Source organism: Aeromicrobium sp. HA (assembly GCF_027171405.1).
Classification (GTDB): domain Bacteria; phylum Actinomycetota; class Actinomycetes; order Propionibacteriales; family Nocardioidaceae; genus Aeromicrobium; species Aeromicrobium tamlense.
Window position 1 is genome coordinate 2867793 of sequence record NZ_CP114372.1, and the last position, 53655, is coordinate 2921447.

Annotated in this window: 66 protein-coding genes (2 of these 66 running past the window's edge); 5 read left to right on the forward strand and 61 right to left on the reverse strand. The window is 69.4% G+C overall.

Annotated elements, in window-relative coordinates; all coding sequences use genetic code 11:
• Positions 1-835 carry the 5' portion of an acetyl-CoA C-acyltransferase gene (locus O3S82_RS14140; protein ID WP_179422828.1) on the reverse strand. It extends 365 nt beyond the left edge of the window, so the window shows 835 of its 1200 coding nt (coding positions 1-835); the start codon lies at positions 833-835; its stop codon lies off the left edge, out of view.
• A gap of 143 nt (positions 836-978) precedes the next feature.
• Between O3S82_RS14140 and O3S82_RS14145 the strand changes: the two genes are divergently transcribed.
• On the forward strand, positions 979-2433 hold the full coding sequence (locus tag O3S82_RS14145; protein ID WP_269303682.1) for an MFS transporter: 1455 nt from the start codon (positions 979-981) through the stop codon (positions 2431-2433).
• Positions 2434-2439: 6 nt separating this feature from the next.
• Here the strand turns inward: O3S82_RS14145 and O3S82_RS14150 are convergent, their stop codons facing one another.
• From O3S82_RS14150 to O3S82_RS14220, 15 genes are all read right to left on the reverse strand, one after another.
• On the reverse strand, positions 2440-3120 hold the full coding sequence (locus tag O3S82_RS14150; RefSeq protein ID WP_179422824.1) for a TetR/AcrR family transcriptional regulator: 681 nt from the start codon (positions 3118-3120) through the stop codon (positions 2440-2442).
• Positions 3121-3183: 63 nt separating this feature from the next.
• A complete protein-coding gene (locus tag O3S82_RS14155) occupies positions 3184-3663 on the reverse strand; it encodes a MaoC family dehydratase (RefSeq protein ID WP_179422822.1) in 480 nt (159 codons plus the stop codon).
• Positions 3664-3700: 37 nt separating this feature from the next.
• Entirely contained in the window at positions 3701-4468 is a 768-nt protein-coding gene (locus O3S82_RS14160; RefSeq protein WP_269303685.1) for a crotonase/enoyl-CoA hydratase family protein, read from the reverse strand.
• Positions 4469-4558: 90 nt separating this feature from the next.
• The gene (locus O3S82_RS14165; protein WP_179422818.1) at positions 4559-6136 is read right to left on the reverse strand and encodes an ABC transporter substrate-binding protein; all 1578 of its coding nucleotides are present in this window, start codon (positions 6134-6136) and stop codon (positions 4559-4561) included.
• A 188-nt stretch (positions 6137-6324) separates the two neighbouring features.
• Positions 6325-7920 (reverse strand): ABC transporter substrate-binding protein, encoded by a 1596-nt coding sequence (locus O3S82_RS14170; protein ID WP_179422816.1) that lies wholly within the window; start codon positions 7918-7920, stop codon positions 6325-6327.
• 102 nt (positions 7921-8022) lie between these two features.
• Complete coding sequence (locus O3S82_RS14175; protein ID WP_269303687.1) at positions 8023-9045, reverse strand: phosphotransferase family protein; 1023 nt, start codon at positions 9043-9045, stop codon at positions 8023-8025.
• The gene (locus O3S82_RS14180; protein ID WP_269303689.1) at positions 9042-10568 is read right to left on the reverse strand and encodes a class I adenylate-forming enzyme family protein; all 1527 of its coding nucleotides are present in this window, start codon (positions 10566-10568) and stop codon (positions 9042-9044) included. The genes O3S82_RS14175 and O3S82_RS14180 overlap by 4 nt, the downstream gene beginning before the upstream one ends.
• Before the next feature lie 49 nt (positions 10569-10617).
• Positions 10618-11421, reverse strand: coding sequence for an ABC transporter ATP-binding protein (locus O3S82_RS14185; protein WP_179422812.1), 804 nt, complete (start codon positions 11419-11421; stop codon positions 10618-10620).
• Entirely contained in the window at positions 11414-12280 is an 867-nt protein-coding gene (locus O3S82_RS14190) for an ABC transporter ATP-binding protein (protein WP_179422810.1), read from the reverse strand. Before O3S82_RS14190 ends, O3S82_RS14185 begins: the two co-directional genes overlap by 8 nt.
• On the reverse strand, positions 12277-13251 hold the full coding sequence (locus O3S82_RS14195; RefSeq protein ID WP_179422808.1) for an ABC transporter permease: 975 nt from the start codon (positions 13249-13251) through the stop codon (positions 12277-12279). The genes O3S82_RS14190 and O3S82_RS14195 overlap by 4 nt, the downstream gene beginning before the upstream one ends.
• The gene (locus O3S82_RS14200; protein ID WP_179422806.1) at positions 13248-14189 is read right to left on the reverse strand and encodes an ABC transporter permease; all 942 of its coding nucleotides are present in this window, start codon (positions 14187-14189) and stop codon (positions 13248-13250) included. The genes O3S82_RS14195 and O3S82_RS14200 overlap by 4 nt, the downstream gene beginning before the upstream one ends.
• A 200-nt stretch (positions 14190-14389) precedes the next feature.
• Complete coding sequence (locus tag O3S82_RS14205; RefSeq protein WP_179422804.1) at positions 14390-15622, reverse strand: acyl-CoA dehydrogenase family protein; 1233 nt, start codon at positions 15620-15622, stop codon at positions 14390-14392.
• 35 nt (positions 15623-15657) lie between these two features.
• Complete coding sequence (locus tag O3S82_RS14210; RefSeq protein ID WP_179422802.1) at positions 15658-16467, reverse strand: SDR family oxidoreductase; 810 nt, start codon at positions 16465-16467, stop codon at positions 15658-15660.
• 98 nt (positions 16468-16565) lie between these two features.
• A complete protein-coding gene (locus tag O3S82_RS14215; protein WP_269303692.1) occupies positions 16566-17255 on the reverse strand; it encodes an HAD-IA family hydrolase in 690 nt (229 codons plus the stop codon).
• Positions 17252-18763: a class I adenylate-forming enzyme family protein gene (locus O3S82_RS14220; protein ID WP_179422798.1), complete on the reverse strand. Its 1512-nt coding sequence runs from the start codon at positions 18761-18763 to the stop codon at positions 17252-17254. Before O3S82_RS14220 ends, O3S82_RS14215 begins: the two co-directional genes overlap by 4 nt.
• 167 nt (positions 18764-18930) lie before the next feature.
• On the opposite strand from O3S82_RS14220, the gene O3S82_RS14225 reads away from it, so the two are divergent.
• Together O3S82_RS14225 and O3S82_RS14230 are read left to right on the forward strand one after the other, a co-directional pair.
• A complete protein-coding gene (locus O3S82_RS14225) occupies positions 18931-19434 on the forward strand; it encodes a thioesterase family protein (protein ID WP_179422796.1) in 504 nt (167 codons plus the stop codon).
• Between the two features lie 87 nt (positions 19435-19521).
• Entirely contained in the window at positions 19522-20016 is a 495-nt protein-coding gene (locus O3S82_RS14230; RefSeq protein WP_179422794.1) for a DUF3253 domain-containing protein, read from the forward strand.
• Positions 20017-20019: 3 nt separating this feature from the next.
• Here the strand turns inward: O3S82_RS14230 and O3S82_RS14235 are convergent, their stop codons facing one another.
• From O3S82_RS14235 to O3S82_RS14295, 13 genes are all read right to left on the reverse strand, one after another.
• On the reverse strand, positions 20020-22179 hold the full coding sequence (locus tag O3S82_RS14235) for a S8 family serine peptidase (RefSeq protein WP_269303696.1): 2160 nt from the start codon (positions 22177-22179) through the stop codon (positions 20020-20022).
• Between the two features lie 99 nt (positions 22180-22278).
• A complete protein-coding gene (locus tag O3S82_RS14240) occupies positions 22279-24294 on the reverse strand; it encodes a S8 family serine peptidase (RefSeq protein ID WP_269303697.1) in 2016 nt (671 codons plus the stop codon).
• Positions 24295-24575: 281 nt separating this feature from the next.
• Entirely contained in the window at positions 24576-25118 is a 543-nt protein-coding gene (gene rplQ / locus O3S82_RS14245) for a 50S ribosomal protein L17 (RefSeq protein ID WP_269303699.1), read from the reverse strand.
• A gap of 34 nt (positions 25119-25152) precedes the next feature.
• Positions 25153-26163, reverse strand: a complete 1011-nt coding sequence (locus O3S82_RS14250) for a DNA-directed RNA polymerase subunit alpha (protein ID WP_179422786.1) — start codon at positions 26161-26163, stop codon at positions 25153-25155.
• 64 nt (positions 26164-26227) lie between these two features.
• A complete protein-coding gene (gene rpsD, locus O3S82_RS14255) occupies positions 26228-26836 on the reverse strand; it encodes a 30S ribosomal protein S4 (RefSeq protein WP_179422784.1) in 609 nt (202 codons plus the stop codon).
• A 35-nt stretch (positions 26837-26871) separates the two neighbouring features.
• The gene (rpsK, locus tag O3S82_RS14260) at positions 26872-27270 is read right to left on the reverse strand and encodes a 30S ribosomal protein S11 (protein ID WP_078699099.1); all 399 of its coding nucleotides are present in this window, start codon (positions 27268-27270) and stop codon (positions 26872-26874) included.
• An 8-nt stretch (positions 27271-27278) separates the two neighbouring features.
• The gene (gene rpsM, locus O3S82_RS14265; RefSeq protein ID WP_179422782.1) at positions 27279-27647 is read right to left on the reverse strand and encodes a 30S ribosomal protein S13; all 369 of its coding nucleotides are present in this window, start codon (positions 27645-27647) and stop codon (positions 27279-27281) included.
• Between the two features lie 171 nt (positions 27648-27818).
• Positions 27819-27932 (reverse strand): 50S ribosomal protein L36, encoded by a 114-nt coding sequence (gene rpmJ / locus O3S82_RS14270; RefSeq protein WP_008361054.1) that lies wholly within the window; start codon positions 27930-27932, stop codon positions 27819-27821.
• A 49-nt stretch (positions 27933-27981) separates the two neighbouring features.
• On the reverse strand, positions 27982-28203 hold the full coding sequence (infA, locus tag O3S82_RS14275; protein WP_007078610.1) for a translation initiation factor IF-1: 222 nt from the start codon (positions 28201-28203) through the stop codon (positions 27982-27984).
• 134 nt (positions 28204-28337) lie between these two features.
• Entirely contained in the window at positions 28338-28703 is a 366-nt protein-coding gene (locus O3S82_RS14280; RefSeq protein WP_269303714.1) for a DUF1330 domain-containing protein, read from the reverse strand.
• Between the two features lie 18 nt (positions 28704-28721).
• The gene (locus O3S82_RS14285; protein WP_269303716.1) at positions 28722-30029 is read right to left on the reverse strand and encodes a M20/M25/M40 family metallo-hydrolase; all 1308 of its coding nucleotides are present in this window, start codon (positions 30027-30029) and stop codon (positions 28722-28724) included.
• A complete protein-coding gene (locus O3S82_RS14290; protein WP_179422776.1) occupies positions 30026-31465 on the reverse strand; it encodes an MFS transporter in 1440 nt (479 codons plus the stop codon). Before O3S82_RS14290 ends, O3S82_RS14285 begins: the two co-directional genes overlap by 4 nt.
• Before the next feature lie 53 nt (positions 31466-31518).
• Positions 31519-31974 carry an Lrp/AsnC family transcriptional regulator gene (locus tag O3S82_RS14295; RefSeq protein ID WP_179422774.1) on the reverse strand — a complete coding sequence of 152 codons (456 nt, stop codon included), beginning with the start codon at positions 31972-31974 and terminating at the stop codon, positions 31519-31521.
• A 125-nt stretch (positions 31975-32099) separates the two neighbouring features.
• On the opposite strand from O3S82_RS14295, the gene ddaH reads away from it, so the two are divergent.
• Positions 32100-32957 (forward strand): dimethylargininase, encoded by an 858-nt coding sequence (ddaH, locus tag O3S82_RS14300; RefSeq protein ID WP_179422773.1) that lies wholly within the window; start codon positions 32100-32102, stop codon positions 32955-32957.
• A gap of 3 nt (positions 32958-32960) precedes the next feature.
• Here ddaH and O3S82_RS14305 read toward each other — a convergent pair whose 3' ends face one another.
• On the reverse strand, positions 32961-33497 hold the full coding sequence (locus O3S82_RS14305) for a maleylpyruvate isomerase family mycothiol-dependent enzyme (protein ID WP_179422771.1): 537 nt from the start codon (positions 33495-33497) through the stop codon (positions 32961-32963).
• A gap of 50 nt (positions 33498-33547) precedes the next feature.
• Here O3S82_RS14305 and O3S82_RS14310 point away from each other — a divergent pair, with 50 nt between their 5' ends.
• On the forward strand, positions 33548-34369 hold the full coding sequence (locus O3S82_RS14310; RefSeq protein WP_269303722.1) for an AraC family transcriptional regulator: 822 nt from the start codon (positions 33548-33550) through the stop codon (positions 34367-34369).
• A 116-nt stretch (positions 34370-34485) separates the two neighbouring features.
• On the opposite strand, the gene O3S82_RS14315 is transcribed toward O3S82_RS14310, so the two are convergent.
• The 31 genes from O3S82_RS14315 to O3S82_RS14465 all read right to left on the reverse strand — a co-directional run.
• Positions 34486-34902 (reverse strand): hypothetical protein, encoded by a 417-nt coding sequence (locus O3S82_RS14315; protein ID WP_269303723.1) that lies wholly within the window; start codon positions 34900-34902, stop codon positions 34486-34488.
• 137 nt (positions 34903-35039) lie between these two features.
• Positions 35040-35858 carry a type I methionyl aminopeptidase gene (gene map / locus O3S82_RS14320; protein WP_179422765.1) on the reverse strand — a complete coding sequence of 273 codons (819 nt, stop codon included), beginning with the start codon at positions 35856-35858 and terminating at the stop codon, positions 35040-35042.
• Between the two features lie 14 nt (positions 35859-35872).
• A complete protein-coding gene (locus O3S82_RS14325) occupies positions 35873-36445 on the reverse strand; it encodes an adenylate kinase (RefSeq protein ID WP_269303726.1) in 573 nt (190 codons plus the stop codon).
• Entirely contained in the window at positions 36442-37746 is a 1305-nt protein-coding gene (gene secY / locus O3S82_RS14330; protein WP_179422763.1) for a preprotein translocase subunit SecY, read from the reverse strand. Before secY ends, O3S82_RS14325 begins: the two co-directional genes overlap by 4 nt.
• Positions 37747-37864: 118 nt before the next feature.
• Positions 37865-38305, reverse strand: a complete 441-nt coding sequence (rplO, locus tag O3S82_RS14335; protein WP_179422761.1) for a 50S ribosomal protein L15 — start codon at positions 38303-38305, stop codon at positions 37865-37867.
• A 2-nt stretch (positions 38306-38307) separates the two neighbouring features.
• Complete coding sequence (gene rpmD, locus O3S82_RS14340) at positions 38308-38490, reverse strand: 50S ribosomal protein L30 (RefSeq protein ID WP_179422759.1); 183 nt, start codon at positions 38488-38490, stop codon at positions 38308-38310.
• Positions 38490-39086 carry a 30S ribosomal protein S5 gene (gene rpsE, locus O3S82_RS14345; RefSeq protein WP_179422757.1) on the reverse strand — a complete coding sequence of 199 codons (597 nt, stop codon included), beginning with the start codon at positions 39084-39086 and terminating at the stop codon, positions 38490-38492. Before rpsE ends, rpmD begins: the two co-directional genes overlap by 1 nt.
• Positions 39087-39117: 31 nt before the next feature.
• The gene (gene rplR, locus O3S82_RS14350) at positions 39118-39501 is read right to left on the reverse strand and encodes a 50S ribosomal protein L18 (RefSeq protein ID WP_179422755.1); all 384 of its coding nucleotides are present in this window, start codon (positions 39499-39501) and stop codon (positions 39118-39120) included.
• A 3-nt stretch (positions 39502-39504) separates the two neighbouring features.
• Positions 39505-40047: a 50S ribosomal protein L6 gene (rplF, locus tag O3S82_RS14355; RefSeq protein WP_179422753.1), complete on the reverse strand. Its 543-nt coding sequence runs from the start codon at positions 40045-40047 to the stop codon at positions 39505-39507.
• Between the two features lie 16 nt (positions 40048-40063).
• Positions 40064-40471 (reverse strand): 30S ribosomal protein S8, encoded by a 408-nt coding sequence (rpsH, locus tag O3S82_RS14360; RefSeq protein WP_179422751.1) that lies wholly within the window; start codon positions 40469-40471, stop codon positions 40064-40066.
• An 87-nt stretch (positions 40472-40558) separates the two neighbouring features.
• Positions 40559-40744: a type Z 30S ribosomal protein S14 gene (locus tag O3S82_RS14365; RefSeq protein ID WP_078699117.1), complete on the reverse strand. Its 186-nt coding sequence runs from the start codon at positions 40742-40744 to the stop codon at positions 40559-40561.
• A gap of 1 nt (position 40745) precedes the next feature.
• The gene (rplE, locus tag O3S82_RS14370; protein WP_179422749.1) at positions 40746-41303 is read right to left on the reverse strand and encodes a 50S ribosomal protein L5; all 558 of its coding nucleotides are present in this window, start codon (positions 41301-41303) and stop codon (positions 40746-40748) included.
• A 1-nt stretch (position 41304) separates the two neighbouring features.
• Complete coding sequence (rplX, locus tag O3S82_RS14375; protein WP_179422747.1) at positions 41305-41616, reverse strand: 50S ribosomal protein L24; 312 nt, start codon at positions 41614-41616, stop codon at positions 41305-41307.
• Between the two features lies 1 nt (position 41617).
• Entirely contained in the window at positions 41618-41986 is a 369-nt protein-coding gene (gene rplN / locus O3S82_RS14380) for a 50S ribosomal protein L14 (protein WP_179422745.1), read from the reverse strand.
• A gap of 7 nt (positions 41987-41993) precedes the next feature.
• A complete protein-coding gene (rpsQ, locus tag O3S82_RS14385) occupies positions 41994-42278 on the reverse strand; it encodes a 30S ribosomal protein S17 (protein WP_179422743.1) in 285 nt (94 codons plus the stop codon).
• Positions 42275-42493 carry a 50S ribosomal protein L29 gene (rpmC, locus tag O3S82_RS14390; RefSeq protein WP_179422741.1) on the reverse strand — a complete coding sequence of 73 codons (219 nt, stop codon included), beginning with the start codon at positions 42491-42493 and terminating at the stop codon, positions 42275-42277. The genes rpsQ and rpmC overlap by 4 nt, the downstream gene beginning before the upstream one ends.
• Positions 42493-42912 (reverse strand): 50S ribosomal protein L16, encoded by a 420-nt coding sequence (gene rplP, locus O3S82_RS14395; RefSeq protein ID WP_179422739.1) that lies wholly within the window; start codon positions 42910-42912, stop codon positions 42493-42495. Before rplP ends, rpmC begins: the two co-directional genes overlap by 1 nt.
• The gene (rpsC, locus tag O3S82_RS14400; RefSeq protein ID WP_179422737.1) at positions 42912-43718 is read right to left on the reverse strand and encodes a 30S ribosomal protein S3; all 807 of its coding nucleotides are present in this window, start codon (positions 43716-43718) and stop codon (positions 42912-42914) included. The genes rplP and rpsC overlap by 1 nt, the downstream gene beginning before the upstream one ends.
• A 1-nt stretch (position 43719) precedes the next feature.
• Positions 43720-44136 (reverse strand): 50S ribosomal protein L22, encoded by a 417-nt coding sequence (gene rplV, locus O3S82_RS14405; protein WP_179422735.1) that lies wholly within the window; start codon positions 44134-44136, stop codon positions 43720-43722.
• Positions 44133-44414 (reverse strand): 30S ribosomal protein S19, encoded by a 282-nt coding sequence (rpsS, locus tag O3S82_RS14410; protein ID WP_078699126.1) that lies wholly within the window; start codon positions 44412-44414, stop codon positions 44133-44135. Before rpsS ends, rplV begins: the two co-directional genes overlap by 4 nt.
• Before the next feature lie 20 nt (positions 44415-44434).
• Positions 44435-45262: a 50S ribosomal protein L2 gene (rplB, locus tag O3S82_RS14415; protein WP_179422733.1), complete on the reverse strand. Its 828-nt coding sequence runs from the start codon at positions 45260-45262 to the stop codon at positions 44435-44437.
• Between the two features lie 15 nt (positions 45263-45277).
• Positions 45278-45580, reverse strand: a complete 303-nt coding sequence (gene rplW, locus O3S82_RS14420; RefSeq protein WP_179422731.1) for a 50S ribosomal protein L23 — start codon at positions 45578-45580, stop codon at positions 45278-45280.
• On the reverse strand, positions 45580-46518 hold the full coding sequence (gene rplD / locus O3S82_RS14425; RefSeq protein WP_179422729.1) for a 50S ribosomal protein L4, sunset domain variant: 939 nt from the start codon (positions 46516-46518) through the stop codon (positions 45580-45582). Before rplD ends, rplW begins: the two co-directional genes overlap by 1 nt.
• A gap of 5 nt (positions 46519-46523) precedes the next feature.
• Positions 46524-47174, reverse strand: a complete 651-nt coding sequence (gene rplC / locus O3S82_RS14430; protein WP_179422727.1) for a 50S ribosomal protein L3 — start codon at positions 47172-47174, stop codon at positions 46524-46526.
• 16 nt (positions 47175-47190) lie between these two features.
• Complete coding sequence (rpsJ, locus tag O3S82_RS14435) at positions 47191-47499, reverse strand: 30S ribosomal protein S10 (protein WP_078699131.1); 309 nt, start codon at positions 47497-47499, stop codon at positions 47191-47193.
• 342 nt (positions 47500-47841) lie between these two features.
• Entirely contained in the window at positions 47842-48750 is a 909-nt protein-coding gene (locus O3S82_RS14440; protein ID WP_269303742.1) for a cation diffusion facilitator family transporter, read from the reverse strand.
• Positions 48751-48872: 122 nt separating this feature from the next.
• Entirely contained in the window at positions 48873-50066 is a 1194-nt protein-coding gene (gene tuf / locus O3S82_RS14445) for an elongation factor Tu (protein WP_179422723.1), read from the reverse strand.
• A 102-nt stretch (positions 50067-50168) separates the two neighbouring features.
• The gene (gene fusA / locus O3S82_RS14450; protein WP_179422721.1) at positions 50169-52280 is read right to left on the reverse strand and encodes an elongation factor G; all 2112 of its coding nucleotides are present in this window, start codon (positions 52278-52280) and stop codon (positions 50169-50171) included.
• 63 nt (positions 52281-52343) lie between these two features.
• Complete coding sequence (gene rpsG, locus O3S82_RS14455) at positions 52344-52814, reverse strand: 30S ribosomal protein S7 (protein WP_179422719.1); 471 nt, start codon at positions 52812-52814, stop codon at positions 52344-52346.
• Positions 52814-53188, reverse strand: a complete 375-nt coding sequence (rpsL, locus tag O3S82_RS14460; protein WP_019143662.1) for a 30S ribosomal protein S12 — start codon at positions 53186-53188, stop codon at positions 52814-52816. The genes rpsG and rpsL overlap by 1 nt, the downstream gene beginning before the upstream one ends.
• A gap of 232 nt (positions 53189-53420) precedes the next feature.
• Positions 53421-53655, reverse strand: the 3' end of a protein-coding gene (locus O3S82_RS14465) for a maleylpyruvate isomerase family mycothiol-dependent enzyme (protein ID WP_269303748.1). It continues 497 nt past the right edge of the window; only the last 235 of its 732 coding nucleotides appear in the window; its start codon lies off the right edge, out of view; the stop codon is at positions 53421-53423.

Sequence of the window (53655 nt, forward strand, 5' to 3'; positions counted from 1 at the left end):
GCACGTTCGCGCCGCGCTGCTCGGCGACCTTGCGCTCCATGAGGACCGACGCCGAGGCGCCGTCCGACAGCTGCGAGGCGTTGCCGGCGGTGACGCTCGAGGCCTTGACGACCTGACCGTCGGGCAGCACGGGCGACAGGCCCGAGAGCGACTCCAGCGTGGTCGACGGGCGGTTGCCCTCGTCCTTGCTGAGCGTCACGCGCTGCTCGCTGATCTGCTTGGTCTCGCGGTCCTGGACCAGCTGGACCGACTCGAAGGGGACGATCTCGTCGTCGAAGCGGCCGGCCTCCTGCGCGGCGGCGGTGCGCTGCTGCGAGAGCAGGGCGAACTCGTCCTGCGCGTCGCGGCTGACGTTGTAGCGCTCGGCGACGATCTCGGCCGTCTGGAGCATCGGCATGTAGAGGTCGGGGCGGTGCTCCTCGAGCCACGGGTCGTTGGCGCGGTGGCCGTTCATGTGCTCGTTCTGCACCAGCGAGATCGACTCGACGCCGCCGCCGATCGTGATGTCCATGCCGTCGGCGACGATCTGCTTGGCGGCCGTGGCGATGGCCATGAGGCCCGACGCGCACTGGCGGTCGACCGACATGCCGGCGACCGAGGTGGGCAGACCGGCGCGGAGCGCGGCCTGGCGGGCCACGTTGAAGCCCGTGCTGCCCTGCTGCATCGCGGCGCCGAAGACGACGTCGTCGACCTCCGCGCCCTCGATGCCGGCGCGCTTCACGGCCTCGGCGATGGCGTGGCCGGCGAGCTCCTGGGCCTGGGTGTTGTTGAACGCACCGCGGTAGGCCTTGCCGATCGGGGTGCGGGCGGTCGAGACGACAACGGCCTCTCTCATGGGCGTTCCTTCGAAAGTCGTGGGTTCCAAGTCCTTACGCCGACGGCGAAGAACGGCTAACATGAATCTTACTTCAGTTTCAACTCTGACCGCTCCGCCCCCTGATGTCAACAGGCGCCGGACGCAGGGAAGGATCCACACGCATGTCAGGGAGCACCGGGCGCCGCGCCCGACCGCGGCAGAGCTCCGGTGCCGCCCTCGTGATCGTCCTCTCGCTGCTGTCCACCGTCACGGCCCTGCTGCAGACCATGGCCGTGCCCGTGCTGGGCAAGATGAGCCGCGACCTCGACGTCTCCACCGCCGCGATCGGCTGGGTCGTCACGATCAACCTGCTGGCCGCGGCCGTCCTCACCCCGATCTTCAGCAAGTCCGGCGACCTGCACGGACGGCGCCGCGTGGTGCTGATCGTCATCGGCGCCGTGGCTGCCGGCTCGCTGCTCGCGGCCGCCACGTCCTCGTTCTGGATGCTGCTGTTCGCCCGCGCGATCCAGGGCGCCTCGTTCTGCCTCTTCCCCCTGTCGGTCGGGATCCTGCGCGACCACCTCGAGCTCAAGCGGCTGCCGCTCGGCCTGTCCTTCCTCACCGGCGCGATCAGCGTCGGCGCCGGTGCGGGCCTGGTCCTGACCGGCGTCCTGACGCACGGTGACCGCGACTACCGGAACATTTTCTGGTTCACCCTCTGCGTGGCCCTGGTCCTGCTCGTCCTGTCGGTGATCGTCATTCCGAAGGACCGCCCCCACAGCACCGGCCGCGTGGACTGGCTCGGCGGCTTCCTGCTCGGCCTGGCCCTCGTGCTGCTGCTGCTCGCGATGACGCAGGGCAACGCGTGGGGCTGGACGAGCGTCGCCACCACGGCCTCGTTCGCCGGGTCGATCGTCACGTTCGCGGCCTGGCTCGCGGTGGAGAAGCGGGTCACCGAGCCGCTCGTCCCGATCGCGATGCTGCGGGACCGCACGCTCGCGTCGGCCAACGCGCTCGGCTTCTTCATCGGCTTCGGGATGTTCCTGGTGTTCCTGGGCATCACCGCCCTCGTCCAGGTGCCCTCCAGCCACGGCCACGGCTTCTCGGCCAGCGTGCTGGAGACGAGCCTGGTCTACCTCCTGCCCGCCGCGAGCATCGGCATCGTCGCCTCTCCCCTGGGCGGCATGTGGGTGGGTCGCTTCGGCGGGCGGGCCACCCTGCTCGTCGCCTCGGCCATCGGCCTGCTCGGCTACCTGCAGCTGCTGGCGTTCCACCAGCACGCGTGGCTGGTCATTCTCGGCGGCGTCATCACGAACGGGGCCTTCAGCATGGGCTTCGCCGCCGTCCCCGCCGTGGTGACCTCAGTCGTGCGGCCGCAGGAGACCGCTCTCGCGAACGCGATGGCCTCGATCACCCGCTCGGCCGGCAGCGCGCTCGGCAGCGCCCTGATGGTCGCGCTCATCGCGAGCCACCTCATGGCCGACCAGCACCCGCGCGAGTCGGTGTTCACGATCGCCTTCGCGATCGGCGCCGCGAGCATGGCGCTCAGCATCGTCATCACGCTCGTCGGCATCCCGCGGCGCTCGGCGCATGCCGCGGAGGAGCCGGCCCCCAGCCGGGAGCCCTCGAACCGCTGAGCCGCCTCAGTCGGCCGACGGCGAGATCTGCAGCGCGTTGACCCACAGCTGGGTCAGGGAGTCGACCATCTGGTCGATCGTCCAGTCCTCGCCCAGCACGAAGCGCGAGTAGGCGGCGCGGGCGACCATGCCCGAGAGGAAGTAGGACGCCAGCTGCGGGTCGATGTCGGCCCCGGCGACGCCGCGGTCCTGGAGCTGCTTGATGCTGCGCGCGTTGCGCTGCACGAACGCCTCGCCGCGCTTGCGGCGCTGCTCGCGGAAGTCCTCGTCGATGCTGGCGACCTGCTCGAGCAGGCGCATGAACGGCGCGTAGCGCTCGTAGGACTCCAGGTAGGCCCGGTTGGCCGCGCGGACCTGCGCGATGGGGTCGTCACCGACGGCGTCGACGGCGCGGACGTCCGGGTGGAGCATCTCCTCCTCGACCTCGGCCTGCACGGCGGAGAAGATCTCCTCCTTGCTGTCGAAGTACGTGTAGAAGGAGCCGGCCGAGATGCCCGCCTCGGTGGTGATGTCCACGAGGCGGGCATCGAGGAAGCCGTCGCGCTCGAACACGACGCGCGCCGCGTCGATCAGGTTGGCGCGCGTGCGCAGCCCACGAGGCGTCGTGGGCAGCTCGCGCTCCGTCGCCGGGCCGGCGAACCCGGCCGAGCGACGGTGGCGCGTCGCGTTCTCTGGGGAGCTGCTCATGCCGTCATCCTAGAGGGAAGGTGACGTCAGGTTCGGCTCTGCGCGGCGTGGCAGCACGCGTTGTTACTCGGCTTCTACAAGCCGGCCGAGGGACTCGGCGACCGCCACGGGCTTCTCGGAGCCCTCGCGCTCGAAGACCTGGCGGGCGCGCAGCTGCACGCCACCGGGCACGTGATCGATCGAGATGACCTCGGTCGTCATGCGCACGCGCGAGCCGATCGGCAGCGGCGCGGGGAAGCGCACCTTCTCGTAGCCGTAGTTCAGGCTGTGCGCGAACGCCTCGAACGAGATGAGCGAGTACGAGAACGCCGGGCCCAGCGAGAGGCTGTACAGGCCGTGGGCGATCGTCGTGCCGAGCGGGCTCTCGGCGGCCCGCTCGGGGTCGACGTGGATCCACTGGTGGTCACCGGTCGCGTCGGCGAACGCGTTCACCTTCTCCTGGGTGACCTCGTGCCATTCGGTGGGGCCGATGACCTTCCCGACGAGGGCTTCGAGGTCGGCGACGTTCTGGGGACGGACGGGCAGCTGGGTGGTGTCGGTCAAGGTTCTGTCCTTCGTGGGTGGGTGGGAAATCTCGGGGTCAGCGTCCGCGCCACACGGGCGCGCGACGCTCGGCGAACGCGGTGGCGCCCTCGCGGGCGTCCTCGGACTGGTTGACGCGCAGCATGACCGGGTCCTGCTGCTTCCAGCCCTCCTGCATGCCCCAGTCGGCGGCATTCTCGAGGACGTACTTGGAGCCCTCGAGGGCCAGCGGGGCGTTGTCGACCAGCTGGCCGGCCAGCTCGAGGGCGACCTCGAGGGCGCGGCCCGGCTCGGCGACGCGGTTGACCAGGCCGACCTGGTACAGCCGCTCGACGGGGACGTGGTCGCCGGTCAGGGCGATCTCGGCGGCCACGTGGTACGGGATGCGCTGGGCGAGGCGGAGCAGTCCGCCGCCCGCGGCGATGAGCGAGCGCTTGACCTCGGGGAGGCCGAGCTTGGCGTCGGAGGCGGCGACGATGAGGTCGCAGGCCAGCGCCATCTCGAGGCCGCCGGCGACGGCGAAGCCCTCGATCGCGGCGATCAGCGGGGTCTTGGGGCCGCGCTGGGCGAAGCCGCCGAAGCCGCGGTCCTCGAACATCGGGACGTCGCCCTCGAGGAAGGCCTTGAGGTCCATGCCGGCACTGAAGCCGCGGCCCTCGCCGCGGATGATGCCGACGACCAGCGAGGGGTCGGCGTCGAGCTCGTCGAGGATCGCGGCCATCTCGCGCGCCACCTGGCCGTTGACGGCGTTGCGGGCGTCGGGACGGTTCAGGGTGATCAGCAGGGCCCGGTCGTCCAGGACCTTCTCCGTGAGTACGACTGACATGACTCTCCTTTGCTGGGCCCGCCGGTGGCGGGCTGGTTCGGGGGCGTGGGGCCGGTGGGCGCCCCGACCGTGCGGGGCGCCCACCGGGTCTCACTCGGTCCCGCGGATGGTCCGCAGGTCGACCGTGCGGTACGTCGCGTTGAACGTGAGTCCGTCCGCGTAGTAGTTGGCGATCGGCCACAGCAGCGGGACGAGGTTCGTCTGCTCGAGCAGCGCGGCCTCGGCCTTGCCCCAGTTCTCGCAGCGCTCCTCACCCAGCGAGCTGGTCGCGACGGCCGAGAACTTGTCGAAGTCGTCGTTGCGGGTGCGGCCGAAGTTGTACGAGCCGCCCTCGCCGAGGTTCGAGCTCATCTTCGTCACGAGCGGGTACGGGTGCGGCGCGGCGCTGAGGTACGGGAACACGATGACGTCCCAGTCGCCCTCGTCGCCGTACACGATCGCGCCGGCCTGGGCCTGCGTGCCGTTGGTGACCTTCACGTCGATGCCGATCTTGCGCAGCGCGTCGGCGACGTAGTCGGGGCCGGAGTTCTGCACGTCGTAGCCCAGCAGGCGCACGGTCAGCTTCTTGCCGCCGGGGCCGTAGCCCGCGGCCTCGAGGTCGGCCTTGGCCTGGTCGGGGTCGTACTTGAGGCCCAGCTCGCCGTTGGACTCGGTGTAGCAGTCCATGTTCGGCGTGACGACCGTGTTGGCCGGCTCACCGACGCCGAAGGACGCGGCCTTCGTGTACGCCGCCGCGTCGATCGCCTGGGCGACGACCCGGCGCAGGCGCTCGTCGGACATGGGCGCCTCGGGGCGCTGGTTGAACGTCAGGGAGTCGGCCTCGAAGGCCTTGCCCTGGATGAACTCGTGGCTGCCCTCGAGGCGCTCGGAGTCGCGGCCCAGGATGCCGGCGATGTCGGTCTCACCGGTCTCGAAGAGGTTCGCGCGGGTGGCGTCGTTGGTGATGACGCGGAACGTGATCTTGTCCGGGACGCTCTCGGGGTCCTCGAGCGCCGGGGAGCCCCACGCCTCGAGCTCGTACGTGTCGCCGCGCTTGAGCGAGGTGATCTTGTAGGGGCCCGAGCCCTGCGGCTCGGTGGCCAGCTTCTCGGTGTCCTGCAGACCCTTGGGGCAGATGACGAACGCGGTCGACATGCTGTCGAGCAGGTCCGAGTGCGGGTCGTTGACCTCGATCGAGACGGTGTTGGCCGCGTCGTCCGCGACGATCTCCTTCACGCCGCCGGCGCCGAAGAGACGGCCGGTGTAGATCGAGCCCGTCTTCGGGTCGGCCAGGCGCTTCATCGAGTTCGCGATGTCCGTGGCGGTCAGCTTCGTGCCGTCCGCGCAGGTCAGCCCCTCCTTGAAGGTCATGTCGATCTTCGTCGTCGTGACCTCCCACTCCGTCGCCATCGCGGGCACGTACTCCCCCGTCTTCATGTCACGGCGGACCGGGGTGTCGTAGATGGCCTCGTACATCTGCACCGCGCCCTGGTCGGCGGCGGTCAGGAACGGGTCGAACGTGTCCGGGTCGTTGCGCAGGTCCATCACGACACTGTCGGGAGCCTCGCCGGCGACGCGGTCGCCCTCGTCGGACGAGCCACCGCACGCGGCGAGGATCGAGGTCGACAGCACGAGGGCGCCGGCCAGGCCGACGGTGCGCCGCCAGGGACGGGTTCGGGGAGAGATCATGGGGTCAATCCTTCGTCGGGAAGTCTGAAACCGAATTCAGTTTCTGCAAAGAGTGTGACCGAGGTCACCACAAAGATCAATACTGAATTCAGTTTCATTTAGACCGAAGGGCCGGTCCCCCGTCGGGTTGAGGGAACCCGAGGAGAACCGGCCCGTCCGGACGCACGGAGCGCAGGCTCCGCGCTGGCTCAGCCCTTGACGCGGATGGTGCGCAGGTCCGTCGTGCGGTAGCCCGTCTCGAAGGTCAGGTCCTTCGAGAAGTAGTTGGCGATCGGCCACATCATCGGCACGACGTCGACGCGCTCGAGCAGGGCCGCCTCGGCCTTGCTCCAGTTCTCGCACCGCTCGTCACCGGTCGACGCGGGCGCCAGCTTGGCGAACTTGTCGAACTCGGGGTTTGTGACGCGACCGAAGTTGTACGAGCCGCCCTCACCGAGGTTCGAGCTCATCTTCGTCACGGCCGGGTACAGGTGCGGCGCGGGCGCGTTCATCGGGAAGACCAGCAGGTCCCACTCGCCGGAGTCGCCGTAGACGATGCCGGCCGCCTGGGCCAGCGTGCCGTTGGTGATCTCGACCGTGATACCCAGCTCGCGCAGGGCGTCGGCGACGTACTCGGGGCCCGAGTTCTGCAGGTCGTAGCCCAGCAGACGGACGGTCAGCTCCTTGCCGCCCTCGCCGTAGCCGGCGGCCTCGAGGTCGGCCTTGGCCTGGTCCTTGTCGAACTTCGGCTTGAGGTCGCCGTTGCTCTCGACGTAGCAGTCCATGTTCGGCGTCGCGAGGGTGTCGATCGCCTCGCCCACGTCGAAGGACGCGGCCTTCGTGTAGCTCTCGGCGTCGAGGGCCTGGGCCACCACGCGGCGCAGCGCCTCGTCGGCGAACGGAGCGCCGTCGCGCTGGTTGAACACGACCGAGTCGGACTGGAACGCCTTGCCCTGGATCGGCTCGACGACCGACTCGAGGCGCTTGGAGTCACGGCCCACGACGCTGACGATGTCGGCGTCGCCCGTGTCGACCAGGTTCGCGCGGGTCGAGTCCGACGTCACGACGCGGTAGGTCAGCTTCGCCGGGACGCTGTCGGGATCCTCCAGCGCCGGGGAGTCCCACGCCTCGAGCTCGTACGTGTCGCCGCGCTTCATCGAGGCGAGGCGGTAGGGGCCGGAGCCCTGCGGCTCGGTGGCCAGCTTCTCGGTGTCCTCGAGGCCCTTCGGGCACACGATGAAGGCGGTGGCCATGCTGTCGATGAGGTCCGAGTGCGGCTCGTTGACCTCGACCGAGACGGTGTTCGCGGCGTCGTCGCCGACGATCTCCTTCACGCCGCCGGCGCCGAAGAAGCGGCCCGTGTAGATCGAGCCCGTCTTGGGGTCGGCGAGGCGCTTGAGGGAGTTGGCGATGTCGGTCGGCTTGAGGTCCGTGCCGTCGCTGCACTTCAGGCCCGTCTTGAGCTCGAAGTCGATCTTGGTGGGCGTGGCCTCCCACTTCGTGGCCATCGCGGGCTCGTACTCGCCCGTCTTCCAGTTGCGGCGCACGAGCGTGTCGTAGAGCGCCTCGTACATCTGCACGGCGCCCTGCTCGGCGGCCGTCAGCATCGGGTCGAAGGTGTCCACGTCGTTGCGGAGCACCAGCGTGGCCTGGTCGGGTGCCTCGCCGGACGTGCCGGCGGACGAGTCCGACCCGCCGCCGCACGCCGCCAGGAGCGACGCGGCCAGGGCCACGACGGCCGCCGATCCCAGTCCGCGACGCAGCGCGGACGGACGACCGGAGCCTCCTCGGTAGTTCAACTTCATGCTCGACCTCTCACAGACTCGCTACGTGCCGGCGGGGGTCGCGGCACTGCCACGATTCTATATGAACTTGATTTCAGGTTTACCTACAGGGGGTGCCCTGCGTCATAGACCTGCGTCACGTGCCTCGAGATCGGCCCGCTGCATCAACTCGTCGATGAGCTCGCTGGAGATCTGGCCGGTCACGGCGGTGTTCCGCGGGTCGTCGATCGAGCGGCGCAGGACGCCCTCGGCGATGATCGCGATCTTCCACAGGCCCAGCACGTACCAGAAGCCGATCGCCGAGACGTCGCGTCCGGTCGCGCGGGCGTACTCCTCCACGAGCTCGGCCCGGCTCGGGAATCCGGGCATCGTCGGCCCACGGAAGCCCGTGATGATCTCGTCGTCGGCCTGCGGCCAGTAGGCCAGCAGCCCGCCCAGGTCGGCCAGCGGGTCGCCGAGGGTCGAGAGCTCCCAGTCCAGCACCGCGGTGACGCGGCCGGCCGAGGGATCGGTGATGACGTTCATCAAGTGGAAGTCGCCGTGGACGAGAGCGAGGTCCTGGTGCTGCGGGACGTTCGCGGACAGTCGCGCCGCGAGGTCGTCCACGATCGGCAGGTCGCGCGTGCGCGACTGCTCCCACTGACGGTGCCAGCGCTTGAGCTGGCGCTCGGCGTAGGGCTTGTGGCTGGCCAGGTCGACCAGTCCCGCCTTCTCGAGGTCCACGGCGTGCACCTCGCCGAGCGTCGCCGCCAGCGACAGGCCGATCTCCCGGCGCGTCTCCTCAGGCACCGACTCGACCGCCTCGATCGTGTCCAGCACGCGGCCGTCGACGAAGTCCATGAGCATGATCGGCGCGTCGGTGACGGACGGGTCCTTCGTGAACCCGTGGATCGTCGGCACCGGCACGCCCGTGCCCTGGAGGCCGGACATGATGCGGTGCTCGCGCTCGACGTCGTGCGCCGAGGCCAGCAGCGTGCCCAGCGGCGGGCGGCGCAGGATCCAGCGGTGGTCCGCGGCGTCGGTGACCAGGAACGTGAGGTTCGACTGGCCGGCGCCGACGCGCGTGAAGTCGATCGGGCCGACGGCGTCGATGCCGAGGGTCTCGATCCAGGCCGCGATGGGTCCGGTCTCGATCAGCTGCGTCACGAGGCGCTCCTGTCCCGCGTCACCTTCATGCCGTGCTCGAGCACGCTGCCACGGTCCAGCTGGCGCTTGAGGATCTTGCCGGTCGAGCCCTTGGGCAGCTCGGCGACCTCGTGGTAGATCCGCGGGACCTTGTACTGGGCCAGCCGCTCCTCCAGCCACGCGCGCAGCGCCGAGCTCTCGACGACGCGGCCCGGGTGCGGGGCGTAGACGGCGGCGACCTCCTCGCCGAGGCGGTCGTCGGGGACGCCGATCACGGCGACCTCGCGCAGGTCGGGGTGCGTGTAGAGCACCTCCTCGATCTCGCGCGGGTAGACGTTGTAGCCGCCGCGGATGACGAGGTCCTTCTTGCGGTCGAGGATCCAGATGTCGCCGTCCTCGTCCTGCTTGCCGATGTCGCCGGTGAGGAACCACTTGCCACGCATGACCTCGGCCGTGGCCTCGGGACGGCGCCAGTAGCCCTTCATGATGACCGGTCCGGCGAGGGCCACCTCGCCGCGCTCGCCGAACGGCACGGGGTTGCCGTCGGAGTCCACGACGCACGCCTCGAGACGGTTCAGCGCGGGGCCGACCGAGCCCTCCTTGCGACGCGGGCTGAGCTTCGCGGAGGTGCCGGCGCCGGTGGTCTCGCTGAGGCCGTAGCCGTCGAGCACGCGGCAGCCGAAACGCTCGCGGAAGGCGTCCGCCACGGCCAGCGGCAGGGCCGCGCCGCCGGACAGGGCGTGGGTCAGGCCGGCGAGGTCGTCGCGCGAGACCTCGACGTCGGCGTGCAGCATCGCGTTCCACATCGTCGGGACGCCGGCCAGCACGGTGAGCCGGTGCGCCGCGGCCATCCGCAGCAGGCCCTCGCCGCTGAACGGACGCAGCAGCGACAGGCTCGCGCCCACCTGGAAGGTGGCGACCATGACGCAGATCTGGCCGAACACGTGGAAGAGCGGCAGCGCCGTGCCCACGCGGTCGGAGCTGTCGCTCTCGAGCGTGCCGGACACGATCTCGGCGCAGGCCACGATGTTGCCGTGGGTCAGCTCGGCGCCCTTCGGCTTGCCGGTGGTGCCCGAGGTGTAGAGCAGCACGCCGGTGTCGTCCGGCTGCATCGAGCGCGGCAGGTCGAGGTCGGCACCGGGCCCGGTCTCGATGTCGCCGGCCTCGAGGGTCCACAGGTCGATGCCGGTGGCGGTGGCAGCCTGCTGCGCGACGTCGACCGTCTCGTGCCAGGCGATCGCGAGCGAGCACTCGGCGTCGGTCAGGAAGTACTCCAGCTCGACCGAGGTCGAGGCCGAGTTCACGGTCACGCCGATCGCGCCCACGGCGAGGATCGCCTGGTGCACGACGGCGAACTCCTGCGAGGTCGGGGCGACGAGCAGGACGCGGTCACCGGGCTCGATGCCGGCGTCGGTCAGGCGCTGCGCCCAGGCGGCGACGAGGTCGCGCACCTGGCCGTAGGTCCAGGACTGCTCTCCCACCCGCAGGGCGATGCTGTCGGGGGCGTTCCGGGCGTGCTCCCACAGGCGGTCGACGGCGTTCATGACAGGACTCCTCTTGCTCCGGACGGAGCGGGTCGGGACGGGATGCGGGTCAGCTGACGGCGACGGGATCGCGGCGCGAGCGCCAGCGGCTGCCGCCGAGCGTGGGCACGGCGGAGAGCAGCGCCTTCGTGTACTCCTGCTGCGGCGCGTCGAAGACGGCGTCGGCCGTTCCGGCCTCGACCATCTCGCCGTGGCGCATGACGTACACGTGATCGGCCAGGTAGCGGATCACCGACAGGTCGTGCGAGATGTAGAGCATCGAGACGTCGAGCTCGCGCTGCAGCTGGCGCAGCAGGTTGAGGATGCGCGCCTGCACCGAGACGTCGAGCGACGCCGTGACCTCGTCGAGGATCATCAGCGACGGCGAGAGCGCCAGGGCCCGCGCGATCGAGACGCGCTGGAGCTGACCGCCGGACAGCTGGTGCGGGTAGCGGCGCACGGCCGCCTTCGGCACGCCGACCTTGTCGAGCAGGTCGAGCGCGGTCGCGGCGCACGACTGCGACGTGACGCGCTTGCCCGTGGCGACGCTGACGGCCTCCTGCACCGCCATGGCGATCTCCATGCGCGGGTTCAGCGACGCGTGCGGGTCCTGGAACACCAGCTGGGCCTGGCTGCGCAGGTGGCGCAGCGCCTTGCCCTTGGGGTTGGTGATGTCCACGCCCTCGAGCGTGATCCGGCCGCTCGTCACGGGCGTCAGGCCGATGGCCGCGCGCGCGATGGACGACTTGCCCGATCCCGACTCGCCGACCAGGCCGACGGTGGAGCCCTTGGGCACCGAGAGGTTGATCCCCTTGACCGCCGTGAACGGGGGCGGTCCGGGGTAGGTGACCTCGACGTTCTCCAGCTCAAGCATGGTTCATCTCCCGTTCGACGTCGAACTGTCCGTCCTCGATCGTCACGAGGTCCTCGTTCCGATCCGTGTTGAGATCCGGGACCGCGCGGATCAGGCCCCGCGTGTACGGGTGATCAGGCCCGGAGAGCAGCTTCGCCGTGGTGAGGTCCTCGACGATCTCGCCGCGGAACATCACGATCACGCGGTCGCAGACCTCCGACAGCAGCGAGATGTTGTGCGAGATCAGCAGCACGGCGCTGCCCTTGCGGTCGTTGAGGTCGCACAGCAGCTGCATGACCTGCGCCTGCACCGTGACGTCGAGCGCCGTGGTGGGCTCGTCGGCCAGGATCAGGCTCGGCTCGCCCATGAGTCCCATCGCGATCATGGTGCGCTGGCGCATGCCGCCCGAGAGCTCGTGCGGGTACTGCTTGAGCCGCTTGGCGGGCTCGGTGATGTGCACGTCCTCGAGGCTGCGGATCGCGAGGTCGCGCGCCTCCTTCTTGGACAGGCCCTTGTGCTCGCGCACCGTCTCGATCATCTGCGCCCCGATCTTGCGCGCGGGGTTCAGCGACGACATCGGGTCCTGGAACACCATCGCCAGGTTCGTGCCGAGGACGGTGCGCAGCTCGCGGTCGGAGCCGTTCACCAGGTCGTGACCGTCGAAGTCGATCCGGTCGGCGGTCATCGACAGGCCCTTGGGCAGCAGTCGCGACACGGCCAGCGAGGTCAGCGTCTTGCCGCTGCCGGACTCGCCGACGATGCCGACGATCTCACCGCGCTTGAGCGAGAAGGAGACGTCGCGCACCAGCGGCGGGACGTCGTCCCGGCCCTCGATGCTGATCGAGAGGTTGCGCACGTCGAGCAGGGTGTCGTCGTTCATGGGCGTCCCTTCCTGGTCTCGGTCTCCATGCCGGGATCGAGGGTGATCTCGGGCTCGGCCGCCAGCGCCTTCGCGCCGTTGCGGCGCAGCTTCGAGCGGAACAGGCTCGGCCGCTCGTTCCACAGGACCGGGTTGACCGCGCGGGCCACGGCATCGCCGAAGAGGTTGACCGCGAGGCCGGTGATGAGGATGAGCGTCGCGGGCACGAGCGCCGCGTACGGGTTGAGGTAGAAGTTCTTGACGCCGTCGGTGAGCATCTGGCCCCAGTCGAACTGCGGCGACTGGATGCCCAGGCCCAGGAAGCTGAGCGAGGACATCGCCATGATGCCCTCGGCGACGGTCGTGAACGTGACGATCACCAGGCTGTCGGCGACGTTGCGACCGACGTACCGCGTGCCGATGCCGGACTTGTTGACGCCCACGACGCGCGCGGCCGACATGTAGTCCCGCACCATCACCGAGTCCACGAGGCTGTACGTGAAGCGGGCGAAGTGCGGCGTGAAGGCGACGCCGATGGCCAGCACCGCGCCCTTCGCGCCGACGCCGACGATCGCGACGACCACGACGGCGAGCAGGATGTCGCCGAAGCCCATCATCGAGTCGATGACGGCGCCGCCGACCTTGCGGACGCGGGGGCCGCCGGCGGCGATGAGACCGCCGATCAGGCCGCCGACCACCATCGCGAACAGCACGGCGGCCGACGCGTAGAGGATCGAGAGCCGGGTCGCCGCCAGGGTGCGGGTGAGGATGTCGCGGCCCAGGGCGTCGGTGCCGAAGCGGTAGTCCGCGGACGGACCCTCGCTCGAGCGGGACATGTCGCTGACGACGGCCTGGTCGCCGAAGCCGTTCGGGCCCATGATCACCAGGACCGTGAGACCCAGCAGGATCAGGCCCGAGACGATGCCCGTGGGCGTGGCCAGGAACGCGCCGAACATCTGACGCGCGCTGCTGCGGCGCTCGTGCTTCTTCATCGGCCGGCCTCCATGGTCCGGGGATCGACGATCCCGAGGATGATGTCCACCAGCGCGTTCACCAGCACGACCGAGAAGCCGAGCAGCAGCACGATGCCCTGGACGACCGGGTAGTCGCCGACGAGGACGCTGTGGACGAGGGTGGTGCCCAGGCCGAGCCGGGCGAAGACCTGCTCGACGATGACGGCGCCGCCGATGAGGCTGGCGAAGGTCACGCCGCCCATCGCGAGCATGGTCGTGATCGAGTTGGGGAACACGTGCGCGAGGTAGAGCTTGCGCGTCGGCAGCCGCTTGCTGCGGGCGGTGCGCACGTAGGGCGACTCGAGCACCTCGAGGGTGCGGACGCGCACGAGGCGCGCGATCGAGGCCGCCGGGCGGATCGCGATGGCGATCGCGGGCAGCACCGCCGCGTTGAGCGAGCCGGAGCCCGCCACGGGGAAGATCTGCCACGTCACGGCGAAGAAGAACGCCAGGAAGGTCGCGATCAGGTACTGCGGGATCGAGGCCATCGCACCGGTGGAGCTGCTGAACATGATCTCGAACGCGCGGTGGCCGTTGCGGGTCAGCACCGCGCCGATGATGCCCATCGGCAGGCCGACGAGCAGGATGATCAGCATGCCGAAGACGGCCAGCTGGGCCGTGGGGCCGATCTTCTGGGCGATCTCGTCGGTGACGGGCTGGCTCGTCGCGAACGACGTGCCCATGTCACCGCGGAAGAGACCGCCGATGTAGTCGAGGAACTGCTTGTACATGGGCTGGTCGAGGCCGAGGCGCTCGCGGGCGACCTGCACGGCCTGCTCGTCCGCGTCCATGCCGGCCACGAGCCGGGCGGGGTCGCCCGGGGCCAGGTGCATCATGAGGAACGTGAGGGTGGTGATCGCCACCAGCACGAAGGCGAGCCGGACGAGCCGGGACACCAGGAACCGACGCCATTTCATGTCACATCGTCTCCATCAGCATAGGTCGGATCTTTCCTGGGAATCGGGGGTTTTCTCGGACCGCCGAGGGCGGCTCGCGCGGCTGCTTGTGCTGCTCGTCACAGCCTAAGTCATAGTCGAACTCAAGTTCAGGTCGGGGTCCGACCCGTGGACACGGGCGGCGGGACAGAGGAGTATCCCGCCGCCCGTGCGGTCCGGCGTCAGGCGCGCGAGAGCTCGCGCTCCATGCGGCGCAGCTCGACCCGCGCGATGGTGCGCTTGTGGACCTCGTCGGGGCCGTCGGCGATGCGCAGCGTGCGCTGGTGGGCGTAGAAGCTCGCCAGCGGGAAGTCGTCGGTGACGCCGCCGCCGCCGTGCACCTGGATCGCGCGGTCGATGATCTTGAGCGCGATCTCCGGGGCCGCCACCTTGATGGCCGCGATCTCGGTGCGGGCCTTCTGGTTGCCCACGGTGTCCATCAGGTACGCCGTCTTGAACACCAGCAGGCGGATCATCTCGATCTCGATGCGGGCCTCGGCGATCCAGTCCTGGACGTTCGAGCGGTTCGCGACGGGCTCGCCGAACGTCGTGCGGCTCTGGGCGCGCGCGATCATCAGGTCGAGGGCGCGCTCGGCCATGCCGATGGAGCGCATGCAGTGGTGGATGCGGCCGGGGCCGAGGCGGGCCTGGCTGATCATGAAGCCGTCGCCCTCGCCGGCGAGCAGCGCGGTCTTGGGCACGCGGACGTCCTCGAAGAGGATCTCGGCGTGGCCCTCACGGTCCATGTAGCCGAAGACCGGCAGGCCGCGGACGACCGTGACGCCGGGGGTGTCGATCGGGACGACCATCATCGACTGCTGACGGTGCGTCTCGGCCTCGAAGTTGGTCTTGCCCATGACGATGAGCACCTTGCAGTTGGCGTGCAGGGCGTTCGAGGCGAACCACTTGCGGCCGTTGAGGACGTACTCGTCGCCGTCGGGGGTCATGCTGAGCTCGACGTTGGTGGCGTCCGAGCTGGCGACCGCGGGCTCGGTCATGCAGAACGCCGAGGCCATCTCGCCGGCCAGGAGCGGCTTGAGGTACTTCTCCTTGTGCTCCTCGGTGCCGAACAGCTGGAGGACCTCCATGTTGCCCGTGTCGGGAGCGTTGCAGTTGATCGCCTCGGGCGCGATGTACGGGCTGCGGCCCGTGATCTCGGCCAGCGGCGCGTAGTCGAGGTTGCTCAGGCCGGGCGATCCCCAGGCCTCGTCCTTGTGGGGGTGGAACAGGTTCCACAGCCCGCGGCTCTTCGCCTCGGCCTTGAGCTCCTCGAGGATCGGCGGGTGGAAGTTCGGGTTGCCCGACTCCGCCATCTGCTGGTGGTAGACGGCCTCGGCCGGGTAGACGTGCTCGTCCATGAAGGCGAGCAGCTTCGCCTGGTACTCCTTGGCGGTGTCCGAGAGTTCGAAATGCATGTCAGCTCCTTGCTGGCTGTGGGTGGGGTCGGGGGTCAGGCCAGCGAGGCCTGGTAGCGGCGCATGCCGGCGATCCAGCGGTCGATGTCTCCGGCCTTGCGGGACTGGAAGACCTTGACCTCGGGGTGCGGCAGGATCAGGAACTCCTCGGACTCCATCGCCTTCAGCACGATCGCGGCGACCTCGTCGGCCTCGAGCACGCCACCGGCGTCGGTGACGGCCTGGGCGGCACGGCGCTGCGTCTCGTTGGTGATCGGGGCGCCGCCGGTGAGCATGTCGGTGTTGACGCCCATGGGGCACAGGCAGCTGACGGCCACGCCCTGGTCGCCGTAGGTGATCGCGAGCCACTCGGCGAACGCGACGGCGCCGTGCTTGCTGACCGAGTAGGTGGCCGAGCCGATCTGCGTCAGCAGGCCGGCGGCCGACGCGGTGGACACGAAGTAGCCCTGGCCGCGCTCGATCCAGCCGGGGACGAGCAGCTTGGCGGCGCGCACGTGCGCCATGACGTTGACCTGGTGGGCGAGGTCCCAGTCCTCCTCGGAGGCCTCCAGGGTCACTCCCCCGCCGACGCCGGCGTTGGCGAAGTAGAGGTCGACCGGGCCGAAGGACTCCTCGGCGACGGCGATCAGGCGCTCGATCTGGGCGGTCTGCGAGACGTCGCCCGCGACCGCGACGGCCGAGCCGGGCGTGGCCTCGTTGAGACGGGCCGCGACGGCCTCGACGCCGTCGGACTTGAGGTCCGCGACGACGACCTTCGCGCCGGCCGCGACCAGCGCGTCCGCGAGGGCGGCTCCGATGCCGCCACCGGCTCCGGTGACGACGGCGACCTTGCCGTGGATGTCCATGGTGCTCCTCCGAGTGGGGACGGTCCGGGGCCCGCGGTGCGGGTCCGCGAGGGGGACCGTGACGTGCTTCACACCCTAATCTGAATTCGGACTCAAGTTCAAGTCCCGGTCGTCACGGGCGCCGCGCCCAGCGTCTCCGGGTCCAGTCCGAGCAGTCCGGCCAGCGCCGGGATCGTGCGCGCGGCGTCGCTGTGGACGATGCCGCCCATCCCCAGCGCGTGGGCCGCGCGGATGTTCATCGCGAGGTCGTCGATCATGATCGCCTCGGCCGGACGCACGCCCAGCCGCTCGCAGGCGACCTCGTAGAGCCGGCGCGACGGCTTGCGCACGCCCTCGCGGCCCGAGATCGCCTGGACCTCGAACAGCTCGTCCAGGCCGTGGCCGGTGTAGCAGTCGCGACCGAGCGAGTTCGAGACCAGCGCGACCGCGACACCCTCCTCCTTGAGGCGACGGACGAGCGCGGTCATCGCGTGGTCGGGGTGCAGGTCCTGCTGCATCCGCGCGATCAGGCCAGCGGCCTCGACCGTGTGGCCCTGGGCCGCCAGGGCGCCCGCGAGCGCCTCCTCGAAGACCTCGTCCTCCACGCGGCCGCACTCGTGGTCGACCAGCGCGGCCTGCGCAGCCTCGTCGTGCGACAGCGCGTTGACGACGGCGTGCGGGTCGCCGGCGCAGGCCTCACGACTGAACCGCTCGAACGAGGCGAAGACGCTCGCGGTGAGCACTCCCCCGAAGTCGAACAGCACGGCGCGCGGCGTCTCGGCCGACGCGACGACCTCGACGTCGCTCATCGGGCGCGAGCCGCCGACTCGGCGAGCTCGCGCAGCGCGCTCTTGTCGATCGAGCGCTTGAGGATCTTGCCGGTCGCGCCCTTGGGCAGCGCGTCGACGAAGGAGTAGATGCGCGGCACCTTGTACGCCGAGAGGCGCTGCTTGGCCCACGTGCGGATCTCGTCGCCGTTCAGCTCGTGGCCGGGAGCCGACGCGATCACCGCGGCGATCTCCTCGCCGTAGTGGTCGTCGGGGATGCCGACGACCGCCACCTCGACGATGCCGGGGTGCTCGTACAGCACCTCCTCGACCTCGCGCGGGTACACGTTGTAGCCGCCGCGGATCACGAGGTCCTTCACGCGGTCGACGATCGTCAGGTAGCCGTCGGCGTCGACCGAGCCGAGGTCGCCGGACTTCAGCCAGCCGTCGACGAGCTCCTTCGCGTTGACGTCAGGACGGTTCCAGTAGCCCTTCATGACGGTCGGGCCCTTGATGAAGACCTCGCCGACCTCGCCAGGTGCCAGCACGCGGCCCTCCGAGTCGCGGATCTCGACCTGCGTGCCGGGCAGGGTCGGGCCGGTGGTGCCCGTCCGCTGCTCGCGGTGGATGTCGTTGAAGGTCGCCGCACCGGTGGTCTCGGTGAGGCCGTAGCCCTCGAGGATCGTGCAGCCGAAGCGCTCGGTGAAGGCGCGGATGATCTCCACCGGCAGCGAGGCGCCGCCCGACGAGGCCATCCGCAGCGAGGCGAAGTCCTCGGGCGTGTAGTCGCCCTGCGCGTGCAGCATCGCGTTCCACATCGTCGGAACGCCCGAGACGGTGGTCAGCTGGTCGCTCTTGACCATGTCGAGCATCTTCTCGGCGCTGAACGGCGACAGCAGCGAGAAGGAGGCGCCGATCGCGAGCGCCGTGTTCATGCAGACCGCCTGGCCGAAGACGTGGAACAGCGGGAGCGCCGTGCCGAAGCGGTCGTCGGCGGTGAGCTCGAGCACGGGCAGGAACGAGTCGACCGTGGCGTCGAGGTTGAGCGCGGTCAGCTCGGCGCCCTTGGGACGGCCGGTCGTTCCCGAGGTGTAGAGGATGATCGCGGTGTCGTCGGGTGCGTGGTCGTGCGCGTCCTGCAGCGGCTCGGCGTCGAAGGCCAGGCCGGGCTCGAGCTGCCAGAACTCCACGCCGCGGTCGGCGGCGGCCTCGCGCGCCGCGTCGGCGCACTCGTGCCAGGCGATGACCAGCGAGGCCTCGGAGTCGTCGAGGACGTAGCCGATCTCGGGGGACGTCGACATGACGTTCATCGTCGTCACGGTCACGCCGGCGGCGTGGAGGCCGTAGTAGACCTCGGGGAACTCGGTGATCGTCGGCGCGATGAACAGCACGCGGTCCAGCGGCGCGAGCCCGGCGGCGCGCACGGCGCCCGCGACGCGGCGGTTCGTCTCACGCAGCTCCGCGTACGTCACGGTGCGCGGCGAACGGAGCGCGACCCGGTCCGGCTCGGAGTCGGCGTGGGCCCAGATCCGCGAAACGATGTTGACCATGCGTGTCCTTCGATTGCCTCGGCTGTGATGCGGCTCATGGTCCTGCATCACAAGGTGAACTTGGTTTCAGATTTAAACACGATAGCCCGGCAGGCCTCGTCCGGACCACCCCCGTTCCATGGGGCGAGCGTCTGATCCGGAATCCGGCTCTGGTTAGAGTGACCGCCATGACCACCCCCGCACGGCCCACCGTGGACGACCTCGACGCCCTCGGCACCGCGATGCGCCTCGTCGCCCCGCCGGAGTTCGAGGACGGCAACGGGCACGTCAACGTCTGCCACTACTACCGGCTCCACATGGAGGGCTCGGACCTGGCGTTCCGCGAGCTGGGCTTCGACGACGACTACCGCCACCGCACGGGTCACAGCGTCTTCAGCGTCGAGCACCACGTCCGGTTCCTCGACGAGTCCCTCGTCGGCGACGAGCTCTCGGTGCACCTGCGGATCCTCGGCGTGGGTCCGAAGACGGTCCACGGCCAGACGATCCTGGCGAACCGCTCCCGCGGCACCGTGGCAAACACGCTGGAGTTCCTCGAGCTGCACGTCGACCTCAGCACCCGCCGCACGACGCCGATGCCCGACGACATGGTCAAGCCGCTGGAGTTCCTGCGCGACGAGCACGCGGCGCTGCCGTGGTCGCTCCCTCTCGCCGGTCCCCTCGGCGTCCGCTGACCACCCTGTCCGCTGACCACCCTGTCCGCTGACCACCCTGCGTCACCCCGTGGGCTCGACTAGCGTCGAGGCGACGGGAGGACGCCCATGCCGAGGGACACCGAGTCGGAGCGCACCCCCGACGGCCACTTCCTGGTCATCGGTGGGCGGAAGTGGCGCGCCACGGATCCGCAGATCCCCGATGCGCTGCGCCAGGAGCTGGTCGACGAGCTGATGAGCGCGCGACGGGCGGTGAAGGCCGGCGAGCCCGACGCCCGCGACCGGGTCGGCGACGCCAAGGTCGCCCTCGGCGAACGGGGCCGGCCGTGGTGGGAGGAGCCCACCGACCACTCGATCGCCGCCCGCTCGACCGCCGCGATGCGCGCCCTGCTCCGCAAGCGTGGCGGCTCGACGATCTGTCCCAGCGACGTCGCCCGCGTGGTCGGCGGAGAGCAGTGGCGCGACCGCATGGACGCGGTCCGTCGCCTCGCGGACGACCTCGCCGAGGACGGCGTCGTCGTGGTCACCCAGCGCGGCGAGCCGGCGTCGGCGAACACCGCGAAGGGCCCCGTCCGCATCGGACGGGGCGACCGCTTCGCCTGAGGGTCAGCGGACCCGCACGACCTTGCTGACCTGGCCCGACGTCACCTGGGCGTCGCCGGAGTAGACCACGCGGATCCGGTGCTTGCCCTTCTTCGTGATCTTCGGCAGCAGAATCGCGACCTTGCCGCCGCTCGAGGCGTACAGGCGCTTCGTCGCGATCCGCTTGCGGCCGTCGTAGACCCGGATCGTGCCGGTGGGCCGCACCAGCGGCGCGGACACCCGCACGACGAGGCGCGCACGCTTCGTGCGCTTGAGGCTCGACGCCACCGACATCGCCACCCGCGAGCGGGCCTTCGTCGCGGGCACCGAGACGGTGGCCGTCCGGAAGATCCCGGCGAAGCTGCCCGACGCGACCGTGTCACGCACCGTCAGGGTGCGGCCGAGGTCGGCCGCCGTGATCCGGTACGTCGCGCCCGTGCCCACGCGCGTGGACCCGCGCCACCACGAGATCGCCGACGTGCCGCCGGAGTTCGTCAGGCCGCGCGAGGTCGCGCGCAGCACTCCCCCGGGCGCCCGCGTGCCCGAGAGCAGCGGCGCGCCGAGCGGTGCCGTGACCTTCGACAGGTCGAGGATGCCCGCGCCGCAGTAGCCCGCGTCCTCGCTCGAGGACTCGCAGTTGACTGAGGCCACGGTGCGCTCGACACCGCCGAGGAGGATCTTCGGCTCCTGCGGGACGTCGGAGAACGGCTGCACCGCCGCCTTCAGCTGCGCCTCGACCCGAGCGGGATCAGTGACGCCGAGCGAGTAGAGCAGCGCCGCGCCGGCCGAGACCGCCGGGGCGGCCATGCTCGTGCCCTGGTACCAGCCGTACGAGGGCTCGCCCGGCTCCTTCTCACCGTCGTTGAGCGTCGAGCGGATGCCGCGGTCCTCACGCGACGGCAGGATGTTCTGGTCGCCGCCGGCGGCCGCGAGGTCCGAGCCGACGCCGGCCGTGGAGTACCAGGCGCGGTGTCCGGTGTCGCTCGTGGCGACGACGCTCACGTAGCCGTCGCACGCAGCCGGCACGCTCTGCGAGACGGGGAAGATCGTCGGGCCGGACGCGTTGCCCGCGGCGGCCACCAGCGTGGCGCCGGCGTCCCGGGCGAGACCGGCGACCTCGCTGTAGACCGCGCAGACCGCCTCCACTTCCGCGGAGTCCTCGTACTCGCCGCCGAGCGAGAGGTTGATGACCTGCGCCGGCGTGCGGTTGACCGGCACGTCGTACTCGCTCAGGTCGTAGCCCGCCGCCCACAGGATGCCGAAGAGGATGTCGGTGTCCCAGCCACCGCAGTGCCCCAGCACACGGACCGGCTGCACCTTCACGCCCGGCGCCAGGCCGGCCACGCCGATGCCGTTGTCGGCCTTGGCGGCGACCGTGCCGGCCACGTGCGTGCCGTGCCACGTGCTGTCCTGGGTGTACCAGGCCGGGTCGTCGTCGCCGATCGAGTCGCCGTAGCAGGCGGCGACGAGGTCCTCGTCCAGCCAGTCGCCGGGGTCGGAGGGGTCGGCGTCCCAGCCGTCACCGTCGCCGGCGTTGATGTAGGTGCCGTCGTAGTAGCAGTCGCCGAGCTCGTCCGGCGTGCACTCGTCGTCGACGAAGTCGTACCCGGCGACCGTCTGGCCGGCCAGGTCGGGGTGCGCCGCGAGGCCGGTGTCGACGACGGCGACGACGGTGGAGGCACTGCCACGGGTCGCGCGCCAGAGCGACGGCGCCTTCGTCGTGTAGCCGCCGTCGTCCCGCGTGGTGTCCCAGAGGTTGCCCTGCGTGAGGAAGTCCGGGTCGTTCACGGAGACGGGCGGTGCGCTCGAGATCGTGCGCAACGTGTCGGGCGCGACCCACTCGACGTCGGCGCGGGCCGAGAGCGCGTCGATGGCCGGGCCGAGATCCTCGACGGGCACCGGCTGATCGAGCTCCAGCACCGACAGACCGGCCGGCGCGGCGCGCGTCGAGCCGATGTCGGCACCGGGCAGGCGAGCCTCGGCCGACCGCGCGAGCGACGACCGGCGCGCCGTCGTGGCGGTCGTGGCCTTGACGATCAGGCCGCGCGCGACGCGCGGCGGCTGCTTCGCCGCGGGGCTCTCGACCCCCGCCGGCTCGGATGGCTGGGCGGAGGCCGCCGTGCTCACGAGCGCCGAGGCGACCAGGAGCAGGGGCAGGGCGGTGAGGGCGAGGGTGCGACGCACAGGGTGTCCTGTCTCGAGGTGGTTCCCCCCGACGGGAACGACCTCAGCAGGATAGGGCAGGCCCCGTGCGTCACACCATCCCCTCGCATCACACGAGGATCAGCGGACGCGCACGACCTTGCTCTTCTTCGTGGCGCTCACCTTCGTGCTGCCGGAGTAGATCACCCGGATGCGGTGCTTGCCCTTCTTTTTGATCTTGGGCAGCGTGATCGTGACCTTGCCCTTGTTCTTGGAGTAGATCTTCTTGACGGCGATGCGCTTGTTGCCGTCGTAGACCCGGATCGTGCCGGTGGCGCGCACGTAGGGGGCCTTGATCTTGACCCGCAGCTTGACCTTCTTGGACTTGCTGAACTTCGACGGCATCGAGAACGCCATCTTCGGCTTCGACTTCACCACGACCGAGCGCTGGTGGAAGATCGCGCGCGAGCCGTTGGTGGCGGTGGCCCGCACGGTGACGCGCTTGCCGAGGTCGGCCTTCGTCACGCGGTAGGTCGTGCCGTAGCGGACGACCTTCGAGCCGCGGTACCAGGTCAGGCGCACGGTCGCGCCGTTGCGCCACGATCCGGTGGTCGCGCGGAGGGTGCGACCAACACGGGCGGCGCCGCTGATGCGCGGGGCGCTCGTGGGGGCCTTGGCCATCAGCACGTTGTAGGCGCTGACCACACCGGAGCCGCACTGCGCGGCCGTGCAGTTGGCGGAACGACGAGCCGTGGCCTTGAGGACCCGCTCCACGACGTCGGGGTTCGTGATGCCGACCGAGTACGCCAACGCGGCCGTCGCGGCCACGGCGGGCGTGGCCATGCTGGTGCCCTGGTTCGCGGCGTACGTGTGGCTGCCCGGCGCCTGCGGTCCGTTGTTGTACGTGGACATGATGTTCACGCCGGGAGCCGCGACGTCGATGCCGCGGCCGTAGTTCGAGAACGAGGCGCGGTTGCCGTTGGTGTCCGTGGCGGCGACCGCGATGAAGCCGGGGCAGACCGACGGGACGTTGTAGGCGTGGTTGGAGCCGTTGTTGCCGGCCGCGGCCACGATCGTCGAGCCACGCTTGCGGGCGATCGAGGCGATCTGACCGTAGAACTGGCAGAGCTGACGCACCTGCGTGGTGTTGGGGACGTATCCGCCGAGCGAGAGGTTGATGACCTTCGACGGGGTGCGGTTGACCGGCACGGTGCCGTGGCGGCGACCGTCGTACGCGGTCACGTTGGCGCCCGAGGCCCACAGGATGCCCATGGCGATGTCCCAGTCGGTGCCGCCGCAGCGGCCCAGGACGCGGACGGGCTGGATCTTCACGGTCGGGGCGATGCCGACGACGCCGATGCCGTTGTTGCGCTTCGCGGCGATCGTGCCGGCCACGTGCGTGCCGTGCCACGTGCTGTTGTCCGGGCCCATGTACTCGCACAGCGCGCTGCTGGTGCGGCCGTCGCCGGGATCGGACGGGTCGGCGTCCCAGCTGCTGCGGTCGTTGGCGCTGATGTACGTGCGGCGGTACGCGTACCGCGAGCACGAGGCGTTCATGCAGTCGTACTCGTCGTCGACGAAGTCGCGACCGGCGACGAACTGGCCGGAGAGGTCGGGGTGACCCATCAGCGCGCCGGTGTCCAGCACGCCGACGCGCACGCTCGGCGAGCCGGTCGTGATGTCCCAGGCGCGGTTCGCGTGGACGCCCCACGTGCCGGTCAGGTTCCACAGGCGACCGTTGGTGTACTGCGGATCGTTGGCGGTGGCCGACGGCAGGCGCACGCCGTTGGGCACGGCCCACTCGACGGCCGGGTTGTCCTCCAGCTGCTCGATCGCGTCGTCGAGGTCGGTGGCGTCCACCTGCGTCGACAGGTCGAGCACGCCGAGGTCGCTCGCGCCCTCGGTCGAGTTCGCGACCCCGACGCCGTCGGGCAGCTCGGCAGCGACCTCGTCGGTGAGGTCACCGACCTCGGTGTCCGCGTCGTCGGCGAGCTTCACGATGATGCCGCGCGCCGGCTGGGGCGCATCGGTGGTGTTGAGCGGCGCCCCGGCCGCGGGCTCGGTCTGGGCGACCGCGGTCATCGCGCCGCCGGCGAGGGCGAGCGACGTCACGACCGGGACGACGAGAGTGAGTGGACGGCGCAGACGCAGCGTCATGGATGGACCTTCCCCGAAAGCAATGAGCCACCTCATGCGCGAGGGGCCACGCGCGAGCATATCCCGAAACCCCCGCCTCCCCGGCATCGGCGGGCTGGCAGAGCGGTGAGTGGTCAACCCTTCCCGCGCGGAGGCGGTGAGCTGTCAACCGCATGGACCCTCGATGCGGTTGATGGCTCACCGCGCCCCAGCAGGTTCGGTTGACAGCTCACCGCCCCCGCAGGCTCCCGGGAACGACGAAGCGCCCACCCCGTGCGGGGTGGGCGCTTCGTGCGGAGGTGTTACTTGGTCTCGTCCTCGGAGGCCTCGGGGGCCTCCTCGGCGACGGCCTCGTCGGCGGGAGCCTCGGTGGTCTCCTCGGCCGGAGCCTCGGTGGCCTCGTCGGTCGCGGCCTCCTCGACCGGGGCCTCCTCGACCGCCGGGGCGGCCTCGGCACGCGGGGCCTTCGGCGCGCTGGCGTCGAACTCCTTGGTCTCCACGATCTCGATGACGGCCATGGGGGCGTTGTCGCCCTTGCGCGGACCGATCTTCGTGATGCGCGTGTAGCCGCCCGGGCGGGTGGCCATGGCCGGGCCGATCTCGGTGAAGAGCGTGTGCAGGACGCCCTTGTCACGGATGACCTTGACGACCTGGCGGCGGTTGGCCACCGTGTCGGTCTTGGCCTTCGTGATGAGGTGCTCGGCGTACGGACGCAGACGCTTGGCCTTGGCCTCGGTCGTCGTGATGCGGCCGTGCTCGAACAGGCTCTGGGCCAGGTTGGCCAGGATCAGCCGCTGGTGCGAGGGGCTGCCGCCGAGGCGAGGACCCTTGGTGGGGGTGGGCATGTCGTTACTCCTGAATCAGTGGTGTCAGAGCAGCTCAGTACTGCTCGTCCTCGGCGAAACCGGCGTCCTCGTCGAAGTTGTCGATGACGGCGGAGGGATCGAAGCCCGACGGGCTGTCCTTGAGCGACAGACCGAGCTCGGCGAGCTTGGCCTTGACCTCGTCGATCGACTTCGAACCGAAGTTGCGGATGTCCAGCAGGTCCTGCTCGCTGCGCGTGATGAGCTCACCCACGGTGTGGATGCCCTCGCGCTTGAGGCAGTTGTACGAGCGAACCGTGAAGTCCAGGTCCTCGATCGCCAGCGCCAGGTCGGCGGCCAGCTGCTCGTCGACCGGCGACGGGCCGATGTCGATGCCCTCGGCCTCGACGTTGAGCTCACGGGCCAGACCGAACAGCTCGACCAGGGTGGACCCGGCCGACGCGATCGCGTCGCGCGGCAGGATCGAGGCCTTGGTCTCGACGTCGATGATCAGCTTGTCGAAGTCGGTGCGCTGCTCGACTCGGGTGGCCTCGACCTTGTAGGTGACCTTCAGGACCGGGCTGTAGATCGAGTCGACCGGCATGCGGCCGATCTCCTCGTCGCCGGTCTTGTTCTGGACGGCCGAGACGTAGCCGCGGCCACGCTCGACGACCAGCTCGATCTCGAGGCGGCCCTTGTCGTTCAGGGTGGCGACGTGCAGGTCCGGGTTGTGGACCTCCACACCGGCCGGCGGCGTGATGGCGGCGGCGGTGACGTCACCGGCCTCATCGGCGCGCAGGTACATCACGACGGGCTCGTCGATGGTCGAGGAGACCACGAGGTTCTTCAGGTTGAGGATGATCTCGGTGACGTCCTCGGTGACGCCCTCGATGGTCGAGAACTCGTGGAGGACACCGTCGATCTTGATCGAGGTGACGGCCGCACCCGGGATCGACGACAGCAGCGTGCGACGCAGCGAGTTGCCGAGGGTGTAGCCGAAGCCGGGCTCGAGGGGCTCGATGACGAACCGCGAACGGAACTCGTCGACGACCTCTTCGGACAGGACGGGGCGCTGGGCGATCAGCATGGTGTTTCTTCCTTTCCGGACCCACCGCTATATGAGGGCCGGGTTGGTGGACAGAGGTGGAGGATCAGATCTTCGAGTAGAACTCGACGATCAGCTGCTCCTGGATCGGAACGGTGATCTGCTCGCGGACCGGGTTCTGGTGAACCAGGATGCGGCCACGCTCGGGCGACACGTCGAGCCAGCCGGGCACGGTGTCGGAGTCGTGCGTCTCGCGCGCCACGATGAACGGCGTCGTCTCCAGGCTCTTGGCCTTGACATCGATGATGTCGTGCTTGCTGACCTGGAAGGACGGGATGTTCGTCTTGACGCCGTTGACCAGGAAGTGACCGTGGGTCACCAGCTGGCGGGCGTGACGACGCGTGCGGGCCAGGCCGGCACGGTAGACGACGTTGTCGAGACGGCTCTCGAGCAGGCTGAGCAGGTTGTCACCGGTCTTGCCGGGACGGCGCGAGGCCAGCTCGTAGTACTTGCGGAACTGCTTCTCGAGGACGCCGTAGGTGTAGCGCGCCTTCTGCTTCTCCTGCAGCTGGGTGCGGTACTCCGACTCCTTGACGCGGGTGCGGCCGTGCTGGCCGGGCGCGTACGGACGGCGCTCGAAGGCCTTGTCCCCACCGACGAGGTCGACGCCGTAGCGGCGCGACTTCTTGGTGAGAGGTCCGGTGTAACGGGCCATGGTTGATTACTCCTTGAAGAAAAGTCGACGACGCGTCAGAGACGACGGTGCTTGGGCGGACGGCAGCCGTTGTGCGGGCTGGGGGTCACGTCAGAGATGGTGCCGACCTCGAGGCCGACGCCGCTGAGCGACCGGATCGCCGTCTCGCGTCCCGAGCCGGGGCCCTTGACGAAGACGTCGACCTTCTTCATGCCGTGGTCCATCGCCTGACGTCCGGCGGCCTCGGCGGCCATGCCGGCGGCGTACGGAGTCGACTTGCGCGAGCCCTTGAAGCCGACGGTTCCGCCGGAGGCCCACGCGATCACCGCACCGCTGGGGTCGGTGATCGTCACGTGCGTGTTGTTGAACGTGCTCTTGATGTGGGCCTCGCCCTGAACGACGTTCTTCTTCTCCTTGCGGCGCACCTTCTTGGCACCGGAGTTCTTGGGGGGCATCGGCTACCTCACTTCTTCTTTCCGGCGACGGTGCGCTTGGGGCCCTTGCGGGTGCGCGCGTTGGTCTTGGTGCGCTGGCCGCGAACGGGCAGGTGCGCACGGTGACGGCGGCCCTGGTAGGAGCCGATCTCCATCTTGCGGCGGATGTCCGCCGTGACCTCGCGGCGCAGGTCACCCTCGACCTGGTAGTTCGCCTCGATGTGGTCACGGAGCGCGACGAGCTGGTCGTCGTTCAGCTCGTGAACGCGGGTGTTGGGGTCGATGCCGGTGGCGGCGAGGGCCTCGACCGCACGCGTGCGGCCGATCCCGAAGATGTACGTGAGTCCGATCACCACGCGCTTTTCGCGCGGCAGATCCACTCCGACGAGGCGTGCCATGTGCTGGCAGTTCCTTTCGGTTAAGCAGAGGTGTCGTCACCTGGGGCACCTCGATCGCCTCGATCGAGCTCCGGCCTCTGCGCCGGAGGTGACACCCGGGGACTCCGCCTGGTGGCGGGGCCCGGATGAGCCGTCAGATGTTCAGGGTGCTGCGTTGAAGAAGGTTGCTGCTCAGCCCTGGCGCTGCTTGTGGCGCGGGTTCTCGCAGATCACCATGACGCGGCCGTGGCGACGGATCACCTTGCACTTGTCACAGATCTTCTTCACGCTCGGGTTGACCTTCATCGAGAAGCTCTCTCTTCGGTACGAACTGAACGTGGGGGATGTGTAGTTGTCACTTGTAGCGGTAGACGATGCGTCCGCGGCTGAGGTCGTACGGCGAGAGTTCCACCACGACACGGTCCTCGGGGAGGATCCGGATGTAGTGCTGGCGCATCTTGCCGCTGATGTGCGCGAGGACCTTGTGGCCGTTGGCCAGCTCGACTCGGAACATCGCGTTGGGCAGGGCCTCGACGACCGCACCCTCCATCTCGATGACGCCTTCTTTTTTCGCCATACACCTCAACTTCTTCGTATCGACTGTTCGACCTGGCACGCACGTCTCCCCGCCCGTTCACGGGCTGCCGGAGGGCATGGGGATACGGCCCGACAAGGCCGACACACAAGTCTACGTCGAAAGGGGTGCCGGACTCAAATCGGCCAGGGAAGGCCCGCCTGCAGGACGGCCTCGTCGAGCGCCGCGGTGCGCAGGCCGGTGATCTGCTGGTACTCCGGATCGGCCACCATCTGGCTGAACGCGGCGCGCGACGGGTAGCGCACGAGCAGCACCGCGTCCCACGCCCAGCCCTCGGGTGCGACCAGCGCCGTCGCGAGGTCGCCGGCGTAGACGACCTCGCCGCCGACCCTCTCCAGGAACGGCCCGATGCGGGTCGTGTACTCGCGGTAGGAGGAGACGCCGTCCTCGCGGAACTGCAGCAGGTTGAGCATCACGACAGGACCTCCGGGGTCCTCGGCGAGGAACCGCTTGAGGTCGGCACCGGTGGGATCGACGGCCATGACGCGACCCTAGCGGCTTCAGTCCATCCCGGTGATGAGCGCGCGGTGGAAGGCCGCGCCCCGCTCGAGCGTGTCGATCGCGACCTTCTCGTTCGGCGCGTGGATCGAGTCGCGCTGCGCCCGGGTCATGTGCAGCGGCGCGAACCGGTAGACCGAGTCGCTGATCCGCGTGAAGTGCCGGGAGTCGGTGCCGCCGGTCTGCACGTACGGGACGACGGCGATGTCGGGACCGAGGGCCTTCACGGCCTCCCCCAGCGCGCGCCAGGCGTCGTTGTCGGTGCGCGACACCGGAGGCGGGTCCTCGCCGTCCATCCGCTCCACCTCGACGTCGAGACCGCGGAACAGCCTCTCGAGGCGGGCGCGCAGCTGCTCGCGGGTGTCCCCCACGGCCAGCCGCACGTTGACGTTGGCGCGCGCCTCGGTGGCCAGCACGTTGCGCGCCGGGCTGCCGCTGAGCTGGGTCACCGCCATCGTCGTGCGGACCATCGCGCCGGTCTCCTTGCCCAGCCGGGCCAGCAGCTCGGCCACGGGACGGTTCGCGCGGCGGGCGTGCGCGAGCACGGGCGCCACGGGCTTGGGCACCAGGCCGGCGAGGGCCTCGAGCATCTGCAGGACCGGCTCGGACAGGTGCGGCGTGGCCGGGTGCCGGTCGATCCGCACGATGGCCCGGGCCAGGCGCGCCGTGGCGCCGTTCTTCGACGGGGTGGACGCGTGCCCTCCCCCGCCGCGCGCCAGCAGGCCGACGTCGACGGTGCCCTTCTCGACGATGGCGACCATCGCGGTGGTGGCCGAGACGCCCGGCAGGCCGTCGTCGACGATCGCGCCGCCCTCGTCCGACACGAGCCACGGGCGCACGCCCATCGAGTCGAGGTGGTCGACGACCTCGGCCGCGCCGTGCCCGAAGACCTCCTCGTCGGAGCCGAAGGAGAGGTAGACGTCGCGGGCGGGCTCGAACCCCTCGGCCAGCAGCGACTCGACCGCCTCGGCGATGCAGACGAGCGGGCCCTTGTCGTCGAGGGCGCCGCGACCGTGGACGAAGCCGTCCTCGATGGCGCCCGAGAACGGGTCGCGCTCCCATTGCTCGGCGGGGGCGGGCACCACGTCGTAGTGCGCCATCAGCACGAGGGGGCGCTCGGTGGAGCGTCCGGGCCAGCGGAACAGCAGCGTGCCTCCCTCGAACTGCGTCAGCTCGAGAGCCGCGTGCAGGCTCGGGTAGAGCCGGGCGAACGTCTCGCGGAACGCGACGAACTCGGCCTCGTCCCGCTCGTCGGGCGCCGAGACGGTGCGACACGCGATCAGCTCGGCCAGGCGTGCGGCGGCGTTCATCGACCGATCTCCTCCTCGATGCCGGCCGGGTCGGCGAACGCCAGCCGCGGCACGAACGTCAGTCCGATCGCGGCCACGAACGCCGTGACCGAGCAGACGATCCAGACGGTGTAGTAGCCGGACATGGACGCAGCGGTCGCGTGCGTGGCGCCCGTCGCGAGGGCGACGCCGAAGACGCAGGACGCGAACGACCCGCCGATGGTCTTGGTGGTGTTGGTGAGGCCGGTCGCGACGGCGGTCCGGCCCTCGGGCGCCGCGGCCGCGGCGGCGGCGGGCAGCGCGGCGACCAGCGCGCCGGAGCCGAGCCCCGCCACCACCATGCACGCCGCCATCTGGGCGACGGAGTGGTGCAGCGGCACGAGCGAGGCGTAGCCGACCCCCACGAGGGTCGCCGCGCCGATGAGGCAGGCCCGCGGCGTGAACCGCTGGCTCACCCGGGCGAAGACGAGGGCGCCGATCAGCATCGAGAGCACGTAGCCGCCGATGATCGGAGCCACCGTCGAGGAGTTGAGGCCGAGTCCGTAGCCGTGCACGTCGGGGTCGGTCTGGGCGAAGGTCGACAGCGGGATCTGCGCGCCGAGCACGCTCACGCCGAACAGCAGGGCGGTGAACTGCACCGGCCACATCGAGGCGCGACGCATCACGCGCAGGTCGATGATCGGGTCGCCGGTCTGCAGCTCGTACGCGACGAACGGCACCAGGACCAGCGCGCCGAGGGCGATCGCGATCCAGGGCCACGGCGAGCCGACGCCGAGCACCCGCACCAGGGACAGGCCGCCGGTCACGAGCAGCAGGCTCGAGCTCAACAGGACCAGCCCGACGCCGTCGAGCGATCCCGACTGGCGCTCGTGGACGTCGGGGACGAAGCCGATGATGACGAAGACGACGCCGACGGTGAGCAGCCCCGGCACCGCCAGCACCATCCACAGCGAGTCGAACGCGGCGGACGTCGCACCCGCCGACAGGGCGCCGGCGATCGCGCCGGCCTGGAGGGCCGCGACGATGACGCCCGTCGCGCGCCGGGTGGCGGCGGCGCGCTGGTCCATCCCGGCGCTGCGCCGGTAGATCAGCGCGACCTCGAGGGGCAGCCAGACCGTGAACACGCCCTGCAGCGCCCAGAACACCAGGTAGGCCTCGAAGGTGGTGGCGAAGGCGATGCCGCACGTGGCGATCGCGGTCAGCACGGCCGACCACACCAGCACCTTCTGGTGCCCGATCAGGTCACCGAGCTTCGACAGCGGTGGGACGCACAGCGCCGAGAGCAGCAGCTGGGCCGCCTCGAACCAGTTGACGTCGGCGTCGTTGACGTGGAGGTGGCGCGCGATGTCGCTGGCCAGCGGCGTGTAGTACCCCTGAAGGAACCCGCTGACGAACTCGACGAACACGAGAGCGCCGACGAGTCCGGCTCCGACCGAGGCCGCGCGCGTTCGTTCCATCGCCACAGGCTAGACCCCGCGCTCGCCGTCCGGGGCGGGACCGCCGAGGTCGCTCAGCCCTCGACGCCGTGGCGGTCGTGGATGAGCCGCGACAGCACGATCGAGGTCTCGGTCTGGCTCACGCTGGCCGCACCGATGCGGATCTGCTCGAGCGCCTGCTCGAGGTCGCGCACGTCCTCGGCGACCAGGTGCAGGATCGCGTCGGCGGCGCCCGAGACCGTGGCCGCCGCGTGGACCTGCGGTACCTGCAGGAACGCCTCGCGCAGGACGTGCGGCGAGATCGTCCCCTGGCAGTGCACCTCGACGTAGGCCTCGGTGGTCCAGCCGCGGTGGTGCGGGTCGACCACCACGGTGAAGCCGCTGATGACGCCGGACTCGACGAGGCGGTCGACGCGGCGCTTCACGGCCGGCGCGGACAGGCCCACGCGCGAGCCGAGTGCGGCGTAGCTGGCCCGGCCGTCCTCGGTCAGGGCGTCCAGCAGGGAGCGGTCGATCTGGTCCAGGCTCATGCGCGCAACGTATCAAGTGCGAGGACCGGAAATGCGCAAGAAAGCGCCTGCCACGCGCGCGAAAAACCACTGGTTGTGGCATCGCACGCTCCCTAGGCTCGTGTCATCGTCCCCCGAGGAGCTCCATGACGCAGATCCTGACCACGCCCCTGGTCGCCCCCGTCCGAAGTGCGCGCACGCGCCACTACGTGATGTGCCCGCCCACCGAGTTCGACGTGGTCTACTCGATCAACCCGTGGATGGACCCCTCCACCGCGGTCGACCGCGAGCTCGCGCGCGCCCAGTGGCAGGCGCTGCAGGACGTGTACGCGGGTCTGGGGCACCGCATCGACCTGCTCGAGCCCGTCGCCGGACTGCCCGACATGGTGTTCGCGGCCAACGGTGCCGTCTCGGTGGCCGACCGCACGTACGGTGCCGCCTTCGCGTTCCCGCAGCGCCAGGCGGAGGCCCACGCGCACGTCGACTTCCTGCGCGCCGCCGGCCGCGAGGTCCATCGCCCGGCCCACACGAACGAGGGCGAGGGCGACTTCCTCGTCCTGCGCGACGTGGTGCTCGCCGGCCACGGCTTCCGCACCACGACCGACGCGCACCGCGAGGCCGAGGCCGCCCTCGGGCGTCCGGTGGTCTCGCTCGAGCTCGTCGACCCGCGGTTCTACCACCTCGACGTCGCCCTGGGCGTGCTCGACGACGGCCACGGTGACGGCCCGGCCGACATCGCCTGGTTCCCCGCCGCCTTCAGCCCCGCGGCGCGCCGCACCCTGCGACGGATGTTCCCCGGCGCCCTCGAGTGCTTCGAGGCCGACGCGCTCGCCTTCGGGCTGAACTTCGTCAGCGACGGCCGGAACGTCGTGCTGCCGGCCGAGGCCACCGGACTCGCCGCGTCCCTGCGCGAGCGAGGCTACGAGCCGGTGCCCGTCGAGCTCTCGGAGTTCGTCAAGGGCGGCGGCAGCGTGAAGTGCTGCACCGCCGAGCTGCACCGCTGACGCTCAGGCGGTGACGGGCGCGCGGCGGCCCATCCGCGCGAGCAGGCGCGTCTGGCGATCGGCGTCCTGCGGCACCTCGACCGGGGACCGGAAGACCCCGTCGTCGTAGGCGTGGTCGCCGAAGCCCTCGAAGGCGGCCTCCATCGCGTCCATGTCGGCCTCGGTGAAGGTCGTGGGCCGGCCGTTCGACGTGCCGAGGTCCCAGCCGTGCACGACGAGGTCGAAGCCGTAGAACGCGTCGAGGGTCGCGCCGATCGTGGTGCGGCCGAAGACGCCGTCGAACTCGCGCGATGTGACCGCGTCGTCCGTGGCGAGGGGCCGGATGGCGGCGAGGTGCTCGGCCCACGCCTGCGCGGGAGCGCCGGAGGGCCGCGGTCCCGCGTCGATCTCGTGCCGGGCGAGGAACTCGCGCTCGGTGTCGATCACGTGGTCGACGACGTCGGCGGCGGTCCACCCCTCGCAGGGGGACTCCGCGGACCAGTCGGTGGTGGCGGCGACGACGTCGCTGAAGCGGTCGGCCGCGTCGAGGTAGATGCTCATGACTCCAGCGTGGTCGCGGGACGGCCTCGACTCTTGAAAGAATCCGACACATGACCGGTGGAGACGACGTCCGGCGCATCGACCCGACCGAGCGGGCGCACCTGCTCGACGCGTCGGGCTACACGCCGCCCATCCACCGGTTCGCCCCCTCCCCCGCGCTCGCGTCCGTGGTGCGCCGGTACTGGATGCCCGTCTGGTCCCTGCCGGACGGCCACGTCACGGTCCAGCGCGTGCTCCAGTACCCGGTCTGCCTGATTGTCGTCTCCCACGAGTACGCGCGGCTGGTCGGCCCGAGCAGCGGCCTGTCCACCACCGAGCTGGGTGGGAGCGGCTGGGCCCTCGGCACGATGCTGCAGCCCGCGGCGGGCATCGCGCTGGCCGGCGGCCCCGTCGAGGGTCTGACCGACCGCGCGGTGCCGCTCGGGGACGGCAATCTCGTCTCCCGCATCCGCGCCGCGGCCGGCGAAGCCCCGGACGATCCCGAGCGGCAGCGGGCCGCCGTGGCTGCGATGGAGGAGTCGCTGAAGCGCCTGCTGCCCGTCGACGAGGAGGGCCTGCTGGTCAACGCGATCGTCGAGTACGTCGAGGGCGATCCCGAGGTCCAGCGCGTGCGACAGGTCTGCGAGAAGTTCGCGATCACGGAGCGCACCCTGCAGCGGCTCACCGCCCGCCGGATCGGACTCTCGCCGAAGTGGCTGATCCAGCGGCGCCGGCTGCACGAGGCGGCCGAGCGGTTGCGCGACGCGCCTCGACCCGACCTCGCCCGCGTGGCGGCCGACCTCGGCTACGCCGACCAGGCGCACTTCGGCCGCGACTTCCGCGCGGTCACCGGCCTGACCCCCGGCGAGTTCGCCGCCGAGCCCCGCGCCTGACCTCCGGTCAGCGAGATCTGTAGCGGTATCCACCGCTTTCCGGTGGATCGGCCGTCAAAAGGGTGGACAGCGCTGCACATCTCGCGCGCCGGAGGCGCGGTCGGGAGGGTCGAGGGTCAGACGCCGTCGCCGGAGTCCGCGGTGAGGACGTACCAGGTGTCGCCCTCTCGCTGGAGGTCCCAGGTGTCCTCGAGGCCGCCGGGCCACTGCACCGTGACGGTGGCGCTGTCGTCGACCACCTCGGCGGTCATCGGCACCTCCTCGAGATCGGCGCCGTCGGCGGTCCACTGACCCTCCTGGTCGCGGACGTCGCCGCACTCGAGGTCCTCCGGGACCAGGACGGTCTCCTTCACGGCCTCGCAGTCGCCCTCGTCGGACGCCATCAGGTACCGGCGCAGGGCGCGCTCGGCGTCCTGCGCTGCGGTCTCGCCGGGCGACGCACCGTAGCCGTCACCCGAGTCGTACGCGCCCCCGCCGCAGCCGCCGAGCAGGGCGACCACCATCAGGAACGGGACGACCCACGAGGTACGCATGCCTCCAGTCTGCCCCCGCGGCCAACCCGAGCCGAGCTGACGAGGATTCCCCTGTCAACAGGGGAATCCGTCACCTTGCGGGGGAAACGTCCTACGCAAGGTGCAGGGAAACCCCGCACGGTCGTTCGGCCGCATGGTCAGGAGGTGGGCTCGGCGCAGGGGACGCCGAGCTCGGCGAGGCGGGCTGCTCCGCCGTCGAGCGCGGTGAGCACCCACACGCCCTCCGTGGTGACGGTGATCGAGTGCTCGTGGTGCGCGGCCCACGTGCCGTCGGTGGTGACGGCCGTCCAGTCGTCCTCGAGGATCGCGGCGCGCGAGGTGCCGAGTGTGATCATCGGCTCGATCGCGAGCGCCATGCCCAGCTGCAGCTTGGGACCTTTGCCACGACGTCCGCTGTTGGGCACGTCGGGGGCCATGTGCATCTCCGAGCCGATGCCATGCCCGGTGAAGCCCTCGGTGATGCCGTAGCGGCCCTGGCTGCGGACGTAGGACTCGATCGCGTGCGAGATGTCGCCGACCCGGCCGCCGATGCGTGCCGCGGCGATGCCGCGCCACAGCGACTCCTCGGTGACCCGGTTCAGCTCGGCGACCTCGGGCGCGACCTCGCCGACCGGCACGCTGATCGCGGCGTCGCCGTGCCAGCCGTCGACGACGGCACCGAAGTCGATCGAGATCAGGTCGCCCTCGGCCAGCACCCGGTCGCCCGGGATGCCATGGACGATCTCGTCGTTGACCGAGGCGCAGATGACGCCCGTGAACCCGTGGTAGCCGAGGAAGTTCGACGTGGCACCCTCGGCGGCCAGCCGCTCACGGGCCAACGCATCGAGGTCGTCGGTGCTGACGCCGGGAGCGACGGCCGCGCGCAGCACCTCCAGGGTGCGGCCCACGACCAGGCCGGCCTGGCGCATCGAGGCCAGCTGCTCGGGCGTCTTCAGCTCGATCGACTCACCGAACATGGTGGATCCGTCCGTCAGGCGAGCGTGGACAGCGCGTCGGCGATGCGGGAGCCGACCTCGTCCGGGGTGCCCATGCCGTCGACCTCGATGAGCAGGCCACGGTCGCGGTACACCGCGAGCAGCGGCTCGGTCTCGTTGCGGTAGACGTCCTGGCGGTGCCGGATGACCTCTTCGGTGTCGTCCGACCGGCCGCTGACCTTCGCCCGCTCGAGCAGACGACCGATCAGCTCGTCCTCGACCACGGTGAGCGCGACGACGCCGTCGAGCTCGGAGCCGAGGTCGGACAGGATCTGGTCGAGCTTCGCGACCTGGTCGAGGGTGCGCGGGTAGCCGTCGAGCAGGAACGCCTCACGGGCGTCGTCCTGCGCGAGACGGTCGGCGACCATCGCGTTGGTGACCTCGTCGGGCACGTACTCGCCGGCGTCCATGTAGCGCTGCGCCGTCTTGCCCAGCTCGGTCTGCTGCGCCACGTTGGCGCGGAAGATGTCGCCGGTGGAGATGTGCGCACCGTTGATGCGCTCGGCGAGCGCCACGGCCTGCGTGCCCTTGCCCGCGCCGGGAGGACCCATGATGAGGAGTCGCGTCACTTGAGGAACCCTTCGTAGTTGCGCTGCTGCAACTGGCTTTCGATCTGCTTCACCGTGTCCAGGCCGACGCCCACGATGATGAGGATCGTCGTGCCGCCGAACGGGAAGTTCTGGTTGGCCCCGACCAACGCGATCGCGAGCATCGGGATGAGCGAGATCAGACCCAGGTACAGGGCGCCCGGAGCGGTGATGCGCGAGAGGACGTAGCCCAGGTAGTCCTGGGTGGGCTTGCCGGCGCGGATGCCCGGGATGAAGCCGCCGTACTTCTTCATGTTGTCGGCGACCTCCTCGGGGTTGAAGGTGATCGACACGTAGAAGTACGTGAAGAACACGATCAGCGCGAAGAAGGTGATCATGTAGTACGGGTGATCGCCCTGGACGAAGTGGTCCTGGATCCAGCTCGCGGCACCGGAGTCGGAGTTGAAGTTGACCCACAGGACCGGCAGGTACATCAACGACGAGGCGAAGATGACCGGGATGATGCCGGCCTGGTTCACCTTGAGCGGGATGTAGGTGGACGAGCCGCCGAACATGCGGCGTCCGACCATGCGCTTGGCGTACTGCACCGGGATGCGGCGCTGGGCCTGCTCGATGAAGATGACCAGCGCGACGACCGCGAGGCCGACGGCCACGACGACCGAGAAGGTGGCCCAGCCGTTCGTCTGGCGGATGTTCCACATCGCGCCGGGGAACGTGGCGACGACCTGCGTGAAGATCAGGATCGACATGCCGTTGCCGACGCCGCGGTCGGTGATGAGCTCGCCGAACCACATGATGACGGTGGTGCCGGCGACCATGACGGTGACGATGAGCAGGTACGACAGCATGCTGTCGGGGCTGTAGAGCAGCGGCAGGTTGCAGGCGCCCTGGAAGAGGTCGCCGCTGCGGGCGAGGGCCACGATGCCGGCGGCCTGCAGGATCGCGAGACCGACCGTGAGGTAGCGGGTGTACTGCGTGATCTTCGCCTGACCGGACTGGCCCTCCTTCTTGAGGGCCTCCAGTCGCGGGATGACCACGACGAGCAGCTGCAGGATGATGCTCGCGGTGATGTAGGGCATGATGCCCAGCGCGAACACGGTCAACTGCAGCAGCGCGCCGCCGGAGAAGACGTTGATCAGGGCGAACAGGCCGGCGTTCTCGCCGCCCGCCGCCAGGTCGACGCACTCGCGCACGTTGGCGACGTTGACCCCGGGCGCGGGCAGCATCGAGCCGAGCCGGAAGAGCACGACGATCCCCAGCACGAAGAGGATCTTGCGACGCAGTTCAGGTGTCCTGAACGCGTTCACGAAGACTTTGAGCACGAACTTCCTCCAGCTTCACGGCACGATGCCGTCTGACTTTAACAGTGAGCGAAACGGGCGGGCCCTCCCGATGGGGAGAACCCGCCCGATGTTCGCTGAACGACTCCGAACGACCGCGTCAGGACGCGGAGACGGAACCGCCGGCGGCCTCGATCTTGGCCTGGGCCGAGGCGGACACCTTGTCGACGGTTACCTGGACCGCCACGTCGATGTCGCCGCCTCCGAGCACCTTGACGGGCTGGCCCTTGCGGACCGCGCCCTTCTCGACGAGCGAGGGCACGTCGACCGTGCCGCCCTCGGCGAAGAGCTCGGCGATCCGGCCCACGTTGACGACCTGGTACTCGACCCGGAACGGGTTCGTGAAGCCCTTGAGCTTCGGCAGGCGCATGTGGAGCGGGATCTGGCCGCCCTCGAAGCCGGCCGACACCTGGTAGCGGGCCTTGGTGCCCTTGGTGCCGCGACCGGCGGTCTTGCCCTTGGAGCCCTCACCGCGACCCACGCGGGTCTTGGCGGTCTTGGCGCCCGGGGCGGGACGCAGGTGGTGCAACTTGATCGCCATGATCAGTCGACCTCCTTCACGGTGACGAGATGCGGAATGGTGTTGACCATGCCGCGGATTTCGGGACGATCCTCGACGACCTTGACGTCGCCGATGCGCTTGAGCCCGAGCGAACGCAGCGTGTTGCGCTGGTTCTGCTCACGACCGATGCCCGAACGGACCTGGGTGACTTCGAGCTTCGCCATCAGACGGTCACCTCCGCGGCGCTGGGCGCCTTCTCCTTGCCGGCCTTCAGCAGGGCGGCGGGGGCGACGTCCTCGACGGCCAGGCCACGACGGCCGGCCACGTCCTCGGGGGACTCGAGCGAACGCAGCGCCTCGACCGTCGCGTGGACGATGTTGATCGCGTTCGAGGAGCCGAGGGACTTGCTCAGGACGTCATGGATGCCAGCAGCCTCGAGCACGGCGCGGACCGGGCCACCGGCGATGACGCCGGTACCGGGGGACGCGGGGCGCAGGAAGACGACACCGGCCGCCTTCTCACCCTGCACCGGGTGCGGGATAGTGCCCTGGATGCGCGGGACGCGGAAGAAGCTCTTCTTCGCCTCCTCGACACCCTTGGCGATGGCCGTGGGAACTTCCTTGGCCTTGCCGTAGCCGACACCGACCTGGCCGTCGCCGTCACCGACGATCACCAGCGCGGTGAAGGAGAAGCGGCGGCCGCCCTTGACGACCTTCGCCACACGGTTGATCGTGACGACCTTCTCGATGTAGTTGGACTTGTCGGCGTTGCGGTCGCCGCGGCCTCCGCGACGCTCGCCACCCTGTCGGCGCGTGCTCATGCGGCACTCCCCTTGTTCGTCGTGATGGTCATCAGAACTCCAGTCCGCCCTCGCGGGCGCCGTCGGCCAGAGCCGCGACGCGACCGGCGTACTTGTTGCCGGCGCGGTCGAAGACCACGGCGCCGATGCCGGCGGCCTTGGCGCGATCGGCGAGCAGCTCGCCGACCTTCTTCGCCTTGGCCGTCTTGTCGCCGTCGAACGAGCGCAGGTCCGCCTCCATGGTGGAGGCCGACGCCAGCGTGTGGCCCTCGAGGTCGTTGACGACCTGGGCGACGATGTGCTTGCTCGAACGGGTGACGACGAGGCGAGGACGCTCGGCCGAACCCTGGATCTTCTTGCGGCCACGGATCTGGCGGCGCTGACGCGACGCGACCCGGCCCGCGGTGTGCTTGGCGTGCTTGATCGAGATTGCCATGGCTTACTTACCAGCCTTTCCGGCCTTGCGCAGGATGCGCTCTCCGGCGTAACGCACGCCCTTGCCCTTGTAGGGCTCCGGCTTGCGGATCTTGCGGATGTTGGCGGCGACCTCGCCCACGACCTGCTTGTCGATGCCCGAGACGGTCAGCTTGGTCGGACCCTCGACGGTGAACGTGATGCCCTCGGGCGCCAGGAACGGCACCGGGTGGCTGAAGCCGAGGTTCAGCTCGATCTCCGACGGGCCCTTGGAGAGCACGCGGTAGCCGACGCCGACGATCTCGAGCTTCTTCTCGTAGCCGTCGGTGACACCGATGACCATGTTGTTGACCAGCGTGCGGGACAGGCCGTGGAGGGCCTTGCTGCGACGCTCGTCGTTGGGGCGCTCGACCGCCAGCGCGCCGTCATCGTCCTTGCGGACGGTGATGGGCTCGGCAACGGTGTGCGAGAGCTGGCCCTTGGGGCCCTTGACGGTGACGGTCTGGCCGTCGATGTTGACCTCGACGCCGGAGGGGACGGCGACGGGGAGCTTGCCGATGCGCGACATGTTCAGTCTCCTCTCGTCACCAGACGTAGGCGAGGACTTCCCCACCCACTCCGTTGTTGTTGGCCTGACGGTCGGTCTGCAGACCCTGGCTCGTGGAGATGATCGCCACGCCCAGGCCGCCGAGGACCTTCGGAAGGTTGTTGGACTTGGCGTACACGCGCAGGCCCGGCTTGCTGATGCGGCGGATGCCGGCGATCGAGCGCTCACGGTGCGGTCCGTACTTGAGCGTGATCGTCAGCGACTTGCCGACCTCACCCTCGGACGGCTCGGCCACGGAGTAGTCGGTGATGTAGCCCTCCTGCTTCAGGATGGCGGCGACGCCCTCCTTCAGCTTGGAGTGCGGCATCGTGACGGCGTCGTGGTACGCCTGGTTGCCGTTGCGGACACGCGTGAGCATGTCCGCGATCGGATCGGTCATCGTCATTTCAGTGTGTTCCGTTTCTCGCCGCGGTTTCCGTCTCGTCCGGCGTGACGCCGTGGGAGGGGACCTGCTGCGGGTTGGTGGTGGTGATTACCAGGAGCTCTTGGTCACGCCGGGCAGCTCGCCGCGGTGCGCCATCTCTCGCAGGCAGATGCGGCACAGGCCGAACTTGCGGTAGACGGAGCGGGGACGGCCGCAGCGCTGGCAGCGCGTGTAGCCACGGACGCCGAACTTCGGCGTGCGGGACTGCTTGACCTTCAGACCGGTCTTCGCCATGTCAGTTCTCCTTGTACGGGAAGCCGAGCAGCTTGAGCAGAGCGCGGCCCTCATCGTCGTTGGTGGCCGTGGTGACGACCGTGATGTCCATGCCCCGGCTGCGATCGATCTTGTCCTGATCGATCTCGTGGAACATGACCTGCTCGGTCAGGCCGAACGTGTAGTTGCCCCGGCCGTCGAACTGCTTGGCCGACAGTCCGCGGAAGTCGCGGATGCGCGGCAGCGCGAGCGTCAGCAGACGATCGAGGAACTCCCACATGCGGTCGCCGCGCAGCGTGACGTGCGCGCCGATCGGCATGCCCTCACGCAGCTTGAACTGCGCGATGGACTTGCGGGCCTTGGTGACCTGCGGCTTCTGGCCGGTGATGGCCGTGAGGTCCGCGATGGCACCCTCGATGAGCTTGCCGTCGCGGGCAGCCTCGCCGACGCCCATGTTGACGACGATCTTGGTGAGGCCGGGGACCTGCATGACGTTGTCGTAGTCGAACTGCTCGCGCAGCGCGGTCACGATCTCCTCGCGGTACTTCGCCTTGAGGCGGGGCGCGGTGGTGGTGGCCATCTCAGATCTCCTTTCCGGTCTTGCGGCTGATACGGGTCTTCTTGCCGTCGACGACGCCCGAGCCGACCTTGGTCGTGGTCTTGCCGCCATCGGCGTCGACCACGAGCATGACGTTCGAGACGTGGATCGGGGCCTCGGCGGTGATGATGCCGCCCTCGGTCCCGGTCTGTCCGGCGCGGGTGTGCTTCTGGACGCGGTTCACGCCCTCGACGAGGACGCGGTCGTTCTCGAGGACACCGATGATCTTGCCCTCGACGCCCTTGTCCTTGCCGGCGATGACCTTGACCTGGTCACCCTTGCGAATTCGAGCCATCTCAGAGCACCTCCGGAGCGAGCGAGATGATGCGCATGAACTTCTTGTCGCGCAGCTCGCGGCCCACGGGGCCGAAGATGCGGGTTCCGCGCGGATCGCCGTCGGTCTTGAGGATGACGGCGGCGTTCTCGTCGAACTTGATGTACGAGCCGTCCGGACGACGGCGCTCCTTGGTGGTGCGCACGACGACCGCCTTGACGACATCGCCCTTCTTGACGTTGCCTCCGGGGATCGCGTCCTTGACGGTGGCGACGATCGTGTCGCCGATACCGGCGTAGCGACGACCGGAGCCACCGAGCACGCGGATGCAGAGGATCTCCTTGGCACCCGTGTTGTCGGCGACCTTGAGTCGCGACTCCTGCTGAATCATCTGTCTCTCACTTCGCCTTCTCGAGGACCTCGACGACGCGCCAGCGCTTGGTGGCGGACAGCGGACGCGTCTCCGACAGGAGAACGCGGTCGCCGATGCCAGCCTCGTTGGCCTCGTCGTGAGCCTTCAGCTTGATGTTGCGGCGCAGCACCTTGCCGTACAGCGGGTGCTTGAAGCGCTCCTCGATGCTGACGACGACGGTCTTGTCCATCTTGTCGCTGACGACCAGACCCTCACGGGTCTTGCGCGACGAGCGCTCGTTGCTCACTTCGGTGGTGTCCTTCGTGCTCATGCCTGAACCTCCTCGATGATGCCGAGCTCGCGCTCACGGATGACCGTGTAGATGCGCGCGATGTCCTTGCGGACCGTGCGCAGACGCGCGGTGTTGTCGAGCTGACCGGTGGCGTTCTGGAAGCGCAGGTTGAACAGCTCCTCCTTGGCCTCCTTCAGCTTCGCGGCCAGGTCATCGGCGTTGAGGTCGCGGAGCTCTGCGGTGTTGCTTGCCATCACAGGTCTCCTGTCTCACGGGTGATGAAGCGTGCCTTCATCGGCAGCTTGTGGATCGCACGGCGCATCGCCTCACGGGCGACCTCTTCGGACACACCGGAGAGCTCGAACATGACGCGGCCGGGCTTGACGTTCGCCACCCACCACTCGGGCGAGCCCTTGCCGGAGCCCATGCGGGTCTCGGCGGGCTTCTTGGTCAGCGGACGGTCCGGGTAGATGTTGATCCAGACCTTGCCGCCACGCTTGATGTGACGGGTCATGGCGATACGGGCGGACTCGATCTGACGGTTGGTCACGTAGTGACCCTCGACCGCCTGGATGCCGAACTCGCCGAAGGCCAGCTCGGTGCCACCCTTGGCAACGCCACGCCGCTTGGGGTGGTGCTGCTTGCGGTACTTGACGCGACGAGGCATCAACATCAGGACTCAACTCCTTCGGTGGCCGCAGGAGCGGCTGCGGGAGCCGCCTCGGCGGCGGCCGGCGCAGCGGCGGGAGCGGCGTCACGAGCGGGGCGGCGACCGCCACGCTCACCACGGCCGGGACGACGGCTGCCCGGAGCGGCCGCGCGACGGGCCTGCTCGGCCTCGCGCTCGGCCCGGGTGCCGGCGACCTCGCCCTTGTAGATCCAGACCTTCACGCCGATGCGGCCGAAGGTCGTCTTGGCCTCGTAGAAGCCGTAGTCGACGTCGGCGCGCAGCGTGTGCAGCGGGACGCGACCCTCGCGGTAGAACTCCGAGCGGCTCATCTCCGCGCCGCCGAGACGACCCGAGCACTGGATCCGGATGCCCTTGGCACCGGAGCGCATCGTGCTCTGCATCGCCTTGCGCATGGCGCGACGGAACTGGACACGGCCGGACAGCTGCTCGGCCACGCCCTGCGCGACGAGCTGCGCGTCCATCTCGGGCTGCTTGACCTCGAGGATGTTCAGCTGGACCTGCTTGCCGGTCAGCTTCTCCAGGTCGCCACGGATGCGGTCGGCCTCGGCGCCACGGCGACCGATGACGATGCCCGGACGCGCCGTGTGGATGTCCACGCGGACGCGGTCGCGGGTGCGCTCGATCTCGACGCGGCTGATGCCGGCGCGGTCCATGCCCTTGGTGAGCAGGCGGCGGATCTTGACGTCCTCACCGACGTAGCTGGAGTACAGCTTGTCGGCGTACCAACGGCTCTTGTGGTCCGTGGAGATGCCCAGGCGGAAACCGTGCGGGTTGATCTTCTGACCCATGTCAGTTGCCACCCTTCTTCTGGTCGGTTGCGGGTTCGACGACCACCGTCAGGTGGCTGGTGCGCTTGAGGATGCGGTTGGCCGCACCCTTGGCGCGCGGGCGCCAGCGCTTCATCGTCGGGCCCTCGTCGACCATGACGGTCGTGATGACCAGGGTCGAGCGGTCGAGGCCCTCGGTGGTCTCGGCGTTCGCGGCAGCGGAGTCGACCAGCTTGTAGAAGTTCTCGGCCACGGCCTGCGGCTGGAACTTCAGCATGGTCAGCGCGTCCTCGACGCGGGCGCCGCGGATCAGGTCGGCGACACGGCGCGACTTCTGCGCGGTGACGCGGACGTAGCGGGCGACGGCGAAGGCGCCGGGGCGATCGCCCAGGAGCCGCTCGCGGCGCTCGCTCGTGTTGTCACGGGTGGTGGCACTCATCGGCGCTTCGCCTTCCGGTCGTCCTTCTCGTGGCCCTTGAACGTGCGGGTGGGAGCGAACTCACCCAGCTTGTGGCCGACCATCGAGTCGGTGATGAACACGGGAACGTGCTTGCGGCCGTCGTGCACGGCGATCGTGTGTCCGATGAAGGACGGCAGGATCATCGAGCGACGCGACCACGTCTTGATCACGTTGTGGGTCTCGGCTGCGTTCTGGGCGTCCACCTTCTTCTCGAGGTGGCCGTCGACGAAGGGACCCTTCTTCAAACTACGAGGCATCTTTTTCTCCAGGTCCTCTCTCAGCGGCCGCTCTTGCGACGGCGGACGATCATCTGGTCGCTGGCCTTGCGCTTGCGCGTACGGCCCTCGGGCTTGCCCCACGGGCTGACCGGGTGACGGCCACCGGAGGTCTTGCCCTCACCGCCACCGTGCGGGTGGTCGATCGGGTTCATGGCGACACCACGGACGGTCGGGCGCTTGCCCTTCCAGCGGTTGCGGCCGGCCTTGCCCCAGTTGATGTTCGACTGCTCGGCGTTGCCGACCTCGCCGATCGTGGCGCGGCAGCGGACGTCGACGTAGCGCATCTCGCCGGAGGGCAGACGCAGCTGCGCCTTCGAGCCCTCCTTGGCGACGAGCTGCACCTTGGCGCCGGCCGAGCGGCCCATCTTCGCGCCGCCACCGGGACGGAGCTCGATCGCGTGGATCGTGGTGCCGACCGGGATGTTGCGCAGCGGCAGGTTGTTGCCGGGCTTGATGTCGGCCCCGGTTCCGGCCTCGACCGCCATGCCCTGCTTCAGGCCCTCGGGCGCGATGATGTAGCGCTTCTCGCCATCGGCGTAGTGCAGCAGCGCGATGCGGGCGGTGCGGTTGGGGTCGTACTCGATGTGAGCGACCTTGGCCGGCACGCCGTCCTTGTCGTAGCGCTTGAAGTCGATCACGCGGTAGGCGCGCTTGTGGCCGCCACCCTGGTGACGGGTGGTGATCCGGCCCTGGTTGTTGCGGCCGCCCTTCTTGGGCAGCGGCTCGACCAGCGACTTCTCGGGCGTCGTACGCGTGATCTCGGCGAAGTCCGCCACGCTCGAGCCGCGACGGCCCGGCGTGGTGGGCTTGTACTTGCGAATAGCCATGTCTCAGTCAGTCCTTCAGCTCGGGCTCGAGAAGATGTCGATGCTCTGACCCGCGGCCACACTGACGACGGCGCGCTTGGTGTCCTTGCGCTTGCCGGTGCCGGTGCGGGTGCGACGGGCCTTGCCCTTGCGGTTGATCGTGTTCACGCCGGTGACCTTGACCCCGAAGATCTCCTCGACGGCGATCTTGATCTGGGTCTTGTTGGCGTCCGGGTGGACCAGGAACGTGTACTTGTTGTCGTCGAGCAGGCCGTAGCTCTTCTCGCTGACCACGGGGGCGATCAGGACGTCCCGTGCGAAGGTTCCGTGGTTGGACATCAGTTCTCCTCCTGGGCGGTGAACCCGGCGGCCTCAGCGGTCTCGGCGCTGTCGAACCAGACCGTGGCCTCCGTGTCGTCGTACGCGGCGGCGCCGGGAGCGACGAAGGTCTTGTCGGCCTCGACGGCCTTGACCTCGTGGCCCTTGGGCGCGTTGCCGCTGGCGAGCGGAGCCTTCGAGCCCGGACCGTACGGCTGGGTCTTCGTGGCGTTCGCCTTGACGTCCTCGTCGGCGACCTCGGCCTTGGCCTCGGTCTTCGGGGCGGCCTTCTTGGCCGGCTTCGCGGCGGGGGCGTCGGCCTCGACGACCGCCTGGCTCAGCTTGACCGTGTCGGTGCCCTCGGCCGAGCGCGCCGCCACGAAGGCGTCGAACGCGGCCTTCGTGAAGATCACGTCGTCGGCCAGCAGCACGTCGTACGTGTTGAGCTGGTCGAAGGACAGCGTCGCGATGAACGCGGCGTTGCGCAGGCTCTTGACCGTCAGCGCGTCGTCGCGATCGACGACCACGAGGACGCGGGCGCGGCCCGTGAGCTCGCGGACGGCAGCCAGGGCGACCTTGGTGGACGGCGCGTCACCGGAGACGAACGACTCGATGACGTGCAGGCGACCGCTGCGCGCCCGGTCGGTGAGGGCACCGCGCAGGGCGGCGGCCTTCATCTTCTTGGGCGTGCGCTGGTCGTACGAGCGCGGCGTGGGGCCGTGCACGATGCCACCACCGGCGTACTGGGGAGCGCGGATCGAGCCCTGACGAGCGCGGCCGGTGCCCTTCTGGCGGTACGGCTTCTTGCCGCCGCCGCGGACCTCGCCGCGCGACTTGACGTCGTGCGTGCCCTGGCGGGCGGCGGCGAGCTGTGCGGTGACGACCTGGTGCATCAGCGGAATGCTGACGCGGGCGTCGAAGATGTCGACGGGCAGGTCGACGTCGATGGTCTGTGCCATGTCGGTCAGGCTCCCTTCGCGGCGGAGCGGATGACGACGAGGGCGCCCTTGGCCCCGGGCACGGCGCCCTTGACCAGGATCAGGCCGCGCTCGGTGTCGATCGCGTGGACGGTGAGGTTCTGGGTGGTGACCGTGTCGGTACCCATGTGGCCGGCCATGCGCAGGCCCTTGAACACGCGACCGGGGGTGGCGCAGCCGCCGATGGACCCGGGCTTGCGGTGGTTGCGGTGCGCGCCGTGCGAGGCGGAGACGCCGGCGAAGCCGTGACGCTTCATGACTCCGGCGAAGCCCTTGCCCTTGCTGGTGGCGGTCACGTCGACCTTGTCACCGGCGGCGAAGATCTCGGGCGAGATCTCCTGGCCGAGGGTGTAGTCGGCGACGGCCTCGGTGCGGATCTCCACGACGTGGCGGCGCGGCGTGACGCCGGCCTTCGCGAAGTGACCGGCCTGCGGCTTGTTCAGCTTGCGGCCGTCGGTCTCGCCGAAGCCGAGCTGGACGGCGCTGTAGCCGTCGTTCTCGCGGGTGCGGATCTGGGTGACGATGTTGGTGGAGGCCTCGAGGACGGTGACCGGGATGACCCGGTTGTTCTCGTCCCAGACCTGCGTCATCCCGAGCTTGCGACCGAGGAGGCCGCGCGCGGTGAGTGTGCTGCTCATGGTGTGCGTCCCTCCCTCAGAGCTTGATCTCGATGTCGACGCCGGCCGGCAGGTCGAGTCGCATGAGCGAGTCGACGGTCTTGGGCGTCGGGTCGATGATGTCGATGAGCCGCTTGTGGGTGCGCATCTCGAAGTGCTCGCGGCTGTCCTTGTACTTGTGCGGCGAACGGATGACGCAGTACACGTTCTTCTCCGTCGGCAGCGGCACGGGGCCGGCAACCTTGGCGCCGGTGCGGGTCACGGTGTCGACGATCTTCTTCGCCGAGGAGTCAATGACCTCGTGGTCGTAGGCCTTGAGCCGGATACGGATCTTCTGTCCCGCCATGCTCTCGCTCGTCCTTTACGTTCGTCTTCGCCAGCCCCCGGGTTCGGGGTAGGCATGCCCCCCGTCTCCGTACCCCGAGGTCGGGCGTGTCGCGGGCGCTGACGCGCACAAGGAAACGCACACTTCTCGAGTTAGGTGGTTGGACCGGCTCCGCCCCGCTGCTGCGGTGCGACTGGCCGGACAACATGGTCTCGGGATCGGCGCGAGCGTTGAGCTGGGCGTGAGTTCCCAACCGCTGGCGCCACCGCGAACATGCCGGGGCAACCTGACCATTCTGACAGACTTCGCCCGACGAACACAAATCGGGTCCTCGCGACGTTCGCGTGGGCTCGGACACGACCGCTAGTGGTGACCGTGACGCTCCGACTGCAGGTGTCCCGCGGGCTCCAGCTGGAAGGTCGAGTGAGCGACGTCGAAGTGGTGGCTCAGGCACGTGCACAGGTGGTCCAGCACGTGGTGGGCGTCGTCCATGTCGACGACCGACTCGTCGACCACGACGTGGGCGCTCATCACGGGCATGCCGCTGGTGATCGTCCAGACGTGCAGGTCGTGCACGTCGACGACGCCCTGGACTCCGAGGATGTGGTCGCGGACCTGGTCGAGGTCGACGTCGCGGGGGCTGTTCTCCAGCAGCACCTCCCCCACGTCGCGCAGCAGTGAGATCGCGCGGGGGACGACGAGGGCCGCGATGACGAGCGAGGCCACGGGGTCGGCCTGGGCCCACCCCGTGGTCAGGATGACGACCGCGGAGGCGATGACCGCGACCGAGCCGAGGGCGTCGCCGAGCACCTCGAGGTACGCGCCGCGGACGTTGAGACTCTTCTCGGCCCCTCCCCGCAGCACCAGCAGGCCGACCACGTTCACGGCCAGTCCGATCGCGCCGGCCACGAGCACCGGCAGGCCGGCGATCTCGGGCGGCTCGGACAGCCGTCCCACGGCGCTGAGCACGATGATCCCGCAGATCACGAGCAGGATGAGCCCGTTGGCCCCGGCTGCGAGCACCTCGGTGCGGTGCCAGCCGTAGGTGCTGCGCGCTCCCCCGGGTCGCTGCGCCACCGCGATCGCGGCCAGCGCGAGGACCAGGCCGAACGAGTCGCTGAGCATGTGGCCGGCGTCGGCCAGCAGCGCGAGCGAGCCGGTCAGCCAGCCGACGATCACCTGGACCACGAGCACCGACAGGGTGAGCGCCAGCACGAGGACGAGGCGTCCCCGGTGCCTCACCCCGGCGCCGTGCGCATGATCGTGTCCCACACCGCGAGGCTACCCGTCGGACGCCCGGCACCGATGCGGCCGCCGTCACAACCCGGACATGACAGAACCCCCGGGGCCGAAGCCCCGGGGGTTCCTCACGCAGTGCGTGTCAGCGGATCAGCTCACTTGTTGATCTTGGTGACACGGCCGGCGCCGACGGTGCGGCCGCCCTCGCGGATGGCGAAGCGCAGGCCCTCCTCCATGGCGATCGGCTGGATCAGCACGACCGACATCTCGGTGTTGTCGCCGGGCATGACCATCTCGGTGCCCTCGGGCAGCGTGACGACGCCGGTGACGTCCGTGGTGCGGAAGTAGAACTGCGGGCGGTAGTTGTTGAAGAACGGCGTGTGACGGCCACCCTCCTCCTTGGACAGGATGTACACCTGGCCCTCGAACTCCGTGTGGGGAGTCGTGGAACCGGGCGCGATCACGACCATGCCGCGCTCGACGTCCTCGCGCTTCGTGCCACGGAGCAGGAGGCCGACGTTCTCGCCCGCCTGGCCCTCGTCGAGCAGCTTGCGGAACATCTCGATGCCGGTGACCGTCGTGGTCTGCTTGTCGTCACGGATGCCGACGATGTCGACCGTGTCGTTGACCTTGACGATGCCGCGCTCGATGCGACCGGTGATGACGGTGCCACGACCGGTGATCGTGAAGACGTCCTCGACCGGCATGAGGAACGGCTTGTCCGTCTCACGCGGGGGCAGCGGGATGTACTCGTCGACCGCGGCCATGAGCTCGAGGATCGACTCGCCCCACTTGGCGTCGCCGGTCAGGGCCGGGTGGGCCGCAACCTTGACGACGGGGACGTTGTCGCCGTCGAAGTCCTGCTCGTTGAGCAGCTCGCGAACCTCGAGCTCGACGAGCTCCAGGATCTCCTCGTCGTCGACCATGTCGCACTTGTTGAGCGCCACGACCATGGCCGGCACGCCGACCTGGCGGGCGAGCAGCACGTGCTCACGCGTCTGCGGCATCGGGCCGTCGGTGGCGGCGACCACGAGGATCGCGCCGTCCATCTGAGCCGCGCCGGTGATCATGTTCTTGACGTAGTCGGCGTGGCCGGGGCAGTCGACGTGCGCGTAGTGACGGTTCTCGGTCTGGTACTCGACGTGCGAGATCGAGATCGTGATACCGCGCTGGCGCTCCTCGGGAGCCTTGTCGATCATGTCGAAGGCCGAGGCCTCGTTCAGATCGGGGTACTTGTCGTGCAGCACCTTGGTGATCGCCGCGGTCAGCGTCGTCTTACCGTGGTCGATGTGACCGATGGTGCCGATGTTCATGTGCGGCTTGGTCCGCTCGAACTTCGCCTTAGCCACTGGGGCCCTCCTGGTTTGGTTTCTCTAGCTTGTGTTGACTGAAACGCCGTGTGGAACGCGGTGGAGCGAACCTCAGGCCACCCTATGCGATGGGGCCGAAGCTCACTCGCCCCGGGCCTTCTTGATGATCTCTTCGGCCACGGCCTTGGGGACCTCGGCGTAGGAGTCGAACTGCATCGAGTACGACGCGCGTCCCGAGGTCTTCGACCGCAGGTCGCCCACGTACCCGAACATCTCGGACAACGGCACGAGCGCCTTGATCATCTTGGCGCCGCCGTAGCCCTCCTCCATGGACTGAACCTGTCCACGGCGGGAGTTGAGGTCGCCGATCACGTCGCCCATGTAGTCCTCGGGCGTCGTGACCTCGACGGCGAACATCGGCTCGAGGAGGACCGGGTTGGCCTTGCGAGCGGCCTCCTTGAAGGCCTGGTTGCCGGCCAGCTTGAAGGCGAGCTCGCTGGAGTCGACGTCGTGGTAGGCGCCGTCCTCGAGGGTGAACTTGACATCGACCATGGGGTAGCCGGCGAGGACGCCGAACTCCATGGCGCTCTGGGCGCCCGCGTCGACCGAGGGGATGTACTCGCGCGGGACGCGACCACCCGTGACCTCGTTGACGAACTCGTAGCCACCCTCGCCACCGGCCTCGGGGCTGTTGGGAGCCAGGCCGATGACGACCTTGGCGAACTGACCCGAGCCACCGGTCTGCTTCTTGTGCGTGTAGCTGTGACCCGTGATGGTGCCGCGGATGGTCTCGCGGTACGCGACCTGGGGCTTGCCCACGTTGGCCTCGACCTTGAACTCGCGCTTCATGCGGTCGACGAGGATGTCGAGGTGGAGCTCGCCCATGCCGGCGATGATCGTCTGACCCGTCTCCTCGTCCGTGTGGACCTGGAACGTCGGGTCCTCCTCGGCGAGCTTCTGGATCGCGACGCCGAGCTTCTCCTGGTCGCTCTTCGTCTTGGGCTCGATGGCGACCTGGATCACCGGATCCGGGAAGGTCATCGACTCCAGCACGATCGGGTTGGCCGAGTCGGCCAGCGTCTCGCCCGTGGTGGTGTCCTTGAGGCCCATGACGGCCACGATCTGGCCGGCGCCGACCGACGCGATCTCCTCACGCTTGTTGGCGTGCATCTGGTAGACCTTGCCGATCCGCTCCTTGCGGCCCTTCGTGACGTTGAGCACCTGGGTGCCCGCCTCGAGGCGACCGGAGTAGACGCGCACGAAGGTCAGCTTGCCCAGGTGCGGGTCCGTGGCGATCTTGAAGGCCAGGCCGGCGAACGGCGCGTCGTCCGACGGGGGACGCGTGTCGTTCTTCGACTCGTCCTTCGGGTCCAGGCCGACGATGTCACCGACGTCGATCGGGCTGGGGAGGAAGTCGACGACCGCGTCGAGCAGGGGCTGGACGCCCTTGTTCTTGAACGCCGTGCCGCACAGGACCGGGTTGAGCTTCGCGGCCAGGGTGGCGCGACGGATCGCGGCCTTGAGGTCCTCGACCGAGATGTCCTCGCCCTCGAGGTACGCCATGGCGATCTCGTCGTCGACGTCGGCCAGGGTCTCGAGCAGGTTCTCGCGACCCTCGGCGGCGGCGTCGGCCAGGTCGGCCGGGATCTCCTCGACCGTGTAGTCCTCGCCGATCGTCGTCTCGCCGCGCCACGTCAGCGCGCGCATGCCGACGAGGTCGACGACGCCCAGGAAGTCGGACTCGGCGCCGATCGGCAGCTGCAGGACGAGCGCGGTCGCGCCGAGGCGCTCGCGGATCGTCTTGACGCAGAAGTCGAACGAGGCGCCCGTGCGGTCGAGCTTGTTGACGAAGCACATGCGCGGCACACCGTACTTGTCGGCCTGACGCCACACCGTCTCGGACTGGGGCTCGACACCGGCGACGCCGTCGAACACCGCGACCGCGCCGTCGAGGACGCGCAGCGAGCGCTCGACCTCGACGGTGAAGTCGACGTGACCGGGGGTGTCGATGATGTTGATCTGGTGGTTCTTCCACCAGCAGGTCGTCGCGGCCGACGTGATCGTGATGCCGCGCTCCTGCTCCTGCTCCATCCAGTCCATCGTGGCGCCGCCCTCGTGGACTTCACCGATCTTGTAGGTGATGCCCGTGTAGAACAGGATGCGCTCGGTGGTGGTGGTCTTGCCGGCATCGATGTGCGCCATGATGCCGATGTTGCGGACCTTGGTCAGGTCGGTGGTGATGTCGGTTGCCACGTGAGGATCAGCCTTTACGGAGGTGTGGGTCGGTGTGGGAGCGCGAGGTCGTCGCGCTCACGATCACCAGCGGTAGTGGGCGAACGCCTTGTTGGCTTCGGCCATCTTGTGGGTGTCCTCGCGCTTCTTCACGCTGGCACCGAGGCCGTTGCTGGCGTCGAGCAGCTCGTTCATGAGGCGCTCGGCCATGGTCTTCTCGCGACGCTCGGAGCTGTACTTGACGAGCCAGCGCAGCGCGAGGGTGGTCTGGCGGCCGGGACGGACGTCGACCGGAACCTGGTAGGTCGCACCGCCGACGCGGCGGCTCTTGACCTCGAGGGCGGGCTTGACGTTGTCGAGCGCGCGCTTGAGGGTGATGACCGGATCGGTGCCGGACTTCTCACGCGTGCCCTCGAGGGCCGTGTAGACGATGCGCTGTGCGACCTGCTTCTTGCCGTCGAACAGCACCTTGTTGATCAGCTGGGTGACCAGCTGGCTTCCGTAGACCGGATCGGTCTCGATGGCACGCTTCGGAGCGGGACCCTTGCGAGGCATCAGCTCTTCTCCTTCTTCGCGCCGTAACGGCTGCGAGCCTGCTTGCGGCCCTTGACACCCTGGGTGTCGAGGGAGCCGCGAATGATCTTGTAACGAACACCGGGAAGGTCCTTCACACGACCACCACGGACGAGCACGATCGAGTGCTCCTGGAGGTTGTGGCCCTCGCCGGGGATGTAGGCGGTCACCTCGGTGCCACTGGACAGACGCACACGAGCGACCTTCCGCAGCGCGGAGTTCGGCTTCTTGGGGGTCGTGGTGTACACGCGGGTGCACACGCCACGCCGCTGGGGCGAACCCTTGAGGGCCGGGGTGTTGGTCTTGACGACCTTGCTCTGGCGGCCCTTGCGGACAAGCTGGTTGATGGTGGGCACTATGCCTCTTCCTGGGAATTCTCCCGTTCGATCGCGGGCGCGCATGCGGCCTCGCGGGTCTTCCTCGATCTCCACCACGGACGGCATCCGGCCACCGTGATCACGGATCATCGGGCCAGGGGCCCTTGTCCGTTCGAACGTCGCGCCGACTCACGTCGGGCACGGCTCCCCATCTTACCCGAGCCCGCCACGTCGAAACAAATCGCCTCGGGCCGCCGGCAGCAGCCCGGAGTCAGGGGACGCGCGGTCCGTCCAGCCACGCGACGGCGGCACCCGTCGGAGCGACCGCGGTGGCCGGGATCCGACCCCACAGCGCGAGGTACAGCTCGGTGGCCGTGCCCACCGCCTCGCCGTCGACGTCGATCTCTCGCTGGACGAGTCGCGGAGGTCCGTCGGGGTCGTCCTCGTCGGGCGCGACGATCCAGCTGCGGTCGAGATCGGTGGCGACGAGGCGGACGGGCGCGTCG

Excerpts from the sequence above, each read along its gene's own strand:
- rpsJ (WP_078699131.1), bottom strand. The coding sequence starts at position 47,499 with ATGGCGGGACAGAAGATCCGTATCCGGCTCAAGGCCTACGACCACGAG.
- rplV (WP_179422735.1), bottom strand. The coding sequence starts at position 44,136 with ATGAGTGCCACCACCCGTGACAACACGAGCGAGCGCCGCGAGCGGCTC.
- rpmC (WP_179422741.1), bottom strand. The coding sequence starts at position 42,493 with ATGGCAAGCAACACCGCAGAGCTCCGCGACCTCAACGCCGATGACCTG.
- rplP (WP_179422739.1), bottom strand. The coding sequence starts at position 42,912 with ATGTTGATGCCTCGTCGCGTCAAGTACCGCAAGCAGCACCACCCCAAG.
- rplR (WP_179422755.1), bottom strand. The coding sequence starts at position 39,501 with ATGGCAATCTCGATCAAGCACGCCAAGCACACCGCGGGCCGGGTCGCG.
- rplN (WP_179422745.1), bottom strand. The coding sequence starts at position 41,986 with ATGATTCAGCAGGAGTCGCGACTCAAGGTCGCCGACAACACGGGTGCC.
- O3S82_RS14205 (WP_179422804.1), bottom strand. The coding sequence starts at position 15,622 with ATGCATTTCGAACTCTCGGACACCGCCAAGGAGTACCAGGCGAAGCTG.
- O3S82_RS14180 (WP_269303689.1), bottom strand. The coding sequence starts at position 10,568 with ATGAACGCCGTCGACCGCCTGTGGGAGCACGCCCGGAACGCCCCCGAC.
- O3S82_RS14220 (WP_179422798.1), bottom strand. The coding sequence starts at position 18,763 with ATGGTCAACATCGTTTCGCGGATCTGGGCCCACGCCGACTCCGAGCCG.
- rpsQ (WP_179422743.1), bottom strand. The coding sequence starts at position 42,278 with ATGAGCACGAAGGACACCACCGAAGTGAGCAACGAGCGCTCGTCGCGC.
- rplQ (WP_269303699.1), bottom strand. The coding sequence starts at position 25,118 with ATGCCCACCCCCACCAAGGGTCCTCGCCTCGGCGGCAGCCCCTCGCAC.
- rplX (WP_179422747.1), bottom strand. The coding sequence starts at position 41,616 with ATGGCTCGAATTCGCAAGGGTGACCAGGTCAAGGTCATCGCCGGCAAG.
- O3S82_RS14295 (WP_179422774.1), bottom strand. The coding sequence starts at position 31,974 with ATGAGCCTGGACCAGATCGACCGCTCCCTGCTGGACGCCCTGACCGAG.
- rpsG (WP_179422719.1), bottom strand. The coding sequence starts at position 52,814 with ATGCCTCGCAAGGGTCCCGCTCCGAAGCGTGCCATCGAGACCGATCCG.
- map (WP_179422765.1), bottom strand. The coding sequence starts at position 35,858 with ATGTTCGGTGAGTCGATCGAGCTGAAGACGCCCGAGCAGCTGGCCTCG.
- O3S82_RS14165 (WP_179422818.1), bottom strand. The coding sequence starts at position 6,136 with ATGATCTCTCCCCGAACCCGTCCCTGGCGGCGCACCGTCGGCCTGGCC.
- O3S82_RS14145 (WP_269303682.1), top strand. The coding sequence starts at position 979 with ATGTCAGGGAGCACCGGGCGCCGCGCCCGACCGCGGCAGAGCTCCGGT.
- rpsK (WP_078699099.1), bottom strand. The coding sequence starts at position 27,270 with ATGCCCCCCAAGAACTCCGGTGCCAAGAAGGTGCGCCGCAAGGAGAAG.
- rpsM (WP_179422782.1), bottom strand. The coding sequence starts at position 27,647 with ATGGCACGCCTCGTCGGAGTGGATCTGCCGCGCGAAAAGCGCGTGGTG.
- O3S82_RS14190 (WP_179422810.1), bottom strand. The coding sequence starts at position 12,280 with ATGAACGACGACACCCTGCTCGACGTGCGCAACCTCTCGATCAGCATC.
- infA (WP_007078610.1), bottom strand. The coding sequence starts at position 28,203 with ATGGCGAAAAAAGAAGGCGTCATCGAGATGGAGGGTGCGGTCGTCGAG.
- rplF (WP_179422753.1), bottom strand. The coding sequence starts at position 40,047 with ATGTCGCGCATCGGCAAGCTCCCCGTCGCCGTCCCCTCCGGCGTCGAG.
- rplO (WP_179422761.1), bottom strand. The coding sequence starts at position 38,305 with ATGGCGATCAAGTTGCACCACCTGCGTCCCGCCCCGGGCGCCAAGACC.
- O3S82_RS14290 (WP_179422776.1), bottom strand. The coding sequence starts at position 31,465 with ATGGAACGAACGCGCGCGGCCTCGGTCGGAGCCGGACTCGTCGGCGCT.
- rpmJ (WP_008361054.1), bottom strand. The coding sequence starts at position 27,932 with ATGAAGGTCAACCCGAGCGTGAAGAAGATCTGTGACAAGTGCAAGGTG.
- O3S82_RS14160 (WP_269303685.1), bottom strand. The coding sequence starts at position 4,468 with ATGTCAGTCGTACTCACGGAGAAGGTCCTGGACGACCGGGCCCTGCTG.
- O3S82_RS14280 (WP_269303714.1), bottom strand. The coding sequence starts at position 28,703 with ATGGCCGTCGATCCCACCGGTGCCGACCTCAAGCGGTTCCTCGCCGAG.
- O3S82_RS14170 (WP_179422816.1), bottom strand. The coding sequence starts at position 7,920 with ATGAAGTTGAACTACCGAGGAGGCTCCGGTCGTCCGTCCGCGCTGCGT.
- rpsE (WP_179422757.1), bottom strand. The coding sequence starts at position 39,086 with ATGAGCACGCGCCGACAGGGTGGCGAGCGTCGCGGAGGCCGCGGCGAC.
- rplB (WP_179422733.1), bottom strand. The coding sequence starts at position 45,262 with ATGGCTATTCGCAAGTACAAGCCCACCACGCCGGGCCGTCGCGGCTCG.
- rpsC (WP_179422737.1), bottom strand. The coding sequence starts at position 43,718 with ATGGGTCAGAAGATCAACCCGCACGGTTTCCGCCTGGGCATCTCCACG.
- rplD (WP_179422729.1), bottom strand. The coding sequence starts at position 46,518 with ATGGCACAGACCATCGACGTCGACCTGCCCGTCGACATCTTCGACGCC.
- O3S82_RS14195 (WP_179422808.1), bottom strand. The coding sequence starts at position 13,251 with ATGAAGAAGCACGAGCGCCGCAGCAGCGCGCGTCAGATGTTCGGCGCG.
- O3S82_RS14305 (WP_179422771.1), bottom strand. The coding sequence starts at position 33,497 with ATGAGCATCTACCTCGACGCGGCCGACCGCTTCAGCGACGTCGTCGCC.
- O3S82_RS14210 (WP_179422802.1), bottom strand. The coding sequence starts at position 16,467 with ATGGACATCCACGGCAAGGTCGCCGTCGTCACCGGAGCCGGTGGCGGC.
- O3S82_RS14365 (WP_078699117.1), bottom strand. The coding sequence starts at position 40,744 with ATGGCGAAGACCGGTCTGAAGGTCAAGCAGTCCCGCACGCCGAAGTTC.
- O3S82_RS14185 (WP_179422812.1), bottom strand. The coding sequence starts at position 11,421 with ATGCTTGAGCTGGAGAACGTCGAGGTCACCTACCCCGGACCGCCCCCG.
- rpsH (WP_179422751.1), bottom strand. The coding sequence starts at position 40,471 with ATGACGATGACCGATCCGATCGCGGACATGCTCACGCGTGTCCGCAAC.
- O3S82_RS14240 (WP_269303697.1), bottom strand. The coding sequence starts at position 24,294 with ATGACGCTGCGTCTGCGCCGTCCACTCACTCTCGTCGTCCCGGTCGTG.
- O3S82_RS14215 (WP_269303692.1), bottom strand. The coding sequence starts at position 17,255 with ATGAGCGACGTCGAGGTCGTCGCGTCGGCCGAGACGCCGCGCGCCGTG.
- O3S82_RS14225 (WP_179422796.1), top strand. The coding sequence starts at position 18,931 with ATGACCACCCCCGCACGGCCCACCGTGGACGACCTCGACGCCCTCGGC.
- O3S82_RS14285 (WP_269303716.1), bottom strand. The coding sequence starts at position 30,029 with ATGAACGCCGCCGCACGCCTGGCCGAGCTGATCGCGTGTCGCACCGTC.
- rpmD (WP_179422759.1), bottom strand. The coding sequence starts at position 38,490 with ATGGCGAAGCTCGAAGTCACCCAGGTCCGTTCGGGCATCGGTCGTGAG.
- O3S82_RS14250 (WP_179422786.1), bottom strand. The coding sequence starts at position 26,163 with ATGCTGATCGCCCAGCGCCCCGTCCTGTCCGAAGAGGTCGTCGACGAG.
- O3S82_RS14200 (WP_179422806.1), bottom strand. The coding sequence starts at position 14,189 with ATGAAATGGCGTCGGTTCCTGGTGTCCCGGCTCGTCCGGCTCGCCTTC.
- O3S82_RS14150 (WP_179422824.1), bottom strand. The coding sequence starts at position 3,120 with ATGAGCAGCTCCCCAGAGAACGCGACGCGCCACCGTCGCTCGGCCGGG.
- O3S82_RS14310 (WP_269303722.1), top strand. The coding sequence starts at position 33,548 with ATGACCGGTGGAGACGACGTCCGGCGCATCGACCCGACCGAGCGGGCG.
- O3S82_RS14315 (WP_269303723.1), bottom strand. The coding sequence starts at position 34,902 with ATGCGTACCTCGTGGGTCGTCCCGTTCCTGATGGTGGTCGCCCTGCTC.
- rplC (WP_179422727.1), bottom strand. The coding sequence starts at position 47,174 with ATGAGCAGCACACTCACCGCGCGCGGCCTCCTCGGTCGCAAGCTCGGG.
- O3S82_RS14230 (WP_179422794.1), top strand. The coding sequence starts at position 19,522 with ATGCCGAGGGACACCGAGTCGGAGCGCACCCCCGACGGCCACTTCCTG.
- ddaH (WP_179422773.1), top strand. The coding sequence starts at position 32,100 with ATGACGCAGATCCTGACCACGCCCCTGGTCGCCCCCGTCCGAAGTGCG.
- rpsS (WP_078699126.1), bottom strand. The coding sequence starts at position 44,414 with ATGCCTCGTAGTTTGAAGAAGGGTCCCTTCGTCGACGGCCACCTCGAG.
- rpsD (WP_179422784.1), bottom strand. The coding sequence starts at position 26,836 with ATGGCCCGTTACACCGGACCTCTCACCAAGAAGTCGCGCCGCTACGGC.
- rplE (WP_179422749.1), bottom strand. The coding sequence starts at position 41,303 with ATGGCCACCACCACCGCGCCCCGCCTCAAGGCGAAGTACCGCGAGGAG.
- rplW (WP_179422731.1), bottom strand. The coding sequence starts at position 45,580 with ATGTCCAACCACGGAACCTTCGCACGGGACGTCCTGATCGCCCCCGTG.